The sequence below is a fragment of the Sphingomonas sp. CFBP 13714 genome (assembly GCF_014842205.1).
GTDB lineage: Bacteria > Pseudomonadota > Alphaproteobacteria > Sphingomonadales > Sphingomonadaceae > Sphingomonas > Sphingomonas aerolata.
In genome coordinates this window covers 400,304-447,608 of record NZ_JACYVG010000004.1, presented here as the reverse complement: position 1 = coordinate 447,608, position 47,305 = coordinate 400,304, and the positions used below count along the sequence as shown (strand labels likewise).

Annotated in this window: 39 protein-coding genes and 1 tRNA gene (1 of these 40 only partly in view); 18 read left to right on the top strand and 22 right to left on the bottom strand. The window is 65.6% G+C overall.

Translation table 11 applies throughout. From position 1 onward, the window contains the following. Positions 1-338: 338 nt before the first annotated feature. From IFT54_RS12195 to IFT54_RS12180, 4 genes are all read right to left on the bottom strand, one after another. The gene (locus IFT54_RS12195; protein ID WP_342354820.1) at positions 339-1,607 is read right to left on the bottom strand and encodes a PQQ-dependent sugar dehydrogenase; all 1,269 of its coding nucleotides are present in this window, start codon (positions 1,605-1,607) and stop codon (positions 339-341) included. 139 nt (positions 1,608-1,746) lie between these two features. Then, complete coding sequence (locus tag IFT54_RS12190) at positions 1,747-3,501, bottom strand: GH39 family glycosyl hydrolase (RefSeq protein ID WP_244648884.1); 1,755 nt, start codon at positions 3,499-3,501, stop codon at positions 1,747-1,749. Between the two features lie 186 nt (positions 3,502-3,687). Further along, positions 3,688-4,551 carry an alpha/beta hydrolase gene (locus IFT54_RS12185; protein ID WP_244648882.1) on the bottom strand — a complete coding sequence of 288 codons (864 nt, stop codon included), beginning with the start codon at positions 4,549-4,551 and terminating at the stop codon, positions 3,688-3,690. Between the two features lie 366 nt (positions 4,552-4,917). After that, a complete protein-coding gene (locus tag IFT54_RS12180) occupies positions 4,918-5,151 on the bottom strand; it encodes a hypothetical protein (RefSeq protein ID WP_192070792.1) in 234 nt (77 codons plus the stop codon). Between the two features lie 583 nt (positions 5,152-5,734). Here IFT54_RS12180 and IFT54_RS20505 point away from each other — a divergent pair. Together IFT54_RS20505 and IFT54_RS12170 are read left to right on the top strand one after the other, a co-directional pair. Beyond that, entirely contained in the window at positions 5,735-6,322 is a 588-nt protein-coding gene (locus IFT54_RS20505; protein ID WP_244648880.1) for a PEPxxWA-CTERM sorting domain-containing protein, read from the top strand. Between the two features lie 107 nt (positions 6,323-6,429). Then, entirely contained in the window at positions 6,430-7,425 is a 996-nt protein-coding gene (locus IFT54_RS12170; protein WP_244648878.1) for a glycoside hydrolase family 43 protein, read from the top strand. Between the two features lie 208 nt (positions 7,426-7,633). Here the strand turns inward: IFT54_RS12170 and IFT54_RS12165 are convergent, their stop codons facing one another. Together IFT54_RS12165 and IFT54_RS12160 are read right to left on the bottom strand one after the other, a co-directional pair. Further along, complete coding sequence (locus tag IFT54_RS12165; RefSeq protein WP_192070828.1) at positions 7,634-8,836, bottom strand: multidrug effflux MFS transporter; 1,203 nt, start codon at positions 8,834-8,836, stop codon at positions 7,634-7,636. 303 nt (positions 8,837-9,139) lie between these two features. Beyond that, positions 9,140-10,237, bottom strand: a complete 1,098-nt coding sequence (locus tag IFT54_RS12160) for a biotin carboxylase (protein ID WP_192070791.1) — start codon at positions 10,235-10,237, stop codon at positions 9,140-9,142. Between the two features lie 405 nt (positions 10,238-10,642). Here IFT54_RS12160 and IFT54_RS12155 point away from each other — a divergent pair, with 405 nt between their 5' ends. The 6 genes from IFT54_RS12155 to mqo all read left to right on the top strand — a co-directional run bounded on the left by IFT54_RS12155 (position 10,643) and on the right by mqo (position 16,076). Beyond that, the gene (locus tag IFT54_RS12155; protein WP_192070790.1) at positions 10,643-11,464 is read left to right on the top strand and encodes a baseplate assembly protein; all 822 of its coding nucleotides are present in this window, start codon (positions 10,643-10,645) and stop codon (positions 11,462-11,464) included. Next, positions 11,461-11,709 (top strand): helix-turn-helix transcriptional regulator, encoded by a 249-nt coding sequence (locus IFT54_RS12150; protein ID WP_159512209.1) that lies wholly within the window; start codon positions 11,461-11,463, stop codon positions 11,707-11,709. The genes IFT54_RS12155 and IFT54_RS12150 overlap by 4 nt, the downstream gene beginning before the upstream one ends. 285 nt (positions 11,710-11,994) lie before the next feature. Then, a complete protein-coding gene (locus IFT54_RS12145; protein WP_192070789.1) occupies positions 11,995-13,008 on the top strand; it encodes a sigma factor-like helix-turn-helix DNA-binding protein in 1,014 nt (337 codons plus the stop codon). 33 nt (positions 13,009-13,041) lie between these two features. Then, the gene (locus IFT54_RS12140) at positions 13,042-13,500 is read left to right on the top strand and encodes a hypothetical protein (protein ID WP_042467030.1); all 459 of its coding nucleotides are present in this window, start codon (positions 13,042-13,044) and stop codon (positions 13,498-13,500) included. A gap of 110 nt (positions 13,501-13,610) precedes the next feature. After that, positions 13,611-13,934 (top strand): transcriptional regulator, encoded by a 324-nt coding sequence (locus IFT54_RS12135; RefSeq protein WP_128082091.1) that lies wholly within the window; start codon positions 13,611-13,613, stop codon positions 13,932-13,934. A gap of 408 nt (positions 13,935-14,342) precedes the next feature. After that, positions 14,343-16,076 (top strand): malate dehydrogenase (quinone), encoded by a 1,734-nt coding sequence (mqo, locus tag IFT54_RS12130; RefSeq protein WP_342354819.1) that lies wholly within the window; start codon positions 14,343-14,345, stop codon positions 16,074-16,076. A gap of 169 nt (positions 16,077-16,245) precedes the next feature. Here mqo and IFT54_RS12125 read toward each other — a convergent pair whose 3' ends face one another. Next, entirely contained in the window at positions 16,246-17,244 is a 999-nt protein-coding gene (locus IFT54_RS12125) for a glycosyltransferase (protein WP_192070788.1), read from the bottom strand. Between the two features lie 361 nt (positions 17,245-17,605). After that, positions 17,606-17,679: transfer RNA gene (locus IFT54_RS12120), tRNA-Gly, on the bottom strand. 160 nt (positions 17,680-17,839) lie between these two features. Between IFT54_RS12120 and IFT54_RS12115 the strand changes: the two genes are divergently transcribed. Continuing rightward, positions 17,840-19,159, top strand: a complete 1,320-nt coding sequence (locus IFT54_RS12115; RefSeq protein ID WP_192070787.1) for a methyltransferase family protein — start codon at positions 17,840-17,842, stop codon at positions 19,157-19,159. On the opposite strand, the gene IFT54_RS12110 is transcribed toward IFT54_RS12115, so the two are convergent. From IFT54_RS12110 to IFT54_RS12100, 3 genes are all read right to left on the bottom strand, one after another. Next, positions 19,156-20,544 carry a glutamate--cysteine ligase gene (locus IFT54_RS12110; protein WP_192070786.1) on the bottom strand — a complete coding sequence of 463 codons (1,389 nt, stop codon included), beginning with the start codon at positions 20,542-20,544 and terminating at the stop codon, positions 19,156-19,158. The genes IFT54_RS12115 and IFT54_RS12110 overlap by 4 nt on opposite strands. Positions 20,545-20,608: 64 nt before the next feature. Beyond that, positions 20,609-21,382 (bottom strand): 16S rRNA (uracil(1498)-N(3))-methyltransferase, encoded by a 774-nt coding sequence (locus IFT54_RS12105; RefSeq protein WP_183937490.1) that lies wholly within the window; start codon positions 21,380-21,382, stop codon positions 20,609-20,611. Between the two features lie 79 nt (positions 21,383-21,461). Continuing rightward, positions 21,462-21,617 (bottom strand): hypothetical protein, encoded by a 156-nt coding sequence (locus tag IFT54_RS12100; protein WP_166746254.1) that lies wholly within the window; start codon positions 21,615-21,617, stop codon positions 21,462-21,464. 84 nt (positions 21,618-21,701) lie between these two features. Between IFT54_RS12100 and ubiA the strand changes: the two genes are divergently transcribed. Genes ubiA through IFT54_RS12085 form a run of 3 tightly spaced genes read left to right on the top strand, consistent with a single transcriptional unit; the run spans position 21,702 to position 24,777 of the window. Beyond that, the gene (gene ubiA / locus IFT54_RS12095; RefSeq protein WP_244648874.1) at positions 21,702-22,625 is read left to right on the top strand and encodes a 4-hydroxybenzoate octaprenyltransferase; all 924 of its coding nucleotides are present in this window, start codon (positions 21,702-21,704) and stop codon (positions 22,623-22,625) included. Positions 22,626-22,640: 15 nt separating this feature from the next. Then, on the top strand, positions 22,641-23,987 hold the full coding sequence (locus tag IFT54_RS12090) for a TldD/PmbA family protein (RefSeq protein WP_056407249.1): 1,347 nt from the start codon (positions 22,641-22,643) through the stop codon (positions 23,985-23,987). Next, positions 23,980-24,777 (top strand): 3'(2'),5'-bisphosphate nucleotidase CysQ, encoded by a 798-nt coding sequence (locus IFT54_RS12085; RefSeq protein ID WP_081874346.1) that lies wholly within the window; start codon positions 23,980-23,982, stop codon positions 24,775-24,777. The genes IFT54_RS12090 and IFT54_RS12085 overlap by 8 nt, the downstream gene beginning before the upstream one ends. Positions 24,778-24,928: 151 nt before the next feature. Here the strand turns inward: IFT54_RS12085 and typA are convergent, their stop codons facing one another. Continuing rightward, positions 24,929-26,773: a translational GTPase TypA gene (gene typA, locus IFT54_RS12080; RefSeq protein WP_056674093.1), complete on the bottom strand. Its 1,845-nt coding sequence runs from the start codon at positions 26,771-26,773 to the stop codon at positions 24,929-24,931. 260 nt (positions 26,774-27,033) lie between these two features. Between typA and IFT54_RS12075 the strand changes: the two genes are divergently transcribed. From IFT54_RS12075 to IFT54_RS12060, 4 genes are all read left to right on the top strand, one after another. Beyond that, on the top strand, positions 27,034-28,257 hold the full coding sequence (locus IFT54_RS12075) for a toxic anion resistance protein (protein WP_192070785.1): 1,224 nt from the start codon (positions 27,034-27,036) through the stop codon (positions 28,255-28,257). A 3-nt stretch (positions 28,258-28,260) separates the two neighbouring features. After that, entirely contained in the window at positions 28,261-28,974 is a 714-nt protein-coding gene (locus IFT54_RS12070; protein ID WP_192070784.1) for a hypothetical protein, read from the top strand. Positions 28,975-29,129: 155 nt separating this feature from the next. Beyond that, positions 29,130-29,504: a hypothetical protein gene (locus IFT54_RS12065; RefSeq protein ID WP_031393114.1), complete on the top strand. Its 375-nt coding sequence runs from the start codon at positions 29,130-29,132 to the stop codon at positions 29,502-29,504. 89 nt (positions 29,505-29,593) lie between these two features. Further along, positions 29,594-29,857: a DUF3297 family protein gene (locus tag IFT54_RS12060; protein WP_037529686.1), complete on the top strand. Its 264-nt coding sequence runs from the start codon at positions 29,594-29,596 to the stop codon at positions 29,855-29,857. 181 nt (positions 29,858-30,038) lie between these two features. Here the strand turns inward: IFT54_RS12060 and IFT54_RS12055 are convergent, their stop codons facing one another. The 7 genes from IFT54_RS12055 to IFT54_RS12025 all read right to left on the bottom strand — a co-directional run bounded on the left by IFT54_RS12055 (position 30,039) and on the right by IFT54_RS12025 (position 41,991). Then, positions 30,039-31,907, bottom strand: coding sequence for an ABC-F family ATP-binding cassette domain-containing protein (locus tag IFT54_RS12055; RefSeq protein ID WP_031393112.1), 1,869 nt, complete (start codon positions 31,905-31,907; stop codon positions 30,039-30,041). Between the two features lie 158 nt (positions 31,908-32,065). Further along, the gene (locus IFT54_RS12050) at positions 32,066-32,863 is read right to left on the bottom strand and encodes a LytR/AlgR family response regulator transcription factor (protein WP_031393111.1); all 798 of its coding nucleotides are present in this window, start codon (positions 32,861-32,863) and stop codon (positions 32,066-32,068) included. Continuing rightward, on the bottom strand, positions 32,860-34,002 hold the full coding sequence (locus IFT54_RS12045; protein ID WP_082451214.1) for a sensor histidine kinase: 1,143 nt from the start codon (positions 34,000-34,002) through the stop codon (positions 32,860-32,862). Before IFT54_RS12045 ends, IFT54_RS12050 begins: the two co-directional genes overlap by 4 nt. 183 nt (positions 34,003-34,185) lie before the next feature. Then, positions 34,186-36,738 (bottom strand): TonB-dependent receptor, encoded by a 2,553-nt coding sequence (locus IFT54_RS12040; protein WP_192070783.1) that lies wholly within the window; start codon positions 36,736-36,738, stop codon positions 34,186-34,188. Positions 36,739-36,953: 215 nt separating this feature from the next. Then, entirely contained in the window at positions 36,954-39,098 is a 2,145-nt protein-coding gene (gene ligA / locus IFT54_RS12035; protein ID WP_192070782.1) for an NAD-dependent DNA ligase LigA, read from the bottom strand. Positions 39,099-39,139: 41 nt separating this feature from the next. Then, positions 39,140-40,804 carry a DNA repair protein RecN gene (gene recN, locus IFT54_RS12030; RefSeq protein ID WP_192070781.1) on the bottom strand — a complete coding sequence of 555 codons (1,665 nt, stop codon included), beginning with the start codon at positions 40,802-40,804 and terminating at the stop codon, positions 39,140-39,142. 218 nt (positions 40,805-41,022) lie between these two features. After that, positions 41,023-41,991 carry an outer membrane protein assembly factor BamD gene (locus IFT54_RS12025; RefSeq protein ID WP_107045237.1) on the bottom strand — a complete coding sequence of 323 codons (969 nt, stop codon included), beginning with the start codon at positions 41,989-41,991 and terminating at the stop codon, positions 41,023-41,025. Between the two features lie 236 nt (positions 41,992-42,227). Here IFT54_RS12025 and IFT54_RS12020 point away from each other — a divergent pair, with 236 nt between their 5' ends. Further along, positions 42,228-43,052, top strand: coding sequence for a phosphoheptose isomerase (locus IFT54_RS12020; RefSeq protein ID WP_192070780.1), 825 nt, complete (start codon positions 42,228-42,230; stop codon positions 43,050-43,052). On the opposite strand, the gene IFT54_RS12015 is transcribed toward IFT54_RS12020, so the two are convergent. Then, positions 43,028-44,611: a glycerol-3-phosphate dehydrogenase gene (locus IFT54_RS12015; protein WP_192070779.1), complete on the bottom strand. Its 1,584-nt coding sequence runs from the start codon at positions 44,609-44,611 to the stop codon at positions 43,028-43,030. The genes IFT54_RS12020 and IFT54_RS12015 overlap by 25 nt on opposite strands. An 89-nt stretch (positions 44,612-44,700) precedes the next feature. On the opposite strand from IFT54_RS12015, the gene glpK reads away from it, so the two are divergent. Continuing rightward, positions 44,701-46,194 (top strand): glycerol kinase GlpK, encoded by a 1,494-nt coding sequence (gene glpK / locus IFT54_RS12010; protein ID WP_192070778.1) that lies wholly within the window; start codon positions 44,701-44,703, stop codon positions 46,192-46,194. 18 nt (positions 46,195-46,212) lie between these two features. Here the strand turns inward: glpK and IFT54_RS12005 are convergent, their stop codons facing one another. Together IFT54_RS12005 and IFT54_RS12000 are read right to left on the bottom strand one after the other, a co-directional pair. Further along, the gene (locus tag IFT54_RS12005) at positions 46,213-46,593 is read right to left on the bottom strand and encodes a hypothetical protein (protein ID WP_192070777.1); all 381 of its coding nucleotides are present in this window, start codon (positions 46,591-46,593) and stop codon (positions 46,213-46,215) included. A 315-nt stretch (positions 46,594-46,908) separates the two neighbouring features. Then, positions 46,909-47,305: the 3' end of an MFS transporter gene (locus tag IFT54_RS12000; RefSeq protein WP_031395864.1), read on the bottom strand. Its footprint extends 932 nt past the window's final position; only the last 397 of its 1,329 coding nucleotides appear in the window; its start codon lies beyond the right edge, outside the window — the gene reads right to left on this strand; its stop codon occupies positions 46,909-46,911.

The following is a 47,305-nucleotide window of genomic DNA, read 5'->3' as shown; positions in this document are numbered from 1 at the left end:
GGACAGCCTCGGCTTCAGGTGGCAAACCACCCTCACCGCGTTCCCTATTAAGCCCCTTCCGGGGCACCGACGCGATCATGCCGCCCTGCTCGGATCGAACAGGTCAGCGGCGCCGGTCTATCTTGACGAAGACCATCGGGCAATCGGTCGGAGCGGCCATCACAGAGGTCAGAAGGGAAGTCGGTGCCCCTTAACGAATGGCGGTAACCGGGAAGGAGCGAATACGTCGCTAATGTCCGGCTATCGGGCCATGCGGGCTTAAAGTCGTTTTTCGAGCCATAAGCCACGCGTCGGACTGGCGCCCCTTAGCAGCTGATTCTGCTTCCCCTGTCGAACTCTCAACCCGCGCGATTGGAATACAGGCGGAGCAGTCGCCCGCCAGGTCCGTCTTCCAGCAGCCATAGCGCCCCGTCCGGGCCGGCCATGACCGAGCGGATCCGCGTGCCCATGGCCCACCGCTCCGCTTCGACGGGGACCGCGCCGTCGAACGCTATACGGATCAGCGCTTCCGACGCCAGTCCACCGACAAAGGCTGAGCCTCGCCACTGCGGAAACATCGTGCCGTCATAGAAGGTGAGCCCGGCCGGCGCGATGATCGGGCTCCAATACAGCGCCGGCTGCTGGAATTTCGTCTTGCCGGCGGGCGAAGCGATCGGCGTGTCGTCGTAGTTTTTGCCGTAGGATACGATCGGCCAGCCATAGTTCCTGCCGGGCTCGATCAGGTTCAGCTCGTCGCCGCCTTGCGGCCCCATCTCGGTCGACCAAAGGCGACCTTTGGCATCGAACGCCAGCCCGTAAGGGTTGCGATGACCCGTCGTCCAGGTCTCCGCCCGGGTCAGGTTCGGACCGGGAATCGTGACCTGGCGCACCGGCGCGGTGGCGGCGCCACCGGTATTTTCCGGCGGATCGATGATCCCGATGGTGGTCGCGCCGATCTTGCCGGCGCCGGGATTGCCGGGCGCCGGCGTGCCATCCAGCGTCAGCCTCAGGATCTTGCCGAGCGCCTGATCGGGGTCCTGCGCGGGCGTGAAACGCTGGCGTTCGCCGGAGGTGAGGAAAAGATAGCGGCCGTCGGGCGAGAATGCGATGTAGCCGCCGAACTGCCCGCCCTTGCCGCGGGGCAGTTGCCGCCACACAACCCGAAGGTCTCTCAGCACCGGTTGCGCCGCGCCGGGATCGAGCGTCGCGCGCGCCAGCGCCAGACCGTCGCCGCCCGCGCCGGGTTCGGCATAGGTGAGGTAGACGTGCCCGCTCTGCGCGAAGTCGGGCGCGGTGGCGACGAACAACAGACCGCCCTGTCCCTCGAAGTGGACGCGCGGCATGCCGCCGACCGGCGTCTTCACGCCCGCCGCGCTGACCAGCCACAGCCGGCCGGGCTTTTCGGTCACCAGCATCCTCCGGTCCGGCAGAAAGGCCAGCGCCCAGGGGGAGTCGAACGCAGCGACGGGATCGACCTTGAACGGCTTGGACGACGCGGGGGTCGCCGCGCCATAGTTCACCGGTGGCGCGGGCGCCTCCGAGCCGGCCGGTGGTGCGGCGCGGTCCGTCGGTCCGCAGCCGATCAGCAGCGACAGCGCAGCGATGGACAGTCTAGGATAGGCAGGCACAGGCGATCCTCTCAATACAGGCGGCCGGTGTGTCGCAAACGCGATCGAGCGACCAGCCGATTATCGCGTCGAACGCGTGATGCGTCGGCGCTGCACGTCCGTCCACATTGCCGGGCTCGGATGGCATTTGCCCGGCGTCTCATTGGCTGCTGCCACCGGTCCGCCGATTCCCGGCTTCGCGTGGCGCGGGCGTGATGACCAGTAGCGAGACGCCCTGCCGCGGCAGATCGAACGCCAGCGTGGCGTCACCCCTGCGAGCCGTCAGGCGCGTCGGCGCGGCATCCATGGTCGTGAGTTCGGCGGCCTTCAGCAACGTGGCACGCTGTTCGTTCGTCGGGGCGAGCGGCGATCCCATCGCGCGCCATGCGGCGAAGCTGTTCGAGTGGCTGGCGTCGATCCGGTAGTGGGTCAGTGTCGCGCCCTTGGCAACGGCGCGCGGTAATCGGCGCAGCTGCAGTCGCACCGCGGCTTTCGGCCCCGGCAGATCGTCGTCATGATAGTGCCAGACGAGCACCGCAAGCTTATCGCCGTCGAGGCTGGCGACGCTGCCGACGTCCGCGGTGCCGCGCACGCCCTCGGTCATCACTGTGTCCAACGCGACCTGATGGTCGGACATGGCGGGGACGTAGCGCCCCTTCATCTGTGCGAACATCTTGAACATGTTCATGACCGGCAGGTCGATGCCGTTCGAGGTGAGTTGGCGAAAGCCCGCGAACGGTGCCTGATCCTCGAACTCGAACGCCCACGACAGGATGCCCTCCAGATTGAGGCGATGGCGGTCGGCAAGCGCCAGCAGGCGGGGAAAGGATGCCGCGGTGTAGCTCGAGTACATGGTGCCGTTGCGGTACGCATTGGCCGGCCCCTGGCAGGCCGCGCAGCCTTCCGGATCGGATTCGCCGATTACGATGGGTTTGTTGCGGAATGCCGGGTTGGCGCTAATCGCTGTGAATTCATGCTCGGCGGCTTTGAGGTGGGTGTTCAGGGCCATGCGCACGTGGCCGCCCTTCGCATCCTGGACCAGCTCGGGCTGGCCCTTGGCATGGAAGGAGAGAAAGTCGGTCGGTGTGCCCGTTGCTTGTACGTGAGCCATGAATGCCGTCAAAAAGTCGTCACCGGCGCCGGCATTGTCCGGTCCTCCGACCCGCGCGCCGGGTAGCGCCCGCCGGACACCGCGCACCGCGGCATCGTGCAAACGGAAGAACTCCTCGCGCGTCCCGCCCCAGTAATATTGCGGCAGGTTGGCTTCGTTCCAGGTCTGAAAATACCAGCTCGCGACGTCTTCGCGGCCATAGCGGTCGACGCAATGACGCACCCACTGGTAGATCAAGTCTTCCCAACGCCCGTAGTCGCGTGGGGGATAGGCCCAGCCGGTGCGCAAGGCGCCGCTGCCCGGCCGCCAGTCATGCTGATAGGGGACCGGCCTGGTCGACATCGCCTCGGGCATGAAGCCGAGCTCGACATAGGGTTTGACGCCGCGCGCGCGGTACGTGTCGAAAATCCGGTCGACCACGGTCCAGTCATAGACCGGGCGACCGCTCGCATCTTCCGAATAGATTCCAGTGGACCCCCATTTCAGCGCTGGGGTGCCATCGCCCGAGGTCAAAAGGTTATGGGTGCGGAAATACACGTGGTCGGGCGCGAGTTTGCCCAAGGTCGCCAGCGTGGTTCGTCCGTCCTTCATCGTCGCATAGTTTGGCTCGTCAGCGCCGAAGAAGCGCCACACAGGGTCCACGGGCCGTTCGGGACGACCGGCATCGACCTCTACGACCACGGAAAACGCGTCGGGAGCAGGGGTCGGGTCGGCGCTTGCGGGAGCGAGAACGGCGATCGCCGCAGCACCGATCATCATCAACCGTATCATGATGTCGTCACCTGCTCCGCCGGAGACGAACATGATGCGGACGATGTCGTGTTTGACCACGCTAGCAGCGCGACGGCGGCCATCATGACCCGAACCGGAGATTTGAGTGGACAGCGGATCTCACGCGGGTTGCTGAAGTCCGGCAATGCCAGTTCGTGAATGGAGACTGCGGAACGCAGCGCAGGATGCTGAATTCGATCGAGCGGTACCATCTGCACGTCACTTCGTCCCTCGTGGCGAAAGCCAGCCGCCGTCGGCCAGCCAGTCGTGCAGACGATCAGGCCAGTGCAGGATCGATATCCGATCCGACTCGTCGAGGTTGAACGCATGGCCGCTGTCCGCATACATGTGCAACTCAGCCGACACGCCGCTCTTCCTCAGCTGTTCGTAGAGCGCGACCGTGGGTGCCGCACAGCAGGGATCGCGGCTTCCGGCGACCAGGAAGGCCGGCGGCGCGTTCTTGACGGCGGTGGCTGGGATGCCGCGCGGTCCGGGGAAGACAAGCACCTGGAAATCAGGGCGTGCGGATTGCGTGTCGACGGCATCGACGGCGCTGCGTCGTGCCGGCTCTGGATTGTCCGCGATCAGCGACACGAGTTCGCCTCCGGCTGAAAAGCCCATCGCACCGACGCGCTTCGGGTCGATGCCATAGTCGGTGGCATGCGCGCGAACCCAGCGCAACGCGCGCCGCGCATCGTCCGCCGCATCGCCCTCGACCGAGTATTTCGACCCAGGCTCGTTGGCGAGCCGGTATTTGAGGACAAACGCGGTGACGCCCATGCGATTCAGTGCGGTCGCGACCTTGGTGCCTTCATTGGCCCACACGAGCAGTTTGTGGCCGCCACCAGGCATGATCACCATCGCCGCCCCGTTGCGGTGCGCAGGCGCGGCGGGGAAGGCGATCAGCGACGGATCATGAATGTTGCGTACCCAATAGTCGCGGGCGATCTCGGCCTCGCCGTGGCGCGCAACTGATCCCGACGCGCCGTTGGGCCAGAGCTTGATCACGGTGTAGTGCGGCGGTTGCTCGGGCGCGGGATCCTGCGCCCCGAGCGGAACGGCCACCAGCAGCGCAACTGCCATGAACACGGCCCGTTTCACTTGGCTTGTACCATTGCGACCACTGCTGCGCGCGCGGTCAGGATGGAAGCCGGGCGTGCGCTTGCTCATGCAAGATTACCCGTATCACTGACGGCCGGGCTCGTCTGCGCCGCGGTGGCGATACGAGCCATGACATCGGTCTGCGCCAGCGCGGGCGAGATTGCGCAAATCGTCAAGCTGGAGAGGTACGAAAAAGGGCGCCGAACCCATCGAGGGGTGGCTTTCAAGCGGGATCCGTATCGCATGGTCGCTCTCCCGATCTTATCGTTCTTATTTGAGGATATCGATAGCGCTACCATAGTCCAACGATTTTTAGCAGGTTCCGCATAGCGAGAACTGAGCTGCGTCCTATGCTGCCATTCTCTCGCGCTCGCCGGAGCTTGGATGCCAAATCTCCGACGGGATAAACGCGTGACTATTCGTCTCAGCAAGGCTCCAGGCGTAATCGGCAAAATGTTCTGCGCGCATAAAATGCTGTTCCTGCTCAACCGGGTTGGTACTTTTTCTGCACGCATCCCGCGCCGCTGCTTCCTCTGCAAGCCATTGACTAATCTGGCGCTTTTCATTCAAAATAGATGACATGACAACTCCATAGCAACCATATGTGAGGCTAATCGTCGGAGTAACGCCTGATCTTAAGTTCTGGATCAAAGCAGGACCAAAGAATTATTCCAATATTTTTACAATTTATGTGCCGGGATACCGCCTCTTCACCGAAAGGTCATAGTCGCCATTTCCTCGTAACTCATTGCTTGACCTGATTAATCAAGGGCATCAGGTGATTGATACGGCGCGCGCTGCATGATCGAAGCATAGTAAATAGATTTTTCGACTCGAGTTGCTCAAGGCAGCAGCGAAGGGTGAACCCGCTACGATAGGCGGCACCGCGACAATGGGCTGGCGCTGATCTCGAAGGATAATGATTGTCTAATTGCGGACATTTGGCATCGCGGCCATGGACACGGCGGGGGGTGGCGCCAAGGCCTGCTGGCGGACCCGGGCTGTCTGCTTTTCACTGACTCGGATGGCCGGCCAGGCGACAATGGTAGCCGCAACGCTCCGTCGTCGCCCAAGGCCATCGTCGCGCGGACACACCTTCAGGACAATTGCGTCGGAATAGCACGCTGTTAAGATCGTGCGAAACAACAGTTAAATGGGGGAAGAGATGCGGGTCGTTCTGGCAACCATATTGGCACTAATGGGCGTTGCGCCAGCGAACGCGGTGATCGTAACCCGCGCATACTCGCTGACGGCGAGCAACTTTCAAAACTTCAACGGCACGCCGTCGCCGATCACGGCCTTGAGCGCGGCATTTCAGCTGACTTATGACGATAGCGTGAGCGGCTTTGTCGGTGCGCCGACCAGTTTCAGCAGCATCACCAATGGTGTGCCCAATGCCGGGCCGTTCGCGGCGGCGTCGATCTTTGGCTATTTTCCGGCGGCAGGTCCGATGGCGACCTTCCCCCGCCTGGGCGTGGGCGGCGCGCTTAACGGCGGCAACACGCTGTTGAACCGTACTGACGATTTCTACTTCACGTTCGACGCCAGCGCCGCTGGTCCGACCCGTGCGATGCTGAGCTTCACCGCCGCAGGCAATGCGACGCCGTTCATCGCGACCGATGCCATCGTCACACCCGTTGCCGTCGTGGCAGCCGTTCCCGAACCTGCCACTTGGGCCATGTTCATCGTCGGCTTCGGCTTGGTCGGCGGTGCCATGCGTCGACGCCAGCGGACGAATGTCCGCTTCGCCTGACGGCACTGTAGGGGTGACGAGTGCGGGTCGGGTGACGAGAGCTCAGAACCGTGCTTTAATCTGGGCGCACAACACGGAGATCTTGTGTGCGATACGCGATAAGCAGATTGGCCGGCGCGCTTTGCGTGGCTGGCATGGGGGCTGCGGGCTTCTGCCAGACCGGCTCGGTCGCACCAAACGCCGTGCCCGGATCGAACCCGATCATCCGCGACAAGTTCACCGCGGATCCCGCGCCGATGGTCGTTGGCGACCGGTTGTATCTGTATGTCGGACATGACCAAGCGCAACGGGACGAAATGTTCAACATGCGCGAATGGCTTGTTTATTCGACCACTGACATGACGCATTGGCAGGATCATGGGCCGATCATGAATGTCAGTGATTTCCGTTGGGCCAAGCAGGATGCTTGGGCATCACAGACGATCGCGAAGAACGGGAAATACTGGTTTTATGCTGCGGTGGAGCATGATGCGACACACCCGGGAAAGGCGATCGCAGTGGCGGTGGCGGACACGCCGACAGGGCCGTTCGTTGATGCGAAGGGCGCAGCGCTCATTACCAACCAAATGACCCCAAAGGGTACGCATAGTTGGGAGGATATCGATCCGACCGTTTATACGGACGAGACGGGCACGACTTGGATCGCGTGGGGCAACCGGCAGGCGTATATCGCCAAGCTGAAGGCTAATATGATCGAGATCGACGGTCCGATCACTGAGATTACGCCACCAAATTTCGAGGAAGGGCCGTGGCTGCACAAGCGCGGTGCGCTCTGGTATCTCACATATGCGTCGCTCGATCGATCGAAGCACCGGGACGAACGCGTGTCCTATGCGACCGCGACCAGCCCGCGCGGGCCATGGAAATATCACGGCGAGCTGACCGGATCCGGCAAGTACAGCTTCACTATCCATCCCGGTGTCGTCGATTTCAAGGGGCAGTCCTACTTGTTTCTGCACAATGCCACGCTCGCGATCGGCGACATGAGTGGAGCAATTGGTCGGCGTGCGGTGACCGTGGACCGGTTGTTTTACAACCCGGATGGAACCATGCGGCCGGTTGTTCAGACACAGGCAGGTGTCTCGTTGCCGGCTCCACGCTGAACGAACTCGACCTCTTGAAGCACTTGAACGATGGGATAGTCCGTGGGGAAGTAGTTTTGATTATTGGGTTTCCGGAAGCAGCCCGTCTGCGCTCACCGGTAGCCGGTCCGCCAACTCCGATCCGCAAGTGAGGAAACTGCCGCCTACTGCGAGATACCGTCTAGGAGAAGACAGGCCGGTTGCCCCCCCATCAGACGTATCCTGACTTCTACTTGTCATCCGCATGTCGCGCCCGAAATAGGCTTCGTCCTTCCGTGAAGTAAACGACGCCCAGAACTGCAACGCCGATCGCCAGGTAACCGAGGGCCAGCGGATAGGTTGTTCCGTCATAGGCCTGCCCGATGATGGAGCCGACGATCACCGCACCGACGCTGGTGATGAAGCCCTGTATCGAGGACGCCGTACCCGCGATGTGCCCTACGGGTTCCATCGCCATGGCACCGAAGTTCGACCCGCACAGTCCTATGCAGGTCATGCTGAGTGCCTGGAACAGCATGTACGTCTCCAGCGATTCCCGTCCGAAGCCGATTACTAAGAGGTGAAGCAGCGACAGGGCGATTAAGGCGAGCAATGCGGACTGGGAGATGAGGCGGGTGCCAAGCCGCTCGACGAGGCGGCTGTTGGCAAAAGATGCACAGCCCATCGAGAAGGCGCAGACGGCGAACAGAATCGTGAAGCGTTCGCCGGCATGGAACTCATCAACGAAGATCTGCTGGGCGGAGGAGACAAAGGCGATGATGCCGCCAAACGTCATTGAAGCCGCCACAGCATAGCCGGCGGAGAAGCGGTTCGTCAGCGTCAATCGGTACGCGCGGCCGAGCGACGCCCGCGACAAGGGTGAACGACGTTCCACTGGCAGGGATTCGCGCAAGCGCAGCGCAGACCAAGCAAGGACGACGGCCGCAAAGGTCGCCAGCGCGTAGAAGATAAAGCGCCAGGGCCCGAAGGCCAGCAGGACCTGGCCGAGGCTGGGCGCCATGATCGGCACGAGGAAGAAGATCATCTGAGCGACGGAGAGCGTGCGCGCCATCTGGCGACCCGAATAGCGGTCACGCACGATCGCGACCGCAAGTACACGCGTCGATGCCGACATAAGGCCCTGGAGTACGCGTGCGCCGAGAAGGGCGGGAAATGTCTGCGAACCTGCGGCGAAGATGCTGGCTGCCACGAAGCCGGCAAGGGTGACGAGCAGGATCGGCCTGCGGCCAAATCTGTCTGCAAGCGGGCCGTAGACGAGCTGTCCAGCACCGAAGCCCAGCATGTAGACCGTGATGATCCACTGTCGGTGGTTGGCCGTCGTGATGGCAAGCTGATGGCCGATGTCAGCGAGCGCAGGCAGCATCAGGTCCACGCCCAAGGCGTTTACCGCCATCAGCGCGGCGACGAACGCGACAAACTCGCCGGGACGCATGGAGGAGGAAGTCTGCTTATCGATCATCGCCGCCATCTAGGTCGACAATCTGCTGGTGACCATGCCTGCCAGCACGCACAAACGTCGGCTCACGAGAGGTGGATTATCGGGAGATTGGCTTTTTGACTCGCAGACAGCGTTCGATCAATCTCGGGGAAATTCTCGTTCGCCGGCAGTGGCCGTAGGCTCCCTGAACGAGCGTATGAAGTTGCAGAGAGCCGAGGACACGCTGAACGTCCAGTCGTAAGTCTTGCCGGAAGCCGTAAGTCAGGAGCGTGTTCGCCTAGTAGAGGACCTGTTCGGCTAAACGCTGTCCGATGGCTCAAACGTCCATTTGGCAGAAAGCATTGCCAGCAGAAGATCGACGTAGTTCCAGCCCTCGGCTCGGGCGGCGATCGCCGAGAGGCAATCTTGATTTTCGCGCCCCGGGCGACCCGGCCCCGTCATGTTGGGTTTCATGTTAAGATCGAACAGTTTGAACGTACCATGGCGATCGGCCCGGCAGTCTATTCGGATTGTGGTGCGGGCGTCGACCAGCGCGGCTGCCGATACGCAGCTGTCGATCATGGCCGCGATCGCGGGATTGCGGAGCTGCTCGGGGCTGATTGCGATGCTGTTGGCGGTAACCGGAACGTCGCCGTTATACGGTGCTACTCCGCCGCGCTGATCGAAGCGGTATACGGGCGGCAAGGCCCAGTGCGTCGATGCCCGCGAACCGTCTGAACGCGGAGACGCGGGCGGCATGACGGTGACGGTCATCTCGTCACCGCCAAGAAACTCCTCCACCATCAGCATGTCGCCGAAGGTGGCGGCTGCGATCAACGCAGCCGCGGCAGCGCGCAAGTCGCCGAGGCTTTCCACCAGGGTTACGCCCTGGCTGCCACGTCCGCGCACCGGCTTGACGATCATCGGAAAGGACATGCCGCGGGAAGTACACGCGTCTTCTACGTCCGCTAGCGCACAGACATTCTCCTTGCCCGTGCCGGACAACAGAAACGATCGCGCTACCGGCAGGCCAGACCCGGCTAGGAGGTGGTTGGTCTCGAACTTGTCGTCGAACGCCTGCATCGCCGCGGGAAGCTGCCCGACGATGTCGAAGTTGACCATTGCCGTCTCGAGCGGATGCCCTTCGAACAAGACCGTGTTCGCCCACAGGACCGATGCGCCGGCTGCGCCTGCGCTACGGATGCCCTCGGCCGTGTCCGGGAATACCCAGTCGAGCGCCTTGGAGGGGTCTGGCAAACAGGTGGGCGTGACCACAGTCACGCCTGCCGTCCGCAATGCAAAAGCGATATCCGCGCCGCCATCTGAATATCCGCCCGGTTTTGCGTCCTTTCGCAATCCGTCGATCAACGGTGGCGGAAGCGCTTGGTAGAGAATGGCGACCGGCGCTGTTTTCATGAATGATCTCCTGCGCATTGCGCACTAGCCCGGAGCTGCGCGCCAGAGCAAATGGCTGAAGTACTTGCTGTGGCGTGCGAACCAATCACTCTCATCGGCTGCCGGCCCACTTCCCTGTCCGGCCACGACGTTCATGACGGACTATTGGACGCCAAAAACGGTCAGCGCGGAGCTGAAGGAGTGTCTGAGGTTGGGAAGCGGGGGAGGGGCGAGAATGGCGGATTACGCGACAAATTCGCGAGTGATCGATCTCTCCCAACGCGATCCATTTAGTCGCTCGAACAAGGCCGCCTGAGACGAACCTTCGCGAACCGATTTAGGCCAAACCACCATGCTCGAGTGTGAAATCGGATTTCACACTCGAGCATGATGGCGCTGCAATGACCTAATCGACGACATGGTCAAATGACCGAGCCGTCCACCTTCACCGCTGTTGACCTGTTGCGCCTTCCGGCGCCGACGATCGGCGAGACCCTCAATCTAGATACATTATACGACCAACTACAGACGCTCTTGCCGACATCCGATGGGCCAGCCGGATCCGAGTCCGTCGTCAAATTGCTCAAGTTCGCCGCCTATCGCAAGATGCTCCCGCCCGCCCGCGTGAACGCTGCTGCTCGCGCCGTCATGCCAGCCTGCGCAATCGGTGCCGATCTCGACAACCTTGCCGCACTTATGAGCGCTAAGCTCCTGCTCATCACCCCAGGAAACATGCAGGCGAATGCGCCTCCGGTCTGTGCAGGCGACGCGGACTTCCGGCGCTGCCAGCACCGCGCCCTCGAGGGCTATTCGGGTACCCGCCCCGAGGGCGCGTATATCTTCCAAGCGCTGTCCGCTGCCTTTGACCTGCTCGACGCTAGCGCGACCATTCCGACGGCAGGCGAGGTCCGGATCACCGTCCTGTCGCGGGTCCGCAAAAGCACGGGAGCGCCGACACTGCTCAACACGGTGCTCGCATATGTCACAGCTGAAACGAGCCGCCCGCTCACCGATCAGTCCGTTCAGACCGCGCGACCTGCAGTCCCCGCGTCAATCACGACCGTTGCTCGCTGCGATGGATCGCCTGCACACTCGTTGCAGCGTCAACCGCGATCATTGGCTTGGTTGAGACCGCAGCGGTGTGGGCGCCGATCGCCGGCCTGGATGCCCCGTTCCCGCCCACCCGTGCAGATCCGCGACCGCATCGCCGCACTGTACGACGTCGAATATCGCAAGGAAGCAGCATGAAGAACGTCGCTCAGGCGAAGCAGGCCGGCCACGCCAGCGCAGGAGGCCGCTTCATGCGCATCGATGACGTGATCGCGAGTACGGGCCTAAGCCGCTCGACGATCTACCGGATGATTGCGAACGAGGAATTCCCGCCTCAGCATCTGCTGACGAAGCGCTGCATCGGCTGGTGGCAATCGGACGTAGATTCTTGGCTGCGTGCGCGCATGGCCACGATTTCCATTCACGAGCGAGCCAATATATAGGGGGCACGGAAGGGGGCACCCGATGAGAGTAAAATCAAGAAAAAGCAATCTTCACAGGTATATAGAATGACCAGAACAGTAGCAGCCCTGTCCACCAAAGCTTTGCGGTATCACCGTCCAAGCTTTGGTCCTTCGCCGGTAGCGAGGCCAGGCGCGAACCTCACAACCTTCAGATCTGTGCCGGGATGTCGTGCGGACATTATGCGCGAAAACGCGTCCCGCGACGGCATTCGGCGCGCCTCAAACAGGGATGCCTAACCGCGGAATTGCGGTTAATATAGGTCTATGTCTGCCAGCCGGATTGATCTCCTGACCGAAGCGCAACGGGCCTGTCTTCGACTGGTCCTGACGCATCACAATTCGAAGGAGATCGCAGCGCTGCTCGGCGTGTCGCCGTCGGCGATCGACAAGCGGATCGAACGCGCGGTTCAGGTGCTGGGCGCGGGGTCGCGGTTCGAGGCTGCGCGGCTGTTGCAACGGCACGAAACCGCCGGGGATTTCGATGTGCCCGCAGAGCCCCGCGTCATGCCCTCCGCCACGCCCGCGCCCCGCGCTGCGAACGACAGGACGGAGGACGGGACGTCGCCAACGCCGTCGTCCGACCTGCTGGTCGCGACGTATGATCGGCTCCCATCCGAACCAATCGACGTAGCGCGCGCGCCGTCGCATCCGCCACAGGTCGGCCAGGACGATCCATGGGGGCTCGTCCGCCGCTTCATGGGGATGACGCCCGGAGGCGGACCGGAGGGAGCGGCGCGGAACCGCCTGTCCAAGGGGGACAGGCTGATCCGGCTGGTCGGGCTCATGGCGTTGCTGGCGATCACCACGGTGGCGCTGGTGACAATGACGATGACCATGACGAGCCTGTTCAGGCAGGTTCGCGGCAGCGCCGCCTCTCCCCGGGTCGAGCATTCGTCGCGCTGGGGTGGGAAATTCGACATGTTGAAGGAACGTCGTCAGGCAACCGACAGGGTCACCGCGGACTTTCTAAAGGCAGAGGCAGCGGTCGACCAGGCCGCGTCGCTCGCTGCATCCTGCGTGGCGACCTTGTTGCAGCAGCGTGCGGCGGCAAAATTGCCGGTCGCGACCGGGATCGCCGCGCTGCAACTCGTCGCGGATGCATCGTCCGATCTGATCAAGGCCCGCCAGCGCTTCGTCGACGCGCACCAGGCGCTGGTCGCGGTACGCAGCGAAATCGGCCTCGGTGCCTTTTATGCCTATGGTGACGAGGGCGAGTGTCCGCCCAACGAAGGGGCTCTGCGCGACGATGCGCGGCTGCACCTCGTCGTTGCCGCCTGACGACGCGGCCGGTGGATCGCTTGACCCGATAACGTGGACCGCGTCTGGATCTTCAACGCGCTGCAACTGGCGGCGACCGGCTATGCATTCTGGCGTGGCGGAGCCCCCGAGCGGCTGACCGGGCTTGCCCTGCTGCTCGCGGCACTGGCCACGCGGATGTTTCACCAGCTCGGCGCAGGGGAGTTCGTCGACGTCGAGATCGGTATCATGACCGTCGACATCGTACTGCTCGGCGTGATGATCGCCATCACGCTGCACGCCGATCGGTTCTGGCCGGCCTGGGTCACCGCGCTCCATGCACTGGGGACCGGGGCGCATCTGGCCCGGGCGATCAACCCCGACGTGATCCGGCTCGCTTATGCGGTCCTGTCCGTCATGTGGAGCTACCCCATCGTCCTGCTGCTCGCCGTCGGAACGATGCGGCATGCCAGACGGGTCCGGTCGCGAGGCTGGGATCTCGACTGGAGCCGCCAGGACCCGACCCTTCCTTAGCCCTGCATCTGAGGCTTTAAATGTCTTATGCCATTCCTTTCATGCGACTCCTGAACGGCGCACGGCCCGGGCCGGCTCTTGCACCCGCCGCCGTCGATCCCGCCCGCCTGGTGAGCGCTGCCAAGCATCTGTACGAACTGCGTCGCCAGCGCGACGCGGCATTCGGCGCGGACCTGTTCTCCGAACCCGCCTGGGACATGCTGCTCGACCTGTTCATATCGCATCACGAGGGGCGTCAGCTCAGCGTGTCCGCGGTGTGCATCGGCGCGCGGGCGCCTTCGGCGACGGCGCTGCGCTACCTTGCGATCCTGCAGGAGGCGGGTCTCGTCCTGCGGACCCGCGACAAGAATGACGGTCGACGATCGCATATCCAGCTGTCGGTCGTCGGGCGTCAGCGGATGAGCGATCTGCTCGCGGGTCTGGTGGATTGCTGATCCGCACGCCGGCCGGGTGACCGGTCGAGCTTGACCGCCGGACGAACGAACAAGATCCCTGCGGCCGGCGCCGACCGGGCGTCTTCGCACCGGCTGTAGCGCGGCTCGATACGGCGCGCATGGCGGGCCCCGATCCGGCCGTCCGCCATCCAAAGCTTGAAAAATAGCGCCTGCGATGACATGTAAGTCTCGGATACCCGTCAATTTTACTGGTTTGCGGGCCTCCCAATAAATTCCGGCAAATGGGCGAGGACTTTGAGCAACGGTTGTGCTCGGTCGATCGCTTCTGTGCGTCTTTCGGCCGATCCTGCGCAGCCCATCCATCATCCGGCGATGCGCCCTTAGCCGTCTCCGCCCCTCGGGGGCCGGGATCGGGGGCGGGCAGGCGGTAACGAAAAAGGCATCATAGTGCAAATTGGATCGAACGACGACACGCGGACCGCCGAGCAGGCAGGCGACGCTCCGGCGGCCGGCACGGGCGTAACGCGCCGCAATCTTCTAGGCTCGGCGATCGTTGCGGGCGTCGCGGGGTCCTCCGCCATGGTCCCCCTGTCGCCGGCGCAGGCCGCGACGACGGAACGCTCGGTCGACGTGCTGCTGATCGGCGGCGGCATCATGAGCGCGACGCTCGCCGTGCTGCTGCGCCAGCTCGAGCCGAGCTGGACGATCGAGCTGGTCGAGCGGCTCGACAAGGTTGCCGAGGAGAGCTCGGGCGGCTGGAACAACGCGGGCACCGGCCATTCGGCGCTGTGCGAACTGAACTACACGCCGGTCAACGCGGCCGACGGCCGTGTCGAGATCGCCAAGGCGGTCGAGATCAATGAGCAGTTCCAGGTCACGCGCCAGTTTCTCAGCCACCAGGTCAAGGCCGGCATGCTTGGCGCACCGCGGACGTTCATCAACTCGACCCCGCACATGAACCTCGTCTGGGGCGACGCCAATGTCGCCTTCCTGCGCAAGCGCTGGGAAGCGCTGGGCGCGAGCCCGCTCTTCTCGGGCATGGAATTCTCCACCGACCGCGCCCAGATCGCCAAATGGGTGCCGCTGATGATGCAGGGCCGCGACGCGTCGCTGCCGCTTGCGGCGACCCGCTCGCCGCTCGGCACGGACTGCGACTGGGGCACGGTGACGCGGCAATATATCGCCGCGCTCGAGAAGCAGGCGAATTTCACGCTGACGACGGGGCATGAGGTCCGGTCGCTGGAGCGCAACGCCAAGGGCGGCTGGGAAGTCACCGCGCGCGACATGAAGACCGACGACAAGCAGGTCATCAATGCGCGCTTCGTCTTTGCCGGCGCGGGTGGCGGTGCGCTGCCGATCCTGCAGAAGTCGGGCATCCCCGAGGCGGACGATTATGCCGGTTTCCCGGTCGGCGGATCCTTCCTGGTCGCGGACAAGCCCGAGATCACGCATCGCCATCTCGCCAAGGTTTACGGCAAGGCCGCGGTCGGCTCGCCGCCCATGTCGGTGCCGCATCTCGATACCCGCTATCTCGACGGCAAGCAGGCGCTGCTGTTTGGACCGTTCGCGACCTTCTCGACCAAGTTCCTGAAGCAGGGGTCCTATTTCGATCTGCCTGCATCGGTGACGATCGACAATTTCCGGCCGATGGTCGCAGTCGGCTGGGACGATTTCGCGCTGGTCGAATATCTCGCGGGGCAGCTGATCATGTCGGATGCCGACCGGATGGAAGCGCTCCGCGAATATTTCCCCGGCGCCAAGGACGGCGACTGGCGCCTGTGGCAGGCGGGCCAGCGCGTGCAGATCATCAAGCGCGATCCTGAAAAGGGCGGCGTGCTGAAGCTGGGCACCGAGATCGTCGCGTCGAAGGACGGCTCGATCGCGGCGCTGCTCGGCGCATCGCCGGGGGCGTCGACCGCGCCGTCGATCATGCTCGACCTGCTCAAGAAGGTGTTTCCGAACCGGCTGTCGACTGCCGGCTGGCAGGCCAAGATCCGCGAGATCGTCCCGAGTTACGGCATCAAGCTCAATGAGCATCCCGAACTGCTCGCCGATCACTGGGGCAATACCGCCGAGACGCTGCAACTCGCCATCGCCTCGCCGGCGGTCCATGTCGCGACCAAGCCCCGGCCCGCCGCGATGCGCGTCAAGCCGGACCGCAGCCCCGACCTCGCCCTCTGACCTCTGTCCTCGATCGCGCCCTCCCCGGCATTGCCGGGGAGACCGTCGGGCGACGGACGATATGGCGGGGCTGCGCTTGTCGTAGCGGAGTTCGTCGCTTCGTCGAGACGCCGATGCTCGCCGGTCTGGGGGCTCAGCTGCTCCTCCAGCGCCGTGTCGTCCCGGTCCGCTAAACCGAAACGGCCGACGGCGCGGGGTGACACTCGGCCTCGGCACGCAGAAAGGCCCTCCACGCATCGACAAAGGTCGGCATCGAGAACGCGTCGAGACGCGCCTCGAGATCGACCCGCCGTGCCGCGATCTGGTCCGGGCGGAGTTCGGCGAGCTGTATCATCCCCGCGGCGATGGCCTCGACGGAGTGCGGATCCACCGCGATCGCGCTTGGTCCCGCGACCTCTTCGAGGACGCTGTCGGCGCTGATCAGCGGCACCAGTCCGTTACGCATCGCTTCTGCGACGGGGACGCCAAATCCTTCGAGAAGGCTCACCAGCACGAACCCCCGGGCGTGCGCATAGAGCCAGCGCAACTGCTCGTCCGAGACATAGGGCAGGAGGATGACGCCGGGGGTTTGCTCCGCCTCGGCGATGACGGCCTCGGATCCCGGTTCGCGGCTGCCGCAGATGACATAGTGATAGCCCGCATCGGCAAGGCCCGCGCGTGCGAATGCGCGGATGCTGGCCAGCTGGTTCTTGCGGCGCCCGATGCTCCCCACGGTCAGCAGAAACAGGCCTTCAACGCCGTCCACGGCGTGTTGCGCGCCACCCGCCACGCCCGTGCGGATCGGCGGATAGATCACGGTGGCGGGGGATCCGGTGCCATAAAGGCGCTGAAATGCCGCCTTGGATGCCTGGCTGACAAAGGCCATGCGGGGCTGGCGTTCGGCGATGCGTGCATAGACCCGCTCGTAGAGCGCGGTGACGGACGGGGCGAACAGTTCGGGATGCGTCAGGGGGCCGAGATCATGGCACAGCACGGCATCATGCGACGTGACGTGCCAGCCCAGCACGGTCATCGGATCGAGATGAAGGACCGCGCGTCGGCTCCGCTGTCGCGGCACCAGCTTGGGATACCGGGCTCTGAGGCGATCCTCTTCGGCCCATAATCGACCGATGACTTTGCGGGACAGGGCATTGACGCCGACCCTTTCGGGAAGCCTCCAAATCTTCACGCTGCGAAATACCTCCGGCAGCGTGTCGATAATGTCCCTGCCGATAAAATACTTTCCGGTTCGATTGTGAAGCGAAAGGGTGAAGTCGACGTCCCATCGTTGAAAAGGCTTGCTAATAGTATTTCATCCCGAAATCATCGGTGATATGCGCCATAGAGCTACCAGAAATCAGCAAATGGGTCATGTCGAAATCGGAATGGGGAGCCCGATTTCCAACAATCAGAAAATGCGGCGGGGCGGGTGCTGTTAGGCACAGAGTTCGCCATGCCGGCTATCGCCGCTTATAACAGCACATCTCACGGTATAGTCAGGCAATGATCGGGTCACGCCCATCGTGACTGGTCGGCGCTATTGGAAACGATGGAGCGGGTAACGGGAATCGAACCCGTGTATTCAGCTTGGAAGGCTGCTGTACTACCATTGTACTATACCCGCGAAGCCGGCGTTGCCGCGGCCTGCGCCCCCGCTCTGACCGTCGCGAAGGCGAGACGGGTGGCAGAAGGTGTAGGGTCGCGATAGCGCGGGTCGTGGGGTGGTGCAAGCCGGGGCAGGATGGTTCATGGTTTGCTGACGAAAATCGGCTACCCCTGGCGCCATGTCCGACGCGCCTGTGCTTCCCGAGACGACCAGCCTGACCCTGCAACGGCGCCGCGCCGCGGATCCGCGCCCCGCGTCCGCCGTCAGTCACGGCGCCGGGCTGGCGGGGCTGGCGGGCGTGCTCGGCTGGGTGGCGTGCGCGCGCGGCTGGGGGATGGACGGGCCCTATGCCGCGCTGGTCAATTTGCTCGCCTGCGCGGTCCCGATGATCCTGTGGTCGGTGCTGGTCGACAAGGTCCATCGCCGGCCGAGCACCGGGCTGGACTGGTCGCGGCCCCGGCCATGGTGCGAGACGATCGACGTCAGCCTGACCAAGCTTGCCGCCTTCTGGGTGACCTGGGCGGGGATCGCGGTGATCTATGGCACCGGGCGGTTCTATTGGGAGGGCAATTTCGCGTTCGCGATGTGGTGCTTCACCAACGCCGCGCCGATCCTCGTGCTCGTGTCGATCCCCTATGTTCTCTGGCTCGACCGCTATCTGGTCGCGCCGAAGGACGGGGCATGGTCGCTAGGGGCATGGCTGACCGGCCAGCCGGGAGTCGACCACGCCGCGCTCCACAATCACCTGCGCAGCTGGGGAGTGAAGGCGTTCTTTCTCGCCTTCATGCTCGCCATCGTGCCGGGCGGGTTTGGCGAGTTCATCCGCGGTGACACAAGCGCGATCCTGCGCGACCCGGTCGCGCTTGCCAGGTGGCTGATCACCTTCATGTTCCTGATCGACGTCGCCTTTGCGACGGTCGGCTATGTCCTGACGCTGCGACCGCTCGATTCGCATATCCGCAGCGCCAATCCGTTTGCGGCGGCGTGGATGGCGGCGTTGATGTGCTATCCGCCGATCATCCTGATGAGCGACGGCGGGCCGATGGACTATCACCCGGGCACGCAGGAATGGGACGTCTGGTTCCAGTATCACCCCGTCCTGCTGGTGCTGATTGGCGCGGTGCTGGTCGCGCTGACCGCGATCTATGCGTGGGCGACGATGGCGTTCGGCCTGCGATTCTCGAATCTCACCAACCGCGGGATCCTGACGCACGGGCCCTATGCCTGGTCGCGGCACCCCGCCTATCTGTCGAAGAACCTGTTCTGGTGGCTGTCGACGATCCCCGTGCTGACGACGGGGACGCCGATTGACGCCATGCGCGCGACCCTGCTGCTCGCCGCGGTCAGCGGAGTCTATTACTGGCGTGCGCGGACCGAGGAGCGGCATCTGGGCCTCGACCCCGATTACCGCGCCTATAGCGACTGGATGGCGCGCAACGGACCGGTACCGCGCCTTCTGGCGTGGGTGGCCGGGTCGCGCCGAGCGTCAGGCGCCTAGAAGCTTTCCACGCCGTAAACCTTGGCGATATCGCCGCCCCAGACACCGTTATACTTGTCGAGCAGCAGCTCGGCGGGGACCTTGCCCGAACGGACGATCTCGCGCAGCGGGTCGAGGAAGCCGGTCTCGTTGTCGCCCGCCTTGTTGAGGCGTGCGCGCGACGACAGGCCGGCACCCGCGATATCGAGCACCTGTGCGGCGATGTCGCGCAACTGGCCGCCACCTGCGATCGGCGCATTCAGCCCGAGCTTGGGCACGGCATCGCGCAGCGACTGGCGTTCGTCGATCGTCCAGTCCTTCACCAGATCCCAGGCCGCATCGAGCGCACCCTGATCGTAGAGCAGCCCGACCCAGAGCGCGGGCAGCGCGCAGATCCGGTTCCACGGCCCGCCATCGGCGCCGCGCATCTCGAGGAAGGTCTTCAGCCGCACCTCGGGAAAGGCGGTCGAGAGATGATCGGTCCAGTCGTCGAGCGTCGGCTTCTCGCCGGGCAGGACACTGAGCTCGCCCTTCAGGAAGTCGCGGAAGCTGAGCCCCGCCGCGTCGATATATTTGCCGTCGCGGTAGACGAAGTACATCGGCACATCGAGCGCATAGTCGGTGTAGCGGTCATAGCCGAAGCCGTCCTCGAACACGAAGGGCAGCATGCCGGTGCGGTGCGGGTCGGTGTCGGACCAGATATGGCTGCGATAGGACAGCATGCCGTTGGGCTTGCCCTCGGTAAACGGCGAATTGGCGAAGAGCGCAGTGGCGAGCGGCTGAAGCGCGAGGCCGACGCGGAATTTCTTCACCATGTCCGCTTCCGACGCGTAATCCAGGTTCACCTGGATCGTGCAGGTCCGCAGCATCATGTCGAGCCCCATGCTGCCGACGCGCGGCATGTGACGTAGCATGATCGCATAGCGCCCCTTGGGCATGATCGGCAGCTCCGCGCGGGTCTTGTCGGGCCACATGCCGAGACCGAGGAAGCCGATGCCGAGCTTTTCGCCCGCGGCCTTGACCTGTTCGAGATGCCGGCCGGTCTCGGCGCAGGTTTCGTGAAGGGTCTCGAGCGGCGCGCCCGAGAGTTCGAACTGGCCTGCGGGCTCTAGGCTGATGCTACCGTCCGCACCGGTCATCGCGATGACGTTCTCGGTACCGTCGGGGCCGCGCTCGAACACGGGCGCCCAGCCATATTGCTCGAGCTCGCCGAGCAGCGCGCGGATGCCGCCCGCCTCGGTGTACGAAGGCGCACGATGGTCGTCCTTCGCGTACACGAATTTCTCGTGCTCGGTGCCGATCCGCCAGCGGTCCTTGGGCTTTTCACCGCGCGCGAAGCTGGCGATCAACTGGTCGCGCGACTCGATCGTCGGGCTGGTCTTTGCAGGGGCGGTCTTGCTCGTCATCGCCGCGCCTTACGCGGCGATGAACGAGGGTGCTAGAGGGGATTCGGACCGGTCGGTAGCAATGTCACGCGACGGGTGACGGGACGGGCGGTTCGGCCGCCCAATCGCCCGCCGCCGCCATCCACAGCGCGACCGCTGCCGCCGCTGCGGTTTCCGCGCGGAGGATGCGCGGGCCGAGGCCGATGCCGACCGCCTGCGGGTGCGCGCGAATCGCGGCACGCTCGTCGGCGTCGAAACCGCCCTCGGGGCCGATCAGGATCGCTGCGGGACCGGCATGCGCGCGCATTGCCGCGAGCGCGGGCGCGCCGCCGGTTTCGTCGGCGAAGAACAGCGTGCGATCGGCGGGCCAGTCGCGGAGCAACGCTGCGAGCTTCACGGGTTCGGCGACCTGCGGCAGCGCGGTGCGGCCGCATTGCTCGGCCGCCTCGATCATGTGCGTGCGCAGACGGTCGGTATTGGGCTTGTCGACCACGGTGCGCCGCGTGACGACGGGGACGAGCCGGTCGACGCCGAGCTCGCACGCCTTCTCCGCCAGCCAGTCGACCCGGCCCTTCTTGATAGGCGCGGCACAGAGCCACAGATCGGGTACCGCCTCGCGTTCGCGGAGCCGTTCGGTCACGTCGAGGACGAGGTCGCGCTTGCCGACGCTGGCCGCGGTGGCGAGCCATTCGCCGGTGCGGTCGTCGAACAGCTTGACCGGGTCGCCGATCTTCAGCCGCATGACGCCGGCGAGATAATGCGCGGCGGGGCCGTCGACCGGCAGCGGGCCGGGGCTGAGCGGGGTGTCGACGAACAGCCGCGGCGTGGATTGCGGCGGCCAGGCTGGGGTTGCAGGCATGGCGGGGGCCTAGCAAATCCCGCCGCATGCGGGGAGGGCGTTTCGCTCGTTCGCGATCCTCCGCCGTCAGGGGGATTGGTTAGCGGCGGTTCCAGAGTTTGCGGGCGACGATCCATACGATGATCGCGACCGCGATGCCGAGGATCAGCGCGCCCGCGACCGCGCCGGCGACGCGGAAGATGCCCCAGAAGAGCGCCTCGACGAAACGGCCGACCGCGACCGACAGGCCGATCATGCAAAGGGGTTCGAACGCGACACTGACGCTATCCTAGCCGCTGCGGGCTTGCGCGCCAAACGCCGTCTTCCTACGCCCCGCGTCATGCAGACCACACCGAGCCCGATGGACATCGTCCCCGACAGCGAACATCGCGGCCTGGTCGCGCGGCTGCCGCCGACGCTGCGCGGGCTGGCGCTGCTCGCGCGGTTCGACCGGCCGATCGGCTGGTGGCTGCTGTTCTGGCCCGGCGCCTGGGGGATCGCGCTGGCGGGCGGGGCGTGGGCGCGCTGGGATCTGATCGCGTGGTTCCTGCTCGGCAGCATCGCGATGCGCGGCGCAGGCTGCGTGTTCAACGACATCGTCGACCGCGATCTCGACGCGCAGGTCGCGCGGACGCGCGCGCGGCCGATCCCGAGCGGGCTCGTCTCTCTGCGGCTGGCGTGGATCTGGTTGGGCGTGCTGGCGCTCGTCGGGCTGGTCGTGCTGGTGCAGCTGACGCCGCTCGCCGCGGTCGTCGCGCTGGCGAGCCTCGCGCCGGTCGCCGCCTATCCGTTCATGAAGCGCATCACCTGGTGGCCGCAGGCATGGCTCGGGCTGGTGTTCAGCTGGGCGTTGCTGGTCGGGTGGAGCGACATCGCCGGCGCGCTGACGTTGCCGATGTGGCTGCTCTATGCGGGATCGATCGCCTGGGTGATCGGCTATGACACGATCTATGCGCTGCAGGACCGCGAGGACGATGCGATGATCGGCGTTCGGTCGTCCGCGCTGCGCATGGGGCGGCATGTAAAGGCGGGGGTCGGGATTTTCTATGCGATCGCGGTCGGGTTCTGGGCAGCGGCGTTCTGGACGATGCGGCCCGATCCGCTCGCGATCGCCGCGCTGACGCCCGCCGCGCTGCATCTGGGGTGGCAGGTCGCGACGCTGCGCGCGGACGACGGCACCGGCGCGCTCGCCCGATTCCGTGCCAACCGCTTCACGGGGTTGCTGATCTTCCTTGCCTGCGTGGTTGTCGGCACGAGCCTGTGACCCTAGATCGGCGACATGCTCACACCCGATCAAGCCCGCGACCGCGCCCATGACATCGTAGCGCGCGCCAAGGCCGCCGGCGCGGATGCCGCCGATGCGGTCTTCGCCGCCGATGCCTCGCTCGACGTTTCGATCCGCCTCGGCAAGCTCGAGGATATCGGCCGGTCGGAAAGCGAGGACCTGGGGTTGCGCGTGTTCGTCGGCAAGCGGTCGGCGAGCGTCTCGACCTCCGACCTGTCGTCCGCGGCGATGGACGCGCTCGCGGCGCGCGCGGTGGCGATGGCGCGCGAGGCCCCCGAGGATGCCTGGGCCGGCCTCGCCCCCGAAAACCGCCTGTTGCACGGCGTGCCGCCGATGCTCGGGCTCGCCGATCATGGTGAGGTCTCGCCCGAGCAGCTACGCGATGCGGCAACCGCGGCGGAGGATGCGGCGCGTGCGGTGCCCGGCGTGACAAACAGCGAAGGCGGCGGCGCGAGCGCGTCGAGCAGCGTCTGGGCGCTCGCCACCAGCCACGGCTTTGCGGGCGCCTATGCCTCGACCGCCTATGGCGTGTCGGCGAGCGTGCTGGCGGGCGAGGGCGGCGCGATGCAGCGCGACTATGCCTATCACAGCGTGCGGCACCGCCAGCATCTCGAGTCGCCCGAGGCGATCGGGCAGCGCGCGGGCGAGCAGGCGGTCGCGCGGCTCAATCCGGGGCGGCTCGCGAGCGGGCCGATGACGGTGGTATATGACCCTCGCGTCGGCAGCTCGCTGCTCGGCCATCTGATCGCGGCGATCGCGGGGCAGGCGATCACGCGCAAGACCAGCTTCCTGCTCGATTCGCTCGGCTCGCAGGTGTTTGCGCACGGCATCACGATCCGCGATGATCCGCATCGGCCCTACGGATTGCGGTCGCGGCCATTCGATGGCGAGGGGCTGCCGGTGTCGCCGACCGCGATCATCGAACATGGCATGCTCGAAAGCTGGCTGCTCGATTCGGCCTCGGCGCGGCAATTGGGGCTCGAGCCGACCGGCCATGCCGCGCGCGGCGTCAACGGCGCGCCGGGCGTATCGACGAGCAACGTCTTCATGGAAGCGGGCACGATGCCGCCCGAGACGCTGATCGAGGATATCGTGTCGGGCGTCTATGTCACCGAACTGATGGGCGGCGGCGCCAACGGCGTCACCGGCGACTACAGCCGCGGCGCGGCGGGCTTCAGGATCGAGAATGGCGTCATCACGGGGCCGGTCGCCGAATTCACGATCGCGGGCAATGCGAAGGACATGTTCCTGGCGATGACCCCCGCCAACGACCTCGAATTCCGCTACGGCATCAACGTGCCCACGTTGCGTGTGGAGGGGATGACGGTGGCGAGTGGCTGAACCGCCCCCGGGTCCCGTCACGACGTTGCGCGCGGCGGTCGAATCGATCGCTGCCGAAGCCGGGCAGATGGCGCTCGCGCGGTTCGGGACCGATTTCCACCGTTGGGAAAAGACGCCGGGCAGCCCGGTGTGTGAGGTCGATATCGATATCGACCGGATGTTGAAGGTGCGGCTGTCCGCACTGCTGCCCGATGCCGGCTGGCTGTCGGAGGAAACCGCCGACAATCCCGCGCGGCTCGCGCGCGACCGGCTCTGGGTCGTCGACCCGATCGACGGCACGCGCGACTATATCCGGGCACGTCCGGGCTGGTGCGTGTCGATCGCGCTGGTCGAGCGCGGGCGGGTGGTGATCGGCGTGCTCGATGCGCCGGCGCGAGGCGAGATCTGGTCGGCGGCGCTGGGGGAAGGCGCGACGCTCAACGGTGCAGTGCTGCGCGCCGGATCCCGCACTGACTTTCCCGGATCGCGCGTGCCGACCGATGCGCTGCCCAAGGCGGACCGCGATCTCGTGGTGGTCGAGAAACCCAATTCTATCGCGCTCAGGATCGCGATGGTCGCGGCCGACCGGGCGGATCTGGTCGCGACGCTGCGCTGGGGAAATGAGTGGGACATCGCCGCCGCCGCGCTGGTCGCGAGCGAGGCGGGCGCCGCAGTGACCGACGCCGTCGGCATCCCGCTGGTGTTCAATAAGCCGCGCCCGCAGGCGTTCGGGGTTGTCGCGAGCACCCGCGGCATCCACCGCGCGGCGATCGCGCGGCTGGCGGATCGGGCGGCGGCTATTCTAGGGTAGGGCTGGGCGCTTCGCTGGACACGAAAAAGGCCGGAGGTTTCCCTCCGGCCTTTTTCGTTTTGGGGAGCGCCGCGGCTAAGCCGCGTCGTCGGACCTCGCGTGAGCGAGGCCGGCCGAGCTTGTAAGCCTGGCCGGCTTCGCCATGCCAGGCTTACGCGCTCTGCTTAGCCCGGCTCGCGCGCTTGCGCTCGTTCGCGTCGAGGAAGCGCTTGCGCAGACGGATCGACTTCGGCGTGACTTCGACCATCTCGTCGTCGTCGATGTATGCGATCGCCTGCTCCAGCGTCGCACGCTTCGGCGGGGACAGGCGGACCTGGTCGTCCTTGCCGCCGCTTGCGCGGAAGTTGGTCAGCGCCTTGGTCTTCATCGGGTTGACCTCGAGGTCGTCCGGCTTGGCGTTCTCGCCGACGATCATGCCCTCATAGAGTGCCTCGCCGTGACCCACGAACAGGATGCCGCGCTCTTCGAGCGGGCCCAGTGCGTAGTTGTTCGCTTCGCCCGAGCCATTCGAGATCAGCACGCCGTTCTTGCGGCCTTCGATCTGGCCCTTGTGCGGACCGTACTTCTCGAACAGCCGGTTCATGATGCCCGTGCCGCGCGTGTCGGACAGGAATTCACCGTGATAGCCGATCATCCCGCGGCTTGGCGCCGAGAAGGTGATGCGGGTCTTGCCACCGGTCGACGGACGCATGTCGGTCATCTCGGCCTTACGGATGTTCATCTTCTCGACGACGGTGCCCGAATGCTCCTCGTCGACGTCGATGATGACGGTCTCGTACGGCTCGGTCTTCTTGCCGTCCTCGTCCTCGCCGAACAGCACGCGCGGACGCGAGATGCCGAGCTCGAAGCCCTCGCGGCGCATCGTCTCGATCAGCACGCCCAGCTGAAGCTCGCCACGACCGGCGACTTCAAAGCTGTCCTTGTCGGCTGCCTCGGTCACCTTCACGGCGACGTTCGACTCGGCTTCGCGGAACAGACGCTCGCGGATCATGCGGCTCGTTACCTTGGTGCCCTCGCGGCCCGCCATCGGCGAGTCGTTCACGGCAAAACGCATCGACAGCGTGGGGGGATCGATCGGCTGCGCGTGCAGCGGCTCGGTCACCGTGATGTCGGCGATCGTGTCGGCCACGGTCGCAACCGAAAGCCCTGCGAGCGAGATGATGTCGCCGGCCTTGGCTTCGTCGACCGGCACGCGGTCGAGGCCGCGGAACGACATGATCTTGGACGCACGACCCGTCTCGATGATCTTGCCGTCGTTATCGAGCGCGTGGATCGCCTGGTTGGTCTTCACGGTGCCCGAATTGACGCGACCGGTGAGGACGCGGCCGAGGAACGGATCGCGGTCGAGCAGCGTGACGAGGAAGGTGAAGGGCACGCCGGCGACTTCCACGGCCGGAGGCGGCACGTGCTTCACGATCGTCTCGAACATCGGGATCAGCGTGCCTTCGCGCGCATCCATGTCGGTCGAGGCATAGCCGTTGCGGCCCGAGGCGTAGAGCACGGGGAAATCGAGCTGGTCGTCGTTCGCGTCGAGCGACACGAACAGATCGAACACTTCGTCGAGCACTTCCTGGATGCGCGCGTCGTTACGGTCGACCTTGTTGACAACGACGATCGGCTTGAGGCCGAGGGCCAGCGCCTTGCCGGTGACGAACTTGGTCTGCGGCATCGCGCCTTCCGACGAATCGACCAGCAGGACGACGCCGTCGACCATCGACAGGATGCGCTCGACTTCGCCGCCGAAATCGGCGTGGCCGGGCGTGTCGACGATGTTGATGCGGATGCTCTCGCTCTCGCCCGGGGGCGTCCAGTCGACCGAGGTCGGCTTGGCGAGAATCGTGATCCCGCGCTCCTTTTCGAGGTCGTTGGAATCCATTGCGCGCTCTTCGACACGCTGGTTGTCGCGGAAGGTGCCGGACTGGCGGAAGAGCTGGTCGACCAGCGTCGTCTTGCCGTGATCGACGTGCGCAATGATCGCCACGTTGCGGAGGCTCATGGGAATGCTTTCGGTTTGGACGGAATTTGCAGGCGCGCTTAGCGTTTATTCCGCGATGCGGCAAGTTTGGCGTTTCGATTGCCGCCCGAATGGTTCCCCGCTGCCGGAAAAATCGCCGATCGCGAGCCTGTTTCGGGGTGGCCTGCGCCAGTCTCCGGGCGAGCCGCCAAGACGATTGCGTGGCTTGCGTGTATTATCTAGACACCACAGTTGAATGCGGGTGTCGTTCCCCTAGGATGCGGCACCGATTGGAGGATTGCATGGCGACGACACCCGAGACGCTGACGACCGAGCCCGGCCTGGTCCTGACGCCGCCCGACCCCGTGCCGACTGTCTCCGCGACGAAAGCCGCGGGACTCGTGCCGGTCGATGCGGGGGTGAAGTCGCAGCTCGATGACCGGGTCGCCGGCTTTGTCACCGATCTGGTCGCGCAGGACGTCAACAGCCCCGAATTCGGCAAGCGCGTCGATGCGATCACCGCGATGGGGGCGAAGGAAATCCGCGAGGCGGCGGGCCAGTCGAACCGGTTCCTCGATCGCCCGGTCCGCGCGATGGATCAGGAAACCGGCGTCGGCAAGGATCTGGCCGAGCTGCGCCGCGTCGTCGAGGATCTCGATCCCGGCAAGAAGGGCAACCTGACCGCGCCGCAGAAGCTGTTCGGGATCATCCCGTTCGGCGGCAAGATGCGCAACTATTTCGACGGCTACAAATCGTCGCAGACGCATATCGCGCAGATCCTGAAGAGCCTGTCGTCGGGCAAGGACGAGCTGCTCATGGACAATGCCGCGATCGATACCGAGCGCGCCAATCTGTGGGCGGCGATGGGGCGGCTCGAGCAGATGATCCATCTGTCGAAGACGATGGATGCGAAGCTCGAGGATGTCGCGAACGATCTTGACCACAGCGATCCGGCCAAGGCCAAGGCGATCCGCGAGACCGCGCTGTTCTACACCCGCCAGCGCACGCAGGACCTGCTGACGCAGATGGCGGTCACCGTGCAGGGCTATCTCGCGCTCGATCTGGTCAAGAAGAACAATGTCGAGCTGGTGAAGGGCGTCGACCGCGCCTCGACCACGACCGTGTCCGCGCTACGCACCGCGGTGACGGTCGCGCAGGCACTGACCAACCAGAAGCTGGTGCTCGAACAGATCACCGCGCTCAACACGACGACCGCGAACATCATCGATTCGACCGGCAAGCTGCTCAAGTCGCAGACCGCGCAGATCCATGAACAGGCCGCATCGGCGACGATCCCGCTGGAGACGCTGCAACGCGCGTTCCAGAATATCTACGACACGATGGATGCGATCGACGTGTTCAAGCTGAAGGCGCTCGGCAGCATGAAGACCACGGTCGGCGCGCTGTCGAATGAGGTCGACAAGTCGCGCGGTTATATCGCGCGGGCGGAGGGCGCCACGCAAGGTCAAAATGGGGGGCAACTAGGCGGCCCGTCGCCAAGCGCGTTCAAGCTGGAGGCGATGTAGGGCGTGAGCGAAGTCGACGACGCCATCGCCAGCGCGCGCGCCTCCTGGTCGCGGATATCGGACGACCGTGGCGCCGTCGGCGCGGCACGTCTGCCGACGCGGGGGCGGACGCGCCGGACTCAGACAATCGGCAAGCGGCTGACGCGGATCGCGATCGCCGACGTCGCGATCCTTATTGCGGCGATGGTGATCGGCTGGATCGTCCCGCTCGGGATCGGCGGTTTTATGTTGGTCACGGCGTTGCTGGTCGCGGCGACATTGCTGTTCGCGGTGTGGCCCGCCGAGCGCGCGCCGACGCCCGAGCGGCTCGCATCGGTCGATATCAAGGCGCTGCCGCTGCAGACCGAACGCTGGCTGGAGGCGCAGCGCCCCGCCTTGCCCGCGCCCGCGGTGACCCTGGTCGACCGGATCGGCTTGCGGCTCGAAACGCTCGCGCCGCAGCTCGCGCGGTTCGCCGACGACGCGCCCGAGGCGATCGAGGTGCGCAAGCTGGTCGGCGAGCAGCTGCCCGCGTTCGTCAAAGATTACGAACGCGTGCCCCAGGCGCTGCGCACGACGCCGCGTAATGGCCGCACGCCCGATGCCGAACTCGTCGCGGGACTGTCGCTGATCGAGCAGGAGATTGGCGAGATGACGCAAAGGCTCGCGCAGGACGATCTCGACACGCTGGCGACGCGCGGTCGCTTCCTGGAGATGAAATATCGCGACGAGACCTAGCAGGCCGTCATGGCGGGGCGGGGATGCTCTCCACGCCGTTAAACCTCAGCTTAACAGCACATTCCGCTTCGGTTCAGCCCGACTCGGATAGAGCGGGACCACGGTCGCGGTTCATGCGTTTGCTTCTTGCGGACCGGACGTAGAGGAGGTTCCCGATGAACGGATTGATGAAGAAGGCAGGTCTCGGCATCGCACTTGCAGCGACCGCGCTGACCGCGGCGGCGCCGGCCGATGCGCAGCGTTGGGGTCGCGGCTATCGTGGCGGTGGCTGGGGCGGGTATCACCATCGCGGCGGTGGCAATGTCGCGGGTGCGGCAGTGCTCGGGGGTATTCTCGGGCTCGGCGTGGGTGCAGCGATCGCGAGCAGCAACCGCGACCGCTATGTTGACCGCGGCTATTATAATGGCGGCTATTATGATGGTCCGCCGGTACGGACCTATTACCGCCAGGATTATCGCCCGCGGTGCTGGAGCGAGTGGCGGGTCGATCCCTATTATGGCGATCAGGTCCAGGTGCAGGTCTGCAGCTGATCTGATCTGACGCAAAACGCGGCGTCGGGAGCAATCCCGGCGCCGTTTTTTTGTGGCGCCACCCGCCCGCTTGCGGCTAAGCGCGCGCGATGACCGACACGCCCCCAGATCGCCTTTCGACCAACCATCGCAGCCCGTTCTTCCAGCAGGAGCTGCTGGAGCGCGGGATCGGCATCCGCTTCAAGGATGGCGTGCGCCACGATGTCGAGGAATATTGCATCTCCGAAGGCTGGATCCGCGTCGCGCTCGGCAAGAAGGTCGATCGCAACGGCAACCCGCTGACGCTGAAGCTGTCGGGGCCGGTCGAGGCATGGTTCGAGCGGCCTGCGGCGAGCGACGCCGACGAGGGCTGACTCCACCGGGTTTCGCCGGTTTCATCAGCCGGCGCTTCTGACAGACTTCGTCACCCCAGCGGAAGCTGGGGTATCCCCGTTGTCGGGTGCCGTGGCCCGAACCGGGAGATCCCGGCTTTCGCCGGGATGACGGGGGTGGGGGCGGCACCCGGATGGTGCAACGCCCGTCAGACCATGACCGTCAGGCCGCCACGCCCTCCAGAGCCTCGCTCGCCTCGAGCCACTTGGCTTCGCTTGCCTCGAGCTTCGCATTCACCTCGGCGCGGCGCTTGCTGAGATCACCCATCGACATCCGCGAGAAGCGTGGCTCGGCATTGGCCGGGTCGACCATCGCGCGGTCGATCGCGTTGCGTTCCTTGGTGAACTTCGCGGTCTGCTCCTCGACCTCGCGCAGCGTCTTGCGCAACGCGGCGTCGTTGCTCTTGGCCTCCGCCGCGGCCTTCTTGCCCGCCTTCTTGTCGGCCTTCGACGCCGCATCGCCCTTGCCCGCATCGCCCTTCAGGACGAACGCGATGTAATCGTCGAGGCTGCCGTCGAATTCCTTCGCCGTGCCGCCATCGACCAGCACGAGCCGGTCGGCGGTGAGTTCGAGCATGTGACGGTCATGGCTGACCAGCACGACGGCGCCGGTATAGGCGTTGAGCGCCTGCACGAGCGCCTCGCGCGCGTCGACGTCGAGATGGTTGGTCGGCTCGTCGAGGATCAGCAAATGCGGCGCGTCGCGGGTGATCAGCGCGAGCGCGAGGCGGGCGCGTTCGCCACCCGACAGCTTGCCGACCTTGGTCGTCGCCTTGTCGCCGGAAAAGCCGAACCGGCCAAGCTGGCCGCGCACCGCGGCGGGCGTCGCGCCCTTCATCAGATGCGCCATATGCTCGATCGGTGTATCGTGCGGATCGAGTTCCTCGACCTGATACTGGGTGAAATAGCCGACCTTCATCTTGTTCGACGACGCCATGTCGCCGTCCATCGGCGTCAGCTGCGCGGCGAGCAGCCGCGCAAGCGTGGTCTTGCCGTTGCCGTTGCGCCCGAGCAGCGCGACCCGGTCGTCGGGATCGAGCCGCATGTTGAGCCGCTTCAGGATCGGCACGTCCGCATAGCCCACCGTCGCCATGTCGAGCGTGATCAGCGGTGGGCGCAGCTCGGTCGGGTTGGGGAAGCCGAACGAGAGCGTCGGATCATTGTAGCTCTCGGCGATCGGCTGCATTTTTGCCAGCATCTTCTGGCGCGACTGGGCCTGCTTGGCGGTCGAGGCGCGCGCGGAATTCTTGGCGATATATTCTTGGAGCTTCTCGCGCTGCACCGCCTGGTTGGCGCGCGCGGCCTCGATCTGCGCCAGACGCTCGGCACGCTGACGCTCGAACGCATCATAGCCGCCGGGATACAGCGTGATCTTGCCGCCCTGCAGATGCAGGATGTGATCGACGACGTTGTTGAGGAAATCGCGCTCGTGGCTGACGACGACGATCGTCGCCTTGTAGCTCTTGAGGAAGTCCTCGAGCCACATCACCGCTTCGAGATCGAGATGGTTCGACGGCTCGTCGAGCAGCAGCAGGTCGGGCTGCGAGAACAGCAGCGCGGCGAGTGCGACGCGCATCTTCCAGCCGCCCGAGAAGCTGTCGAGCGTGCGGGCCTGCATCTCCTCGTCAAAGCCGAGGCCGAGCAGGATCTGCGCGGCGCGTGCGGGCGCGGTGTACGCATCGATCGCGATCAGCCGCTCGTACACGTCGCCGAGGCGGTCGGGATCCTCGCTGGTCTCGCTCTCCAGCATAAGCGCGGCGCGTTCGAGATCGGCCTCGAGCACGGTCTCGAACGGGGTCTTCACGCCGTGCGGGGCTTCCTGCGCGAGATAGCCGATGCGCGCACCCTTGGGCATGTCCGCCGAGCCGTCATCGGGCTCCAGCTGGCCTGCGATCACGCGCACCATCGTCGACTTGCCCGCGCCGTTGCGGCCGATCAGCCCGACGCGGCTGCCCGGCGGCAGCGCCGCACTGGCGCCGTCGAGGATAACGCGTCCGCCGAGGCGCACCGTGATATTGTTCAGGTTCAGCATGGCCGCGGGCGTTAGCAGATGCAGCATGGTTTTGCGAGAGGGCGGGCGAGGTGGGGCAGCGCCGATCGCGGGGCGGCGCCTCTCGCCCTCCCGTCATCCTGACTTTCGTTAGGATGACGGGAGGGAGTATGGAGCGGCGGGAGACGACCCGCCGCGTTCTAGTGAACGAAGCGCGCCACGACGTCGCGATACGACCGCGACACCTTCACGCTGGCCCCCGAATTGAGCACGAGGAAGCATTCGCCGTTGGTATGCGGCTTCACCTGCTTCACCAGATCCAGGTTCACGATCGTCGAGCGGTGCACGCGCTGGAACCGGCGCGGGTCTAGGCGCTTCTCCAGATCCTTCATCGTTTCGCGCAGGATCAGCGTGTTGTCGCCGGTGTAGATGCACATATAGTCGCCGGCCGCGTCGATCCGCTCGATCGTGTCGACGTCGACGCGAAAGATCTGGCCGCGATCCTTGATGTTGATGAGCTTTTCGAAGCGGTTGGCGGACACCGCATCGCCGTCCGGCATGTCGGCGGCGGCATCGGGAGCGACGTCGGCGAGCACTTCGCGCAGACGGTCGACCTCCTCGACGCCGCGCTTTTCCGACAGGCGCTGGCGGACGCGTTCGATCGTATCGGCGAGCCGCGATTCCTCGACCGGCTTCATCAGATAATCGACCGCCTGCGCCTCGAACGCGCGCAGCGCGTGGTCCGAATAGGCGGTGACGAACACGAACAGCGGTGGTTCGACCTCCATCAGCCCCTGGACGACGGAGAAGCCGTCAAAGCCGGGCATCTGGATATCGAGGAAGACGAGATCGGGCTTGTGCGTCTTGATAGCGCGAATCGCCTCGCGGCCGTTCGAGCATTTTTCGATGATCTCGACGTCTTCATGCGCCTGGAGGCGGAGTTCGAGCCCCTGGATCGCCAGCGGCTCGTCGTCGACGAGAATGGTACGGATGGTCATGCGGCCTCTCTGTTCACGTCTTCAAGCTGGTAGGGAATCTCGATCTCGACCGAGAAGCCGCCAGCGGGCGTGGAGCGGGTTTCAAAACGATGGTCGGGGCCATATGCCTGCGCCAACCTGTCTCTAATATTAGCGAGCCCGACGCCTGTTGAAAGGCTTGGACTGATCCGCCCCTCGATCAAGCCCGGTCCGGTATCGGATACGGCGATCTGCACCCGTTCCCCGGCCAGCCGCACCGTGACGCAGATTTCGGCGCCTTCCTCCTGCGGCGTGACCGCATATTTGATCGCATTCTCGACCAGCGGTTGCAGCAGAAGCGAGGGCAGGCGGGCGCGTTCGGCGCGGGGGTCGATGTCGAATTTGGGCCGCATCCGGTCCTCGAACCGCATCTTCTCGATCTCGAGATACAGCTTCAGCGTCTCCATCTCCTGCGCGACGGTGACGTGCGCGGTCGGCTCATTGGCCAGCGTGTAGCGCAGGAACGACGACAGCCGCGACAGCATCGCGTTCGCCCGCTCGGTCTGTTTGAGCAGCACGAGCGTCGAGATCGAGTTCAGCGTGTTGAACAGGAAATGCGGGTTGAGCTGATAGCGCAGCATCGCCAGCTGCGCCGAGGAGGCCTGATTCTCCAGATGCTGCATCTGATCGATCTGCTCCTCGACGATCAGGTAGAAGTTGATCCCGAAATACAGCGCCGACCAGCCCGCCAGCGTGACGAAGTTGAGGAACACGAAGCCGAGCATGCGGGTGATCGTGATCCCCGGCGTCGCGGTCTGGATGAACGAGAAGGAAAAGGCGTCGAGCACCGCATAGAGAAACGTCGCCGCTGCCAGCGTCGCGATCGTCAGGAACAGCCCGATCACGCGCGGGATGCGGCGGTAATAGCCATAGAGCGTCGAGAGCAGCAGCGTGATGCAATAGCCGACGATCGCCTCGATGATGACCGGGATGATCGAGGTGAGCGTAAGGCCATTCGACACCGACGACACGCCGCGCAACATCAGATAGCCGCTCCAGCCCACCGCCTGCAGCGTCCAGAACGCGCGCGCCTTGTTCTCGAAGAACGGCCGCGCGGAAAAGGGCAGGCGCGGCGCGGCGCCGGGGGCGGGGGCAGGGGGCGGTGCGGAAGAACTGGCCATGATTGGCCGCGGTCTTACACGCGGGCGGCGGCGGGCGCAAAAGCTGGGTCCTCTATCGCGATGGCGATCGGAACGGCTGGTCGTGTGGGCGCCACTCCCAAATCAGCGGCGCCGTTTTGCAATAAAAAGCCATCGTCCCGGGTGGGACGATGGCTTTTAATCTACATACGTGTGGCGCAGCTTTTAAAAGCCGAAATGCACCGATCCGATGAAGGTCCGCGGCGCACCAAAGGTGAGGCGCGGATTGTTCGACGCGATCGTGTTCGTGCTCAGGTTGCCGAAGTAACGCTCCTTCAGCAGGTTGGACACGTTCAGCTGGAAGAAAGTGTTGTCGAGACCGAACATCTTCAGATCGAGCCGGGCGTCGAGATCAACGACGGTATAGCCTGCCGCACGGAGATCGTTGACGTCGGTAATCCAGCGGCTGCCCGTATGCTTGACCTGCGCACCGACCGACACCGGATCGAACGAGACCTGCGCACGACCACCATACTGCCACTCGGGCGTCTCGACGACGAACTTGCCCTTCGTGGCGACGAGAACCTCTCCGGTCAGCGGATTGGTGGCATCATTCTTAAGCTCGGAGTCGAGATAGGATACGAAACCGTAGAGCGAAACGTGCTTGATCGGCTGAATTCCGAGGCTGGCGTCGATACCCTTGCTCTCGACCTTGCCGACGTTGCGGTCGAGGCTTTGCGTACCGCCACCCTCGAGCTGCACTGTCGAGCTGATGATGCGGTTCTTATACGAAATATACCAGGCTGCCACCTGCGCCTGGATGATCCGCGAGCTGTACCGCAGGCCCAGATCGAACGAGTCGGTCTTTTCCGGCTGCACTTCTGCGACGGGTGCGATCTTCACGTCGTCGAATGAGTAGAGGTTGTCGGTCTTGGGAACCGAAACACCCTTCGCATAGCTGCCGAAGGTGCTCAGATGATCGAAAATGCTATAGGTGAACCCAACGTTGGGCAGCACGGCATCATAGGCCTTGATACGGTTCTTGTACGGCAGGCCGAAGGCGGCGGTCGTGGCATTTGCCGCAACCTGTGCAGCCGTCTGCGAGGTGCAATACGCGTCGCTCGAGTTGCCAGCGATCGTGTAACAATTGTTGGTCAGGTTGCGACGGAAAAACGGGGCGCGAACACCGAGGGTGACGTCGAGCTTGTCCTCGAAGAAGGTGCCGCGATACTCCCCCGAAATCTGGTGCAGGATTGCGTAGGACAACCGATTGCGCTTGTTCAGGACGTTGCCTGCAGCATCTTCGATTGCGTATTGGCCTTCGCCGTCCAGGGCGCTGAAGACTTCGAAGGGCTGACCCGTGACGTCCAGGCGGCTAGCTTCACCGGTCTGACGATGCCGCGCGCGATCCCAAGTGTAGGCAAGACGAACCGCATTGTGCGAGTCGAACTCGTAGCGCAGGTTGGCGATAGCGGTGAAGCGCTGCGTACGGGTGTTCGATGGCCAATAGACGCGCACGAGGTCGGACGTGTCGCCGTCGCCATTCAGATCCGCTCCGGCTGCGATGCCGGCGCCGACGCGCTGATATTGCTGAGCGTAAGTGCCGTTTGCAGCTGTTGCTGCCGCATTGCTTTCAGCGAACAGCGCCGAGCCGCCGCCATTGGCGCGCGTGAAGCTGTAAGCGCCGTCGAAGGTGAAGGTCAGCTTGTCCGTGATGCCGAAACGGGAGTTGACGCGGACATTGCCCGTGTTGGACGGATTGATCGCCGTTGTCCGGACGTTGCCACACGCGTTGCGATCGCTCTGCTGACCTGCGCCACCGTTCGCCGAGGCAAGGTTGCACGTATAGTCGTACAGGTAGGTGGACGACGTGTCGTCGAACACATAGTCATATTGCGAGTTGCTCAGGTCGAGCGTGTAGGGCGTAGCTGGCGTGATCGTGGTTGCCGCCGGGATGGTCGTGCCGCCAGTCGCCAGACGCGTCCGGATGTTTCCGATCGTGGGATTGCTGTATGAGCTGTTGCGGTTCTGGTTATAGTGCGCAGCAACCGATATGAAGTCGCGACCGCTACCGATCGGCTGGTAGATCTTGCCGTTAAACTGCTGCTTGTCGATCTTTCCGAAACCGCGGAACTGATCGTAGCGCTGCGTGCTGGCTGAAACCCATGCCTTGGTTCCGAACGACGTCAGCGTACCGGTATTCAGCAGGACGAACGCGCGGTTCATGTCGTTCGTGCCATGGGAGAATGCCCCGACCGCACCGATCTGGTCCGTCGGCGTGAGCGAACGATAGTTGACCGTGCCGCCAGAGGCGCTGGCGGTCGGCGAGTCGACGTCCGTCGCGCCAAAATTGACGTTGACCTGTTCGATCAGTTCCGGATCGAGCTGCTGGTTCGAATAGATCGAATAGTTGCCGGAATCGTTCAGCGGGATGCCGTCGAACGTCAGGGAAACGCGGTCACCGCTGAAGCCACGGATGCGCAGCTGGCCACCCGAACCACCATAGGGGTCGCTGTTGGTGAAGCTGACGCCTGGGACGAGGTTGATCGTGTCCAAAATCGTCTGGCCGGGCGTCCGGCGCTCGATCAGCTCCTGCGTGATGACTGCCTTTGCCTTGGGCGTATCCGGCGATTGAATCCCGTTGATGTTCGGCTGTGCGCGCGTCCCACTAACGACAATATCGTTCTCTACCTCGGCCGTTGCCGTCGACTGCGCGAAAGCGCTGGCTGGGGCCATGAGCGCGACGGCCGCCGCACCCAGGAAAAGGTTGTTACGCATTTGAAATGTCCCCTTTGAGCTTATGCTCGAGATCCGCGACGTATCGTTCGGTCAGTCGCGCCCCTGCGCTCCAAATATTTCGGTTCCATGACATTGGCGAGTCGCGAGTTGCGCCGGACGCACTCCGTCATATTGCGTTGCAAAAAAGCCACGGCCCGGCATCGATTGGTCCGCCACGGAACCAATCTCGATCAAGTGCGTGAGGCGTTGCGCGTTCAGCTCGCCGCGACGATCGCCGCCCATTCCGCCTCGGTGATCACGCGAATCCCGAGGTCGGTTGCCTTCTTCAGCTTCGACCCCGCGCCGGGGCCGGCGATGACGAGGTCGGTCTTGGCCGAGACAGACGCCGCGACGCGAGCGCCGAGCAGCTCGGCCTGCGCCTTGGCCTCATCGCGGCTGAGCGTCTCGAGGCTGCCGGTGAAGACCAGCGTCTGGCCGCTGACGTCCGAATCGCGGGTTTCGTGGACGACGTCGGCGGGCGTCACCTCGCGCAGCAGGTCGAACACGACCGCGCGGTTGTGCGGCTCGGCGCAGAAGCCGATCAGCGCGTTGGCGACCTCGGGGCCGACGCCCGCCGTCTCGATCACCCCGACGAGCAGCTTGTCGCGGCGCAGGACATATTTGCGCTCGGGCTCGCCGATCACCGGCGTGATGCTGTGATACAGGAACACCGCGCGGCGCAGCATGCTGCCGAGCGCCTTGGCCGAGCGATAGCGGCGCGCGAGGTCGCGTGCGGTGATCTCGCCGACATGGCGGATGCCGAGCGAGAAGAGGAACCGGTCGAGCGCGATCTGGCGGCGCGCGTCGATAGCCGCGATCAGCTTGGCCGCCCAGACGCGACCGTCTTTCTTGCGCGCGACCAGCTGCTCCTCGGTCAGGCGGAAGATGTCGGCGGGCGATTCGATCAGGCCATCGCGGAAGAACGCCTCGACCAGGGTCTGGCCGAGCCCGCCAATGTCGAAGGCGTGGCGCGAGGTGAAATGGATGAGCCGCTCGACACGTTGTGCGGGGCAGATCAGCCCGCCGGTGCAGCGATAGACGACCTCACCCTCCTCGCGCTCGGCGGCCGACCCGCACTCGGGGCAGAGCCGGTCGAAGACATAGGCGGGGCGATCCTCGGCGACGGTCAGGCTCTCGACGATCTGCGGGATGACGTCGCCCGCACGCTGGACGAGGACGCGGTCGCCGACGCGGACGCCGAGCCTTTCGATCTCGTCGAAATTGTGGAGCGTCGCATTGGTGACGACGACGCCGCCGACGGTGACGGGGTCGAGTCGCGCGACCGGGGTCAGCGCGCCGGTGCGCCCGACCTGGATGTCGATCGCGTTGAGCGTGGTCTGCGCGCGCTCGGCAGGGAATTTGTGCGCGATCGCCCAGCGCGGTGCGCGCGCGACCTGGCCGAGTCGCGCCTGCCAGTCGAGCCGGTCGACCTTGTACACGACGCCGTCGATGTCGAAGGGGAGCTCGGCCCGGCCGGCCTCGATCGCACGGTAGATTCCGAGCGCGCCCTGTTCGTCCTCGACGCGCGCGAAGGCGTCGGCGACCGCGAAGCCCCAGGCGCGGAACTGGTCGACGATCGCGGACTGTGTTTCCGCGGGGACGGTGCTCGCCTCGCCCCAGCCATGCGCGAGGAATCGCAGCGTGCGTTCGGCGGTGATCCCGGCGTCCTTCTGGCGGAGCGAGCCGGCGGCGGCGTTGCGGGGGTTGGCGAACTGGCGCGCCTCCTTGCCGGTCTGCTCGGCGTCCGCGAGCAGGCGGGCGTTGAGCGCGGCGAAGTCGGCCTTGGCCATGTAGACCTCGCCGCGGATCTCGAAGACCGCAGGGTAGGGGGGCTCGCCGGCCAGTTGCTGCGGGATGTCGGCGATCGTGCGGACATTGGCGGTGACGTCCTCGCCGACCTGGCCGTCGCCGCGGGTCAGCGCCTGGACCAGCCGGCCGTCCTCGTAGCGCAGCGAGCATGACAGGCCGTCGATCTTGGGCTCGGCGGTGAGCGCGACGGGGGCGTCGTCGGCGAGCTTCAGGAAGCGGCGGACGCGGCCGACGAACTCCTCGACCTCCGCGTCCGAAAACGCGTTGTCGAGGCTCATCATCGGTTTGGCGTGCGCGACCTTCGACAGATGCCCGGCGGGGGCGGCGCCGACACTGCGGCTCGGCGAATCGGCGCGGACGCTCGCGGGGAAGGCGGTCTCGATCGCGGTGTTTCGGCGGACCAGCGCGTCATACTCCGCGTCGCTGATCTCGGGCGCGTCGTCGGTGTGATAGCGCGCATTGTGATAGGCGATACGCTCGGCGAGCGTCGCCAGCTCGGCGGCGGCCTCCGCTTCGGTGGCGGGAAGGGCGAACGTGGGCAGCGCGGTCATTATCGCGGGGTTAGGCAGCTGCCCCGCGCGCGGCAAGAGTGTCAGGCGGTTTCCAGCAGTCGTTCGGCCTGCGCGCGCGCCTCATCGGTGATCGTCGCGCCCGAGAGCATGCGTGCGATCTCCTCGCGGCGTTCGGCCTCGTCGAGCGCGCGGACCCCGGTGCGCGTGACGGTGCCGTCGTTGCTCTTGGCGATCAGCAAATGCTTGGCGCCGCGCGCCGCGACCTGCGGGCTGTGCGTGACGACGAGCAGCTGCGTGCTCTGCGCGAGCCGTGCGAGTCGCTCGCCGATCGCGCTGGCGACCGCGCCACCGACGCCGCGGTCGATCTCGTCGAACACCATCGTCGTCGCGCCGCCTTCCTCCGCGAGCGCGACCTTCAAGGCGAGGATGAAGCGCGACAATTCGCCGCCGCTGGCGATCTTGGTGAGGCCGGCGAACGGCGCGCCGGGGTTGGTCGAGATCTCGAACTCGACACGGTCCTTGCCCGCGCCCGACCAGCCCTCCTCGCCGAGCGGGGCGCAGACGGTGCGGAAGCGGGCGGCGTCGAGTTTCAGCGGCGCGAGTTCGCCCGCGACCGCAGTGTCGAGTCGCAGCGCAGCCTTGGCACGGCGGGCCGAGAGCGCGTCCGCGGCCTTGTCGTAGGCGGCGCGCGCCTTGGCAAGCGCTGCCTCGAGCACCGCGATACCGCCTTCGCCCGCGTCGAGTCGTTCGAGCCGGGCGCGCATCTCGTCGGTCAGCGCGGCGAGGTCATCGGGCTGGACGCGATGCTTGCGTGCCATCGCGCGGAGTTCGAACAGCCGCGCCTCGTCATCCTCGAGGCTGCGCGGGTCATAGGCGAGGTCGATCCGCGCATCGCGCATCCGTTCCTCGGCGACCGATCCCTCGATCACCGCGCGATCGACCGCGGCGAGCGCGTCGGCCAGCGCGACATGATCGCCCGAAATCCGCTCCAGCACGCGCGCGGCTTGGCGCAGCTTGGCGAGCCCGCCATCCGACCCTTCGAGATAGTCGTCGATCGCCGACAGGTCGTCCGCGATCTTCTCCGCGCGCTGCATCGAACGGCGGGTATCGGCGAGCGTCTCCTCCTCACCGGGTTCGGCCCCCAGCGCGGTCAGTTCGGCGACGGTGTGTTCGAGCCAGTCGCGGTCGCGCGCCGCGCTCTCGATATCCGCGCGGGCGGTCGCCAGCGCGTCCTCGGCCTCGCGCAGTGCGGTCCAGGCGCGGGTCGTCGCGGCGGGTTCGGTACGGCCGAAAATGTCCAGCAGCGCGCGGTGGCCGCGCGGGTTGAGCAGGCCGCGCTCGTCATGCTGGCCGTGGATCTCGACCAGCGTCGGCGCCATCTCGCGCAGCAGCCCGGCGGAGGCCGGCTGGTCGTTGACGAAGCCGCGGCTGCCGCCATCGGCCTTGACGATGCGGCGGATGATCAGCGGTTCGCCCGCCTCGATCGTCAGCCCGTTCTCATCGAGCAGCGCCATCAGCGGCGTGCCGGGGGCGGGCGGGTCGAAGGTCGCGGTCACCACCGCCTGCGCAGCACCATGCCGGACCAGTCCGCTGTCGCCGCGGCCGCCGAGCGCAAGTCCGAGCGCATCGAGCAGGATGGATTTGCCCGCGCCGGTCTCGCCGGTCAGCACGCCGAGCCCCGGGCCGAAGCCGAGGTCGAGCGCCTCGATCAATACCACGTCGCGGATGGAGAGTTCTGTCAGCATCGGTTCGTCCCTTAGACGATCCGGATGCGAAAATGATCCCCCAATGTTCTGGTTCGTCAGCGGGGCTAGGGGCCGTTCGTCATTTCGAAGCGCGCGACGCCAATCGTCATCCTGACGAACGTCAGGACCCAGGGTTACGAGCGTGCCGTTAATGGCTCTGGGTCCTGACTTTCGTCAGGATGACGTTGCTCGGGGGCAGGGGCCGCGCCCCTATGTCCTTAGTTGCCGGGCGTGGTGCGCGTGGTGCCGGCGGGGCCGACCGGGCCCGACCCGCCTGCCGCAGCGGAACCAGAGCCGCCATTGCCGGGCGAGCCCGGGATTGCCGGGGTCTCGCCGAGGCCAGCGGCGGGGAGCGCGCCGGGGGTGCCGGCGGGGACGATCTGCGCGCCCGTCGCGATCGGCGCCAGCGGCTTGACCGGATGCTCCTGCATGAGCTTGTACGCACGCTGATACCAGGGCGTGCCCGGATAGTTGCGACCCAGCACGGCCGCGGCCTTCTCGGCCTCGACCGGGACGCCGAGCGCGAGATAGGTTTCGGTCAGACGCATCAGCGCCTCGGGGGTGTGCGTGGTCTGCTGATACTGGTCGATCACGGTGCGGAACCGCCCGTTCGCCGCGAGCCACTGGCCGCGCGTCTCGTAGAAGCGACCGATCTCCATCTCCTTGCCGCCAAGGTGATCGTTGACGAGATCGATCTTCAGCCGCGCATCCGACGCATAGCGCGTGTTGGGATAGCGCCGTGTCAGCTCGCCCAGTGCGTCGAGCGCCTGGCGCGTGATCTTCTGGTCGCGCGTGACGTCGGTGATCTGCTCGTAATAGCCCAGCGCGATCAGGTAATAGGCATAAGGCGCGTCGCGGTTGCCCGGGTGGACCGCGATGAACCGCTGCGCCGACTGGATCGACTTGGTATAATCGGTGTCGAGATAATAGCTGAACGCACTCATGATCTGCGCGCGGCGGGCCCAGATCGAATAGGGATGCTGGCGCTCGACCTCGTCGAACAGCTGCGCCGATTCCTTGTAGCGCCCCTGGTCGAGCCGCTTCTTCGCCAGCGAGTAGAGCGTGCCCACGTCGCGCGCGACATACGGGATGTCGGTGGAGGTGCGCGAACTCGCGCACCCGGCCATGGGGAGCGCTATGGCGGCGAGGAGCGCGATCGAGAGCGCGCGAGACTGGGGGATACGCATGGACGTCGTCCTTAGCGTAACCGGGGGCACGCGAACAATCCCCCCTAGCGAGGGGGTTTGGAGGCGTCTGAAGCAGCGGCCTTCGGGGCGGTCTATTCAGCCACAATTCACCGGTCGACGGGCGCGATACGCCTGGCGCGATGCCGCGTCGACGACGGGACATTCCCGGCGTCTCGCCAGTTGGGCCCCGGGGCGCTATGTCGCGCCAGTCCGCCAGCCTTGAGAAGGAACGTTTGATGCCCGCCACCCTGCTTCACACCCATCGTGTCGAGAAGCCCTGGGGACGCCACACGCTGTGGCCCGGCTTTGACGATCCCGCCCCGGATGCGCCGGCGATCGGCGAGGTCTGGTTCCAGGAACCCGGCGACACGACCCCCGATCTGCTGATCAAATATCTGTTCACCAGCGAGAAGTTGTCGGTGCAGGTCCATCCCGACGACGACCAGGCGCATGCGCGCGGCCTGCCACGAGGTAAGGACGAATGCTGGACGGTGCTGGCCGCCGAACCCGATTCGACGATCGCCGTCGGCACCAAGGCGCCGATGTCGCGCGACGACCTGTGCGCGGCCGCGATCGACGGCACGATCGAGGACAAGCTTTACTGGAAGCCGGTCAAGGCGGGCGATTTCATGTACTGCGCCTCCGACACGATCCACGCGATCGGCGGCGGCCTGACGGTGATCGAGGTTCAGCAGAATTCGGAAACCACCTATCGCCTCTATGATTATGGCAGCGACCGCGAACTACACCTCGACGACGGCATCGCGGTCTCGGATCCGGTGCCCTATCAGCCGATCACGTCGCCGGGCGTCGTCTCCGAAGGTCGGACGATCCAGGTCGAAGGCCCCAAGTTCGTGCTCGAGCGCTGGACCGGTGGCGAGCATGCGGTGACCCTTCCTGAAGGGCGGACCGCCTGGCTGATCCCGATCACCGGAACGGGCAGCGTCGCGGGCGTCGTGTTCAAGGCGGGCGAATGCGTCACCGTGACCGGGTCCGAGCGGATCGAGGCCAGCGACGATGCCGACCTGCTGTTCGCCTATGCGGGCGACACGCGGATCTGATCGGGCGCTGCGGCGGGGGGCGGTGCGCCTCCCGCCGCCCCATCGATGCGACCGGCCAGATATACGTCGATCCGTGCGGCGGCGTCGGCGGGTACGTGCAGCCCGAGCTTGCTGCGGCGATAGAGGATGTCGGCCGCCGACCGCGCCCATTCCTGATCGACGAGATAGTCGATCTCGGCAGCATGAAGCCCCGCGCCGAAATCCTCGCCAAGCTCGGCGGTGGTGCGCGCCGCACCGAGGATCCGGTCCACCCGCGTCCCGTAGGCGCGGCCGAGTCGGCGCAGCAGTTCAGTCGGCAGGTCGGGGTACGCCCGGATCAGCGCTTCGAGATACCGGTCGAAATTGCTCTCGGGCAGATCGCCACCGGGCAGCGCGATCGTCGCGGTCCAGCTTTTTGTCAGGTCCGTGTTTCGATCGGGGAAGAAGGGGGCAAGCTGAATCAGCGCGTGCTCGGCGAGCTTGCGATAGGTCGTGATCTTGCCGCCGAAGATGCTCAGCATCGCGGCGCGATCCTCCGCGGCGTCGAGATCTAGCACATAGTCGCGTGTCACCGCCGACGCACTGGCCGCGTGATCGTCGTAGAGCGGGCGGATCCCCGAATAGCTCCACACGATGTCGGCGGGGGTGATGCCACGCTGGAAATACCGGTCGATGGTGTCGCACAGATAGGCGGTCTCGGCGGCGTCGATCGTCGCGGGGCCGGGCGCGCCCTGCCACGCCTCGTCGGTGGTGCCGATCAGCGTGAAGCGACCTTCATAGGGAATCGCGAAGACGACGCGCTTGTCCGGGTTCTGCAACAGCAGGGCGTGATCGCCCGCATAGAGGCGCGGCACGACGATGTGGCTGCCCTTGATCAGCCGGACGCCGCGGTCGCGGCGCGAATCGGGCACCTTCCCCAGCACATCGGCGACCCAGGGTCCCGCCGCGTTGACGAGCACGCGGGCGGTGACGGTGCGCTCGCCCTGCGCATCGGCGATCGTCGCGGACCAGCCGCCGTCCCGTCGGGTCGCCGCGACCAGCTGGGTGCGCGTCAGGATCGTCGCGCCGCGCTCTGCCGCGTCGCGCGCGTTGAGGACGACCAGCCGGCTGTCCTCCACCCAGCAATCCGAATAGACGAAAGCGCGCGTCGCGCCGGGTTTCAGCCCGTCGCCCAGCGGATCGCGGTCGAGACGCACGGTCCGCGTCGCGGGCAGGATCTTGCGGCCGCCCAGATGGTCGTAGAGGAACAGCCCGAGCCGGACCATCCAGGCAGGACGCGGCGAATGCGTCTGCGGCAGGACGAACTGCAGCGGCCAGATGATGTGCGGCGCGATCGCCAGCAGCCGCTCGCGTTCGATCAGCGCCTCACGCACCAGCCGGAGTTCGCCATATTCGAGATAGCGCAGCCCGCCATGGATCAGCTTGGTGCTGGCTGACGAGGTATGGCTGGCGAGATCGTCCTGCTCGACCAGCAGGACCGACAGTCCGCGCCCGGCAGCATCGCGCGCGATCCCGGTGCCGTTGATGCCGCCACCGACGATCAACAGGTCGACGTCGAATTTCGCGGGCGTTTTCATCATCGTCTCCCGTTTACCACCGCGGGCCGACCGGTGGCTAGCCTCGACGCGGGGCGGTGGGGCGGCCTAGAGCGGTCGCAAAGGAGAGCCGCATGGGCCAAGCCACGCACGTCCTCGCGATCGATCAGGGTACGACATCGACGCGCAGCATCCTGTTCGATGCGACGGCCAGACCGGTCGCGACGGCGCAGCGCGAATTCGCGCAGCATTATCCGCGACTTGGCTGGGTCGAGCATGACCCCGAGGACATATGGCGCGACACGCTGGCGACCGCGCGCGAGGCGATCGCACGCGGCGGCGTGCCCGCGCGCGACATCGCGGCGATCGGTATCACCAACCAGCGCGAAACCGTTATCGTCTGGGATCGCGCGACGGGCACGCCGATCTACCCCGCGATCGTGTGGCAGGATCGCCGCACCGCAGACGTGTGTCAGAGCCTGAAGGCCGAGGGCGCGGAACAGATGGTCCGCGACAAGACCGGCTTGCGGCTCGATCCCTATTTCTCCGCGACCAAGATCGCGTGGATCCTCGACACCGTGCCGGGTGCGCGGGCGCGCGCGGACAAAGGGCAGCTCGCCTTTGGCACGATCGACTGTTTCCTGCTGTGGCGGCTCACCGGCGGCGCGGTGCATGCCACCGACGTGACCAATGCCGGGCGCACGCTCCTCTATGACATTCGCCGACAGGACTGGGATGACGCGCTTTGCCGGCTGCTGCGCGTGCCACCGGCGATGCTGCCCGAGGTGCACGACAACAGCCATGTGTTCGGCACGACCGCACCGGGGTTGTTCGACGTCCCGATTCCGATCGCGGGAATGGCGGGGGATCAGCAGGCGGCGTTGTTCGGCCAAGCCTGCTTCGCGCGCGGCATGGTCAAGTCGACCTATGGAACGGGATGTTTCATGCTGCTCAACACCGGCGACACGGCGATCGCGTCCGACCACCGGTTGCTGACCACGCCCGCCTATCGGCTGAACGGGCAGATGACCTATGCGCTGGAGGGATCGATCTTCGTCGCCGGCGCGGCGGTCAAGTGGCTGCGCGACGGGCTCGGCGTGATCACCAGCGCGCACCAGACGCACGACATGGCGACCGAGGTTCCCGACAGCCACGGCGTCTACATGGTCCCCGCCTTTGTCGGGCTGGGCGCGCCGCACTGGGATCCCGACGCGCGCGGGCTCATCACCGGGCTGACGCTGGGCGCGACGGGCGCGCATCTCGCACGCGCCGCGCTCGAGGCGGTCGGCTATCAGACGCTCGATCTGGCGCAGGCGATGGTCGCGGACGGCGGCGCGGCGCCCGCGACGCTCAGGATCGACGGCGGCATGGCGGCGAACGACTGGCTGTGTCAGTTTCTCGCGGACATGCTCGAGACACCGGTCGAGCGGCCAACGCATCTCGAGACGACCGCGCTGGGCGCGGCGTTCCATGCGGGGCTGGCGACCGGCGTCTGGCCCGATCTGGATGCGTTGTCGCAGACGTGGCGGCGGGGGGCGTGTTTCGAACCGCGCATGGCGGCGAGCGACCGCGCCGTGCTGATCGCCGGCTGGCACGCCGCGTTACGCAAGGCGCTCAGTGCGGACTGACGACCGGCCGGATATTACTTAGGATGCGACGCGCAGGCCCGTCACGCGCTGGACCAGGACTTCGATCTGGCCGCGATGGAACCCGGCGGCGAGGAACCGCTCGATCTCGGCGACCGGCAGCGCGAAGCCGTGGCGCCACGCATGGACCGCGAGCCGACGCAGCGCCTCGAGCCGCGGGTCGGCCAACGGCGAACGCTCGGACAGGCCGAAGATCGTCCGCAGCGCGCGGTCCAGCCGTCCCGGCACCGCCAGGCTGCGCAGGCCGTCTTGCTTGGCCAGCATGATGACGTGCCATTCGAGCTGCGTGAACCCGGCCCGGCCTTCGGTCTGCGCGGCGCTGATCGTCGGCCGGCTGGCGACGGGGGCGGCGAACAGGTTGTCGAGGTCGAGATAGGCCATGGTCGGGTCTCTTCGGATGGACAAAGGGGCACGCGGCGAAGGTGCCGCGTGGGAACAGGTCAAATTGTGGTGCAGCGCTTCGGGGCGGCAGCAAAATCATCAGTAGGTGAAGACCGGAGCAGGATCCCTGGACCCCGATCGTCTTCGATACCGCTCGGTATAGTAAGCGCGGGCGGGCGTCAATCGCCTTTTGTACCGACGAGTAGGGTTTTGACAGGGCCTGAAACCGTAACGTCACCCGCCGCGGGTGCGGCGGGTGACGTCAGTCGTGCAGTTTGGATTGGCGGGCAGCTGTAAGCCGGCCCGGGGGTTGGCTCAGCCTTCGTTGGCGCGCTTCGCCAGTTCCTTGTTCACGCCAAGCGCGATCAGCGTGCAGACCGCACCCGAGAACAGATAGGCGCCGCTGGCAGCGAGGCCGAGCTTGCTCGACAGGAGCAACGCGGCGAGCGGGGCGAAGCCCGCACCGAACAGCCAGGCCAGATCGGTCGTCAGCGCCGAGCCGGTATAGCGGTGCGTCTTGCCGAGGCTGGTCGCGAGCGAGCCCGACGACTGGCCGAAGGACAGGCCGAACAGCGCGAAGCCGACGATCATGAACACCCACTCACCGGTTGCGCCGCCGTCGAGCAGCATCGGCGCGCCGATCGCGAACAGCGCGATCAGCACCGCGGTGCTGCCGAGCAGCGTACGGCGACCGATGCGATCGGCCAGCAGC

What these genes read in the sequence shown, in the direction of transcription:
- IFT54_RS12190 (WP_244648884.1), bottom strand. Translation starts at nt 3,501, where the DNA reads ATGTTCGTCTCCGGCGGAGCAGGTGACGACATCATGATACGGTTGATG.
- IFT54_RS12185 (WP_244648882.1), bottom strand. Translation starts at nt 4,551, where the DNA reads ATGGCAGTTGCGCTGCTGGTGGCCGTTCCGCTCGGGGCGCAGGATCCC.
- IFT54_RS12180 (WP_192070792.1), bottom strand. Translation starts at nt 5,151, where the DNA reads ATGTCATCTATTTTGAATGAAAAGCGCCAGATTAGTCAATGGCTTGCA.
- IFT54_RS20505 (WP_244648880.1), top strand. Translation starts at nt 5,735, where the DNA reads ATGCGGGTCGTTCTGGCAACCATATTGGCACTAATGGGCGTTGCGCCA.
- IFT54_RS12165 (WP_192070828.1), bottom strand. Translation starts at nt 8,836, where the DNA reads ATGCGTCCCGGCGAGTTTGTCGCGTTCGTCGCCGCGCTGATGGCGGTA.
- IFT54_RS12160 (WP_192070791.1), bottom strand. Translation starts at nt 10,237, where the DNA reads ATGAAAACAGCGCCGGTCGCCATTCTCTACCAAGCGCTTCCGCCACCG.
- IFT54_RS12155 (WP_192070790.1), top strand. Translation starts at nt 10,643, where the DNA reads ATGACCGAGCCGTCCACCTTCACCGCTGTTGACCTGTTGCGCCTTCCG.
- IFT54_RS12150 (WP_159512209.1), top strand. Translation starts at nt 11,461, where the DNA reads ATGAAGAACGTCGCTCAGGCGAAGCAGGCCGGCCACGCCAGCGCAGGA.
- IFT54_RS12145 (WP_192070789.1), top strand. Translation starts at nt 11,995, where the DNA reads ATGTCTGCCAGCCGGATTGATCTCCTGACCGAAGCGCAACGGGCCTGT.
- IFT54_RS12115 (WP_192070787.1), top strand. Translation starts at nt 17,840, where the DNA reads ATGTCCGACGCGCCTGTGCTTCCCGAGACGACCAGCCTGACCCTGCAA.
- IFT54_RS12110 (WP_192070786.1), bottom strand. Translation starts at nt 20,544, where the DNA reads ATGACGAGCAAGACCGCCCCTGCAAAGACCAGCCCGACGATCGAGTCG.
- IFT54_RS12105 (WP_183937490.1), bottom strand. Translation starts at nt 21,382, where the DNA reads ATGCCTGCAACCCCAGCCTGGCCGCCGCAATCCACGCCGCGGCTGTTC.
- IFT54_RS12100 (WP_166746254.1), bottom strand. Translation starts at nt 21,617, where the DNA reads ATGATCGGCCTGTCGGTCGCGGTCGGCCGTTTCGTCGAGGCGCTCTTC.
- ubiA (WP_244648874.1), top strand. Translation starts at nt 21,702, where the DNA reads ATGCAGACCACACCGAGCCCGATGGACATCGTCCCCGACAGCGAACAT.
- IFT54_RS12090 (WP_056407249.1), top strand. Translation starts at nt 22,641, where the DNA reads ATGCTCACACCCGATCAAGCCCGCGACCGCGCCCATGACATCGTAGCG.
- typA (WP_056674093.1), bottom strand. Translation starts at nt 26,773, where the DNA reads ATGAGCCTCCGCAACGTGGCGATCATTGCGCACGTCGATCACGGCAAG.
- IFT54_RS12075 (WP_192070785.1), top strand. Translation starts at nt 27,034, where the DNA reads ATGGCGACGACACCCGAGACGCTGACGACCGAGCCCGGCCTGGTCCTG.
- IFT54_RS12065 (WP_031393114.1), top strand. Translation starts at nt 29,130, where the DNA reads ATGAACGGATTGATGAAGAAGGCAGGTCTCGGCATCGCACTTGCAGCG.
- IFT54_RS12060 (WP_037529686.1), top strand. Translation starts at nt 29,594, where the DNA reads ATGACCGACACGCCCCCAGATCGCCTTTCGACCAACCATCGCAGCCCG.
- IFT54_RS12055 (WP_031393112.1), bottom strand. Translation starts at nt 31,907, where the DNA reads ATGCTGAACCTGAACAATATCACGGTGCGCCTCGGCGGACGCGTTATC.
- IFT54_RS12050 (WP_031393111.1), bottom strand. Translation starts at nt 32,863, where the DNA reads ATGACCATCCGTACCATTCTCGTCGACGACGAGCCGCTGGCGATCCAG.
- IFT54_RS12045 (WP_082451214.1), bottom strand. Translation starts at nt 34,002, where the DNA reads ATGGCCAGTTCTTCCGCACCGCCCCCTGCCCCCGCCCCCGGCGCCGCG.
- IFT54_RS12040 (WP_192070783.1), bottom strand. Translation starts at nt 36,738, where the DNA reads ATGCGTAACAACCTTTTCCTGGGTGCGGCGGCCGTCGCGCTCATGGCC.
- ligA (WP_192070782.1), bottom strand. Translation starts at nt 39,098, where the DNA reads ATGACCGCGCTGCCCACGTTCGCCCTTCCCGCCACCGAAGCGGAGGCC.
- recN (WP_192070781.1), bottom strand. Translation starts at nt 40,804, where the DNA reads ATGCTGACAGAACTCTCCATCCGCGACGTGGTATTGATCGAGGCGCTC.
- IFT54_RS12025 (WP_107045237.1), bottom strand. Translation starts at nt 41,991, where the DNA reads ATGCGTATCCCCCAGTCTCGCGCGCTCTCGATCGCGCTCCTCGCCGCC.
- IFT54_RS12020 (WP_192070780.1), top strand. Translation starts at nt 42,228, where the DNA reads ATGCCCGCCACCCTGCTTCACACCCATCGTGTCGAGAAGCCCTGGGGA.
- IFT54_RS12015 (WP_192070779.1), bottom strand. Translation starts at nt 44,611, where the DNA reads ATGATGAAAACGCCCGCGAAATTCGACGTCGACCTGTTGATCGTCGGT.
- glpK (WP_192070778.1), top strand. Translation starts at nt 44,701, where the DNA reads ATGGGCCAAGCCACGCACGTCCTCGCGATCGATCAGGGTACGACATCG.
- IFT54_RS12005 (WP_192070777.1), bottom strand. Translation starts at nt 46,593, where the DNA reads ATGGCCTATCTCGACCTCGACAACCTGTTCGCCGCCCCCGTCGCCAGC.